Source organism: Pseudomonas putida, from assembly GCA_041071465.1.
GTDB classification, from domain to species: Bacteria; Pseudomonadota; Gammaproteobacteria; order Pseudomonadales; family Pseudomonadaceae; genus Aquipseudomonas; species Aquipseudomonas putida_P.
The window spans coordinates 979,022-1,035,485 of sequence record CP163498.1 but is presented as its reverse complement, the minus strand read 5'-3'; the positions used below and the strand labels follow the sequence as shown (position 1 = coordinate 1,035,485).

Here is a 56,464-nt window from a genome sequence, read left to right as displayed (position 1 = left end):
CTGATCCGTCATTAGGAAAATCGATGTTCGACTACAAGCTCCTGGCCGCCCTCGCGGCGGTGATCGAACAAGGTGGTTTCGAGCGTGCGGCGCAAATACTGGGCTTGTCGCAATCGGCCATCTCCCAGCGCATCAAGCTGCTCGAAGCGCGGGTTGGGCAGCCGGTGCTGGTGCGTGCCACGCCACCCAGCCCGACCGAAGTCGGCCGCCAGTTGCTCAACCACGTGCAGCAGGTGCGCCTGCTTGAACGTGACTTGCAGCGCCAGGTGCCGGCGCTGGATGAAGAGGGCATGCCGGAGCGCCTGCGCATCGCCCTCAACGCCGATAGCCTGGCCACCTGGTGGGCCGGTGCGGTGGGCAATTTCTGTGCGCAACAGAACGTGCTGACCGACCTGGTGGTAGAAGACCAGGAGGTGGGCCTGAAACGCATGCGTGCTGGCGAAGTGGCGGCCTGCCTGTGTGGCAGTGAACGCCCGGTAGCCGGCGCACGCAGCCTGCTACTGGGGGCCATGCGTTACCGGGCGTTGGCCAGCCCCGGGTTCATGGCGCGGCATTTCCCCCACGGCTTCGTCGCCAGCCGCCTGGCCCGCACCCCGGCGATCGTGTACGGCCCGGATGATTTCCTGCAGCATCGCTACCTGGCATCGCTGGGCATCGAGGACGGCTTCCTGCACCACCTGTGCCCGTCATCCGAAGGCTTCCTGCGCATGACCGAAGCCGGGTTGGGGTGGGGCCTGGTGCCAGAACTGCAGGCCCAGGAGCAGCTGGCCAACGGGCAATTGGTGGAAATCTGCCGCGATACCCCTATCGATGTGCCGCTGTACTGGCATCATTGGCGCAATGGCGGGCAATTGCTCGCGCAACTGACCGACCACCTGCGGCACACCGCACGGCATTGGCTGGTGCCCTTGTAGCCACGGCTGGCGTCAGTTGCATCTGAAATCTGGCAAGACGGAGTGTTACATGCGAATTCTGGTCACCGGCGCGAGTGGCTTCATTGGTGGGCGCTTTGCGCGCTTCGCCCTGGAGCAGGGCCTGGACGTGCGCGTCAGCGGCCGCCGTGCCGAAGGGGTGGAGCACCTGGTCAAGCGCGGCGCCCAGTTCATCCCCGGTGACCTGGGCGATGCCGAGTTGGCCCGGCGTTTGTGCCAGGGCGTCGAGGCGGTGGTGCACTGTGCAGGCGCGGTGGGCAACTGGGGGCGTTATCAGGACTTCTACCAGGGTAACGTGGTGGTTACCGAGAATGTGGTCGAGGGCTGCCTGAAAGAGCATGTACGGCGCCTGGTTCATCTGTCCTCGCCGTCGATCTATTTCAATGGCCGTTCACGCCTGGACATCCGTGAAGACCAGGTGCCGCGCCGCTTCCACGACCACTATGGGCAAACCAAACACCTGGCCGAGCAGAAAGTGTTCGGTGCCCAGGAGTTCGGCCTCGAAGTATTGGCGCTGCGCCCGCGCTTCGTCACCGGCGCCGGTGATGCCAGCATTTTCCCGCGGCTGATGCAGATGCAGCGCAAAGGCCGTGTGGCGATCATCGGCAATGGCCTGAACAAGGTCGATTTCACCAGTGTGCACAACCTCAACGAGGCGCTGCTCAGTGCGCTGTTCGCTGATGAACGGGCGCTGGGCCAGGCTTACAACATCAGCAACGGGCAGCCGCTGCCGCTGTGGGACGTGGTCAACTACGTGATGCGCCAGATGCAGTTGCCACAGGTTACCCGCTACCGTTCCTACGGCCTGGCCTACAGCTTCGCCGCGCTGAACGAGGCGGCTTGCATGCTGTGGCCAGGGCGCCCGCAACCGACCTTGTCGCGCCTGGGCATGCAGGTGATGAGCCGTGATTTCACCCTGGATATCAGCCGCGCCCGGCAGTACCTGGACTACCAGCCCAAGGTCAGCCTGTGGACGGCGCTGGATGAATTCTGTGGCTGGTGGAAGCACTTGCCGCCGGGGCATCGAAGCCGCCCGGCGGACAATGGTCATCAACGCGCCGCGCTGGCGGTTTATACTCGTGCCTCTTTGCGACTACCGCGGTTGAATGTATCCATGCGTAACCATGCTCACGATGACTACGATGACGTGCCTACCTTGCGGGCGGGCACGGTTGATGATGACGAACTGATGCCGGCGCACGTGGTGCGCAGCCGCCAGAAGGCCGCCCGTGGGGCCAGCACGGCGCCGTTGTGGGCGTTGTTGTGCGCCTCGTTTATCGCGTTGGCGGGCTTGGGCTGGTGGAGCTTTCAGCAGATCTCGCTGATGGAGCAGCAACTGGTGGCGACCCAGGAGAGCTTTGCCCGCATCAGTGAAGAAGCGGCCGGGCGCCTGCAGGCGATCAGTGGCAAGGTGGAGGCCAGCGAATCCGGTGTGACTACCAGCAGCGAGGCGCTGAAGCTGCAGTTGCGTCAGCTGCAGCAGGGCGTGGCCGGGCAGACCGGTGATCTGGGCAAGCGCCTGGAGCAGGTGCTGGCCGATACCCGTGCACAGCAGAAAGCGGTGACTGAGCTGCAAGGCCAGTTGCAGGCGCAGTTGAAGTTGGTGAATGGTGAGCTGGCGGCGCTGCGTTCGGGGCAGGTTGATGGTGGCAAGCTGGATACCCAGTTCAAGGGTTTGAACGAGCAGGTTGCCGCGCTGAAGGCTGCGCAGGTGGATGGCGGCAAGCTGGACGTGCAACTCAAGAGCCTGGGTAGCGATGTGGCTGCCTTGAAGAAACAAGGCAACCCGAGTGCTGCTATCCAGAGCCTGGAGCAGGACATGTTGGTGCTCAAGAGCCAGATCGATAATCGTCCGGCTGCTTCGTCGGCAGGCGGTGCTTCGGTGCAGGAGTTCGATGCGTTCCGGGCGCAGATGACCCGCAACCTGAATACCTTGCAGAGCCAGATCCAGAACCTGCAGCAGCAGATCAACTCCCGTCCGTAACATGGCAGGGGAGGGCCTTGCCCTCCTTTCGCGGCACAAGGCCGCAAAGCGGCCCCGGCGAAATCAGTTACAACCGCGGATAATCGATATACCCCACCGGCCCCTTGCTATAGAAAGTGTCCGGCCGGGCGTCATTCAACGGCGCATCCGCCGCCAGCCGCGCCGGCAGGTCGGGGTTGGCGATGAACGGCACGCCGAACGCCACCGCATCGGCCTTGCCACTGGCCAGGGCCGCATTGGCACTGGCTTTGTCAAACCGCTCGTTGACGATGTACGGGCCGCCGAACGCTTCTTTGATCAGTTGGCCAATGCTGTCGTCGGCTTCCCGTTCCCGCGAGCAGATGAAGGCGATGCCGCGCTTGCCCAGCTCGCGCGCCACATAAGTGAAGGTTTCGGCGCGGTCGGCGTCGCCCATGTCGTGGGCGTCGGCACGCGGCGCCAGGTGCACGCCCACGCGGTTCGCGCCCCACACTTCAATGGCCGCATCGGTCACTTCCAGCAGCAGGCGCGCGCGGTTTTCCAGTGAGCCGCCGTAACGGTCGGTGCGCTGGTTGGTGCTGCTTTGCAGGAACTGGTCGAGCAGGTAACCGTTGGCACCGTGGATCTCCACACCATCGAAGCCGGCCGCCTTGGCATTTTCCGCGCCGCTGCGGTAGGCCTCGACGATGTCAGTGATTTCTTCGGTTTCCAGCGCACGCGGGGTGGGGTAGTCACTCAGTGGGCGTACCAGGCTGACATGGCCCTTGGCCTGGATCGCGCTGGGAGCCACCGGCAGTTCGCCATTCAGGTAGCTGGGGTGGGAGATGCGGCCCACGTGCCACAGCTGCAGGAAGATACGCCCGCCTGCGCCGTGTACGGCCTTGGTCACATTGTTCCAGCCACGAACTTGTTCATCGTTCCAGATACCGGGGGTATCCGGGTAGCCGACCCCCATGGCGCTGACCGAGGTCGCCTCGCTGAGAATCAGCCCGGCACTGGCACGCTGTACGTAGTACTCGGCCATCAGCGCATTGGGCACGCGCCCTTCATCGGCGCGGCAGCGGGTGAGCGGGGCCATGATGATGCGGTTGGGCAGTTGCAGGTCGCCCAGGGTGATCGGATCGAAAAGCGTGGTCATAGCGGTTACCTGCCTTGTCAAAGTGCTTGGCGCAGTTGTTCGAGGAACGCCTGGATGGTGTCTTCGTCGCGTTTGAAGAAGTGCCATTGGCCAATCTTCTGGCTGCTGATGAGCCCGGCGCGCTGCAAGGTGGCCAGGTGGGCAGAGACGGTCGACTGCGACAGGCCGCAGCGTTGGTCGATCTGCCCGGCGCACACACCGTTTTCGGTGCTGTGGTACTGGTCGGGAAACTGGGTTGCCGGGTCTTTCAGCCAGCTGAGGATTTCTCGCCTGACCGGATGGGCCAGCGCTTTTATGATTTCGTCGAGATCGAGTGGCATGGTTGAGGCTCGTTGTAGCGGCATATCGCGATACGGCGAAATGTAAATCGCTGAATTCCGATATACAAATACGAAGGTGTTCTGAGCTGAGCACGAATCGGTATATCGCGTTATAACGATATACGCGCTGGCGGTGCTAGACTGCGTGCATGAATTACCTCGCACACTTGCACCTGGGCGGCCCGGCGCCGCAACAACTGCTTGGCAGCCTGTATGGCGACTTTGTCAAAGGCTCGCTGGAAGGGCGCTTTCCGCCTGCGCTGGAGGCGGCCATTCGGCTGCATCGGCATATCGACAGCTACACCGATCGGCACCCGTTGGTATTGGCGGCGCTGGCGCGTTTTCCGCGTGAGCGGCGGCGCTTTGCCGGCATTGTCCTGGATGTGTTCTTCGACCATTGCCTGGCGCGACATTGGCGTGATTATGCCGAGCAGCCACTGGCACAGTTCACTGGGGCGTTTTACCGGGTGCTGCTGGCAGAGCCACAACTGCCGGGGCGGCTGGCGCGGATTGCACCGTTCATGGCGGCGGATGACTGGCTGGGGGCCTATGGTGATTTCGCCACATTGGAGCAGGTGTTCAATGGCATTGCTCGGCGCCTGTCACGCCCTGAAGGGATGTCCGGGGTGATGGGCGAGCTGGAGCGGCTGTATGAGCCATTGCTGGCGGACTTCAGGGCGTTTTATCCGCAGTTGCAGGCCTTTGCGGCGGCGGGGCGGTTGTCTGACAGTTAGTTCTGTTTCGGCCTCTTCGCGGGCACGCCCGCGAAGAGGCCGGTAGCGATAGTGCGAAAAATCAGGCAGCCCGTGCCTGCCGCCGTGGCGCCAGCTCAACTTCTTCAACCCCGAACAACGCCAAATGGATCGCCTGCTGTGCCTGCAACGCCAGCACCGCACGTTCCTTGCCCACACTACCAATCGGCTGCAGCAGGTGAATGCACACCTCGGCCCGCGGTTGTGCAAACAAGCGCATCAGGTGCGATACCAGGTCGTCATCACCGATGAACGGCGCAATCGGATCGATCTGGCCATCGCGCAAATACTGGATAGCCACCGGCTGCACCGCCACACCTCGGTCGATGGCTCCGGCCAGCAGGCGGCCATGGAAGGTGCGCAAGGTGCGACCGTTGGTCGTGGTGCCTTCGGGGAAGATCAGCAGCGGTCGAGCCAGGCCCAACTGCCCGGCGATCTGTTCGCGCAGGCGCTGGCTGTCGCCACCGCCCCGACGAATGAAAAGCGTGCCGGCTTTTTCCGCCAGCCAGCCGGCCACCGGCCAGTGGCGCACTTCGGCCTTGGACAGAAACGACAGCGGCATCAGCATGCCCAGCAGAGGGATGTCGGCCCAGGACACATGGTTGCTGACCCACAGCATCGGCCGCTGCGGCAGCTCGCCGATGACTTTTACGTCGAAGGGCAGGGCAGCGACCAAGCGCTTCATGAACAGGCAGGTCCAGCGTTGACGGCGCTCGATCGGCGTCTTGAAGCCCAGTCGCTCGCTCAAGGCAATCATGCTGGCCATCAGCATGCCCAGCGCCAGTACCAGCAGCAGTCGAGTCAGGCGGGCCAACACCCGCAACTTCGGCATCAGACCGCCGCCTTGAAGTGGCGAGCGTAGCGTGGGCACAGTTCGTCGCGCTTGAGCAGGATGAACACGTCAGCCACCTGGAAGTCCTCGTCCCAGCATGGCTCGCCGCAAATCTTCGCGCCCAGGCGCATGTAGGCTTTGAGCAGCGGTGGCATTTCGGCAATGACGTTAGTGGGCAGGGCCAGCTTCGGCAGCGGGTTTTTCGGCTCGGCACGCAGGTGCTCGGTGCACAGGTAACGGTCACGCAGGCGCTGCATCACCGCATGGGCCTGCACGCCGCCGTCCTGCATGGGGATGCTGGCGCAGCCCATCAGGTAGCTGTAGCGACCCTCGTTGAGCACCTCGGCCAGTTCGCCCCAGAGCACGGCGATGGTGCCGCCGTTGCGGTAGTCGGGGGCCACGCAGGTACGGCCCAGTTCAAGGATCGGGCCTTGCAGTTGCAACAGGCCGTGCAGGCTGAATTCTTCTTCGCTGTAGAAACGGCCCAGGCTGCTGGCGGCCTGGTGGTCGAGCAGGCGGGTGGTGGCAACCAGTTCGCCGGTGCTCAGGTCGCGCACACCAATGTGGCGGCAGTGCACGTCGTAGTCGTCCATGTCCAGGCCCTGCTCGGCACCTTTGAGCTTGGCCTTGAATTCTGCGCTGAACACTTTGTAGCGCAGGGCCTGGGCTTCTTGCAGCGCCGCGGCGCCAACCAGGCGTTCGGCTTGCAGACGGCGTTCAGTGCTGTTGTCGCTAGCGTGAGCGATCCGAGTCATTGCGAGTCTCCATAAGCCAGCCATGAAGGGTTGCGGCCGGTCGGCTTTGTTGTGCAAAGTCAGCCTAGGTAGACGTGGTGTCACCCCTGTGAATCTTTGGTGATGCTTGCGTGACACCCCCTGAGCCTTCCCCGAAAGCCCCCAGCAAGGAGCTGTGCCATGGCCTGGTTGCAACGACTCAACGACCCGCTTCGCCACGCGCTGGCAGGCACCCTGGGCGAAACCTACGCCGGGCTGCTCGAGCGCCTCGGACCGGTTGCCCCGTTCGAACTCGCGGCACTGGGCGGGCGCGCGATGGCCACCCCTGGCCTGGCCTTTCTGGTGGGTTACCAGGCCGCTCTGCGGGTGCTTTGGCCCAGTGCGCCGCCCAGCCTTGGCGCCTTGTGTGCCACCGAGCGGCGCAGTGTGCGGCCAGCGGACATGCACACGCGGCTGGACGGCTTGCGGCTGACGGGCAGCAAGGACTTCGTTACCGCAGGCCTGGAGGCGGAGTGGTTGCTGGTGGCGGCGCGTAGCGAAGCGGCTGGCGCGGCGCCGCAACTGAACCTGGCGGTGGTTTATCCCGGTGAGCCGGGGGTGAAGCTGGAGCCACTGCCGACCCTGCCGCTGATGCCGGAAGTGGGCCATGGCCGATTGCTGCTGGAGCAGGCCGCGTGCGAGTTGCTGGCCGGTGACGGCTGGGATGCCTACGTGAAGCCGTTTCGCTCGCTGGAAGACTTGTATGTGCTCACGGCACTGACGGCCTGGTTGTATGGCGTGGGGCAGGAGAGCGCCTGGCCACAGGATTGCGCCTGCAACTGCTGGGGTTGCTGGCAGGGTGTGCCGAGGGCAGCCGGCAGTGTGCTGACAGCACGGGTTGCCATTTGCTGCTGGGTGGGTTGTTCGCGCAGTTTCAGGCGTTGCGAGGGGCGATCGACGCGGCCTTGGCAGCAGGGCCGGTGCATTGGGCGCAAATCTGGCAGCGTGACCAAGGGGTGATGGCGTTGGCTGCGGCGGCGCGGGAGAAACGGTTGAACAAAGCTTGGGCGGCTGCCGGATTGTCATGAATGGCTGATAGCTTTGGGTGAACTTCTGAATCCTGGGGCCGCGTTGCTGCCCCAACATAAGTGAGCCTGTATGGGGATGCTGAAAGGTCTGCTGCTGCTTTTGTGCATGGCCATGGCGCCCGCCTGGGCTGAAGAGTGGCCTGACCCGGAGTGGCAAAGCGACCCTGCCGCATTCGATTGGCAAGCCGTCGACGCCTACGCCTTCCCCGAACGCGCCCCCTCCGAGCGTAGTGGCATCCGCACCGACGCCTTGCTGATCATCCGCGACGGCCGTATCGTCCACGAGCGCTACACCGCGCCCACCACTGCCGCCACCGCGCACCTGACCTGGTCGGTGAGCAAAAGCGTACTGGCCACGCTACTGGGGGTGGCCCAGGGCGAAGGCCGCTTTCAGCTGCAAGACGCGGTCAGCCGCTTCTATCCACCCATGCGCGCGCATCCGGGCGTGCGTATGGCCGACCTGCTGCACTGGGCCAGTGGCCTTGCCTGGCAGGAAGACTACGAGTACGCCCCGCTGAAATCCTCAGTGGTGGCCATGTTGTATACCCGTGGTCGTGCGGACATGGCGGCCTACACGGCCGCGCGGGGTACGTCGGCCAGCCCTGGGCAGCGATTTCTCTATTCCAGTGGCGACAGCAACCTGCTGGCCGCCGCGCTGCGCGGCATGCTCGATGCGGGCCAGTACCCGGATTACCCCTGGCAGGCACTGTTCACTCCGCTGGGTATCGACAGTGCGGTGTGGGAGCGTGACCGGGCAGGCACTTACGTGGGCTCTTCCTATCTGTACCTCAGTACCCGCGACCTGGCGCGTATCGGCCTGCTGATGCAGCGCGACGGCCGCTGGCAGGGCCGGCAACTGCTGCCCAAGGCCTGGATAGCCTTCAACCGCACACCGTTTGCCCAAGCCGAAGTGCTGAGCGGCGAGGCCAACCCTGGTGGGCACTGGTGGCTCAACCAGCCGCTGACCGACGCCCAACGGCCTTGGCCGAGTGCCCCCGCAGCTACCTTCGCCGCCCTTGGCCACTGGGGCCAGGCGCTGTACGTGCTACCGGAGCAAAAATTGGTGATCGTGCGTTACGCCGATGACCGCGACGGCAGCTATCAGCACGACGAACTGCTGAAGCGGGTGCTGGCGGCATTGGCCGGGGCGGGAGCATGAAGCGGTTAGCGCTGCTGGTGCTGGCGGGGCTGTTGTACTGGGCTTGGCAAGAGCGCCAGGCGCTGGCGGATTTCCCCGACATTCTCTCGGCCTACTCGGCCAAGGAATATTGTTCGTGCCGCTTTGTCATGGGCTTCGATCAGGCGTATTGCCGCGGTTACGTGAAGCAATGGCTGCCGCTGACCCTGCTGGAAGAAAACAGCTGGCAGCGCCAAGTGACCGCAGAGGGTCTGGGGCGGCGCAACCAGGCCGCTTGGCAAGGCGCGCGCGAGGGCTGCCGCTTGCTGCCATGAAGGCAGGCGGGTAAGGTTGGCGGCTTGGTTTCACGAGATCTGTCATGTTCAAGCTGCCCCGTCTGTTACCCGCCTTGCTGCTGGCTTTGTGCCTGCCCGCCCATGCCAATTGGCACCTTGATGGCGAGTCTTCACGCCTGTCGTTCATTACCGGCAAGAACGGCGACACCGCCGAAGTGCATCGCTTTCTGGTGTTGCACGGTACGGTCGACCGCAAGGGTGTGGCGGGGTTGAGCATCGAGATGGACTCGGTGAGCAGCGGCATCCCGCTGCGTGACGAGCAGATGCGCGACAACCTGTTCGAGGTCGAGCGATTCGCCGAGGCCACAGTGAAGGCGCAGATCGACCTGCGGCCGATCAATGACCTGGCCGACGGTGCGCAGATCGAGTTGCGCCTGCCGCTAACGGTTACCCTGCATGGCCAGTCGCACAGCTACAACGCCCTGCTACTGGCCACCCGCCTGGATGCGCGGCGCTTCCAGGTTGTAACCCTCGAGCCGCTGCTGCTGCGTGCCGAGGATTTCGGCTTGCTGCCTGGGCTGGAAAGCCTGCGCAAGTTTGCCAAGTTGAAGTCCATCAACCCATCGGTGCCGGTGAGTGCGGTGCTGATTTTCACCGCTCGCTGACATGGCGGGGCCAGTCTTCCCCTGGCGGGATGGCAACCAGTTCGAATTGCTGATCGACGGCCCCGCGTTCTTTCCACGCATGCTCAATGCGATCGAGCACGCGGAGTTTCAGGTGGACCTGGAACTGTACCTGGTCGAGGCCGGCGCCTGTGCCGAGGCGGTGGTCGAAGCGCTGGAGCAGGCCGCCCGGCGCGGCGTGCGGGTGCGTTGCCTGTTTGACGACTACGGCTCATTGGCTTTCAACAGCGCGCTGCGCCAACGCCTGTCGGACGCCGGCGTGTACCTGCGCTGGTACAACCGCCTGCGCTGGAAGCGTGGCCTGCGCAACCTGTATCGCGACCACCGCAAACTGCTGCTGGTGGACGAGCGTTGGGCAGTGGTGGGGGGCACGGGCGTTACCGACGAATTCTGGACGCCGGGCGAAGCGACCAGCGAATGGCACGAAGTGATGGTGCAGATGCAGGGGCCAGTGGTGAACGACTGGCAGTTGCTGTTCGATCGCCAGTGGCACGCCAACAACCGCCGCACCGCCTGGCGCCCTGCCGAGGGCTTTGGCCTGCCGCGCCTGCCCAAGGTGCCCGCACAAGGGCAAGGCATGGGCCGGGTCGCTTATGCCGACGCCCGCCAGCACCAGGACATCCTGCATGCGCTGGTGAGGGCGCTGAACAGCGGCAAGCAACGGGTGTGGCTGGCCACACCGTACTTCCTGCCGACCTGGAGCGTGCGCCGCTCGTTGCGCCGGGCCGCCAGCAAGGGGCTGGACGTGCGCCTGCTGCTGACCGGCCCCCGCACCGACCATCCCTCGGTGCGCTACGCCGGGCATCGCTACTACCCACGCCTGCTGCGCGCCGGGGTGCGGATTTTCGAGTACCAGCCGTGCTTCCTGCACCTGAAAATGGCGGTGGTGGACGACTGGGTCAGCGTCGGTTCGTGCAACTTCGACCACTGGAACCTGCGCTTCAACCTTGAAGCCAACATCGAGGCGCTGGACCCATCGTTGACGGCGGCGGTGGTGGCCAGCTTCGAGCGCGATTTTGCCCAATGCGAGGAAGTCGACCTTGCCCATTGGCATGCGCGCCCTTTGTGGCGCAGGGTGAAACAACGGATCTGGGGCTGGCTCGATCGGTTGGTGGTCAACTTCCTCGACCGTCGGGACTGACAGCGGCTATCGTGCAGTGACTATTCACAGTTAACCGAAGGAGTGGGCGTGATGACGGCGAAGAAAATTCTCATGCTGGTGGGCGACTACGTTGAAGATTATGAAGCGATGGTGCCGTTTCAGGCCCTGAGCATGGTCGGCCACACAGTGCATGCGGTGTGCCCGGAAAAGCTGGCCGGGCAGACTGTGCGCACCGCGATTCATGACTTCGAGGGTGAGCAGACCTACAGCGAAAAGCCTGGGCACAACTTTGCCCTGAATTATGACTTCGTGCGGGTGCGGCCCGAAAGTTACGACGCATTGCTGATCCCGGGTGGCCGTGCGCCAGAGTACCTGCGCCTGGATGAAAAGGTGCTGGAGCTGGTGCGGGCGTTCGACCAGGCCGGCAAGCCGATTGCGGCGGTGTGCCATGGCGCTCAGCTGCTGGCGGCGGCCGGGGTGCTCGAGGGGCGTGAGTGCAGTGCGTACCCGGCATGTGCGCCGGAAGTGCGATTGGCGGGCGGTACGTTCATCGATATCGCAGTGGACCAGGCGCATGTGGACGGCAACCTGGTCACTGCCCCCGCATGGCCAGCGCATCCGGCGTGGCTGGCGGCCTTCCTCAAAGTGCTGGGTACCCGTATCGCCTGATCGGGCCCCTTCGCAGGCACGCCTGCTCCCGCAGGTTTACCACCGCCCCCGGGAGCAGGCGTGTCAGGCTTAGGCAACCTGCTCAACCCAGTCATTGAGGTTGTAGTAGTTGGTCACCCGGGCAATCTTGCCGCAGTGGATGTAGAAGAAAGCCCCCGCCGGCAGTACATAGGTCTGCCCGTTGGCAGTTGGCAGCCCTTGGTCATCGGCCAAGTATTCGCCATGCACGGTGAACTCCGCTGCCGCGCGGCTGCCATCGGCGTTTTGCATCACCACGATGTCGGCCAGACGTTCGCGGTAGCAGCGGTTCATCTTGTCCATGAACGCAGCAAACCTGGCCTTGCCCATCTGCCGCTCGCCCTGGTTGATGTCGTGGATCACGTCCTCGCTGAGCAGCGCCAGAAAGCCCGGCATGTCGCCGGCGTTGAAGGCGGCGTAGTAAGCATTTACCAGTTCGGTAGCGGTCATGGAACAATACCTGTCGTGTAGGGAAAAGGCGGGTCGTTGCCTCGGATGATAGGGTTTCCCCTCAAGCCCGGCTTAGCCGAGCGCGTCATCCACATCGACAAAACGACCGCCAAGCATGGAAATACGCCTGTTGCACGGCGCCGCTATCGCGCCTTACATCGATGACCTCGCTCGCCTGCGCCTTACCGTGTTCCGCGAGTTTCCCTACCTTTACGACGGCACCCCGGAGTATGAGGCTGACTACCTGTCCAACTACGCCCGCTCCGGGCGCAGCCTGGTAGTGCTGGCGCTGGACGACGGCAAGGTGGTCGGTGCCTCTACCGGCCTGCCGCTGGTGGATGTCGCGGCCGAATTCCAGCAGCCGTTCCTGGCCCAAGGCCGCGACCCCGCCAGTGTGTATTACTTTGGCGAATCGCTGGTGCTGCCCGAATACCGTGGCCAGGGCCTGGGGGTGCGCTTCTTCATCGAACGCGAGTCCTACGCGCACAAACTGGCCGAGTTCGATTACTGCGCGTTCTGCGCGGTGGAGCGGCCAGGCGTGCACCCGCGACGGCCAGCGGACTACAAACCCTTGCACGGCTTCTGGCGCAATCGCGGCTTTCTGCATGACCCGTCGCTACGCACCCGCTATGCCTGGCGCGACTTGGACGAACCGGAAAGCTCCGACAAGTTGATGTCGTTCTGGCTCAAGGCGCTGCCGATATGATTCGTATGGCGGCCTGCCAATACGCCATCGAACTGCATGAGACCTGGGACGCCTACGCCGATCACCTGCAACGCCTGTGTGCCGAGGCGGTAGAGGCGGGCGCTCGCTTGCTGTTGTTACCGGAGTACGCCGGGCTGGTGCTGAGTGGCCAGCTGAGTGCCGAGCAGCGAGGGGACCTGAAGGCTTCGATTGCCGGTATTCAGCCGCTGATCGAACCCTGGAAAGCACTGTGCGAGGGTCTTGCCCGGCGCTGGGGGATCTACCTGCAACCGGGTAGCGTGCCGGTGCTGGACAGCGATGGGCGCTACCGCAACCGTGCCTGGCTGTTCGGCCCCCAGGGTGTGCTGGGCTACCAGGACAAACTGATGATGACCCGGTTCGAGCGCGAACAGTGGGACATCGCTGCAGGCCAGGGGCTGCAGGTGTTCGACACCGAATTGGGTCGGCTGGGGATTCTGCTCTGTTATGACAATGAGTTCCCCATGCTGGCCCGGCGTTTGGCCGAGGCTGGTGCCGACCTGATCCTGGCGCCGAGCTGTACCGATACCGAGGCCGGTTACCACCGGGTACGCATTGGCGCCCAGGCGCGGGCGCTGGAGAACCAGATCGCCGTGTTGCAGAGCCCTACGGTTGGGTTGGCACCCTGGTCACCGGCGTTGGACGAGAATATTGGCCGGGCAGGGTTGTTCGTGCCGCCGGATCACGGGATGCCGGGGGATGGGGTGGTGGCGTTGAGTGAGGCGCTGAGCCCAGATTGCAGCCAGTGGCTGGTGTGTGAGGTGGACCTGGAGGAAGTGCGGCGGGTGAGGCGGGAAGGGCAGGTGTTTACCTGGCGGGACTGGCCGGAGCAGTTTGAAAGAGCCCTGTGATGACAGCAGTGGCCTCTTCGCGGGCAAGCCCGTTCCCACACGTACAGCGCAAGCCAGAAGGCTACGCGTTACCTGTGGGAGCGGGCGCCGCAGTTACATCTGGTTACTTCACTTCGACTGCCAGGCTTTGGGCAATCTTGCTCTGCCACAGGGCAGGGCCAGTGATGTGTACCGACTCACCGTTGCTATCGACGGCGACGGTAACCGGCATGTCCTTGACCTCGAACTCGTAGATCGCTTCCATGCCCAGCTCGGCGAAGGCCAGTACCTTCGACTTGCGGATGGCCTGGGCTACCAGGTAGGCAGCACCGCCAACGGCCATCAGGTACACGGCCTTGTTGTCCTTGATCGCCTCGATGGCGGTCGGGCCACGCTCGGACTTGCCGATCATGCCCAGCAGGCCGGTCTGCTCGAGGATCTGGCGGGTGAACTTGTCCATGCGAGTGGCGGTGGTCGGGCCGGCTGGGCCTACCACTTCGTCACCGACCGGGTCGACCGGGCCTACGTAGTAGATGAAGCGGCCTTTCAGGTCGACTGGCAGTTCTTCGCCACGGTTGAGCATTTCAACCATGCGCTTGTGCGCGGCATCGCGGCCGGTCAGCATCTTGCCGTTGAGCAGGATGGTTTCGCCCGGCTTCCAGCTGGCGACTTCTTCCGGGGTGATGTCGTCGAGGTTGACGCGACGGGCGCTCGGGCCAGCTTCCCAGACGATTTCCGGGTAGGCATCCAGCGACGGCGCTTCCAGTTCTGCCGGGCCGGAGCCATCGAGCACGAAGTGGGCGTGGCGGGTGGCGGCGCAGTTGGGGATCATGCACACCGGCAGGGAGGCGGCGTGGGTCGGGTAGTCCATGATCTTGACGTCGAGCACGGTGGTCAGGCCACCCAGGCCCTGGGCGCCGATGCCCAGCTGGTTGACCTTCTCGAACAGCTCCAGACGGATTTCTTCCAGGCGGTTTTGCGGGCCGCGGGCTTTCAGCTCATGGATGTCGATGGACTCCATCAACACTTCCTTGGCCATTACTGCGGCTTTCTCGGCGGTACCGCCGATGCCGATGCCGAGCATGCCAGGCGGGCACCAGCCAGCGCCCATGGTCGGCACGGTCTTCAGCACCCAGTCGACGATCGAGTCGGACGGGTTGAGCATGGCCATCTTCGACTTGTTCTCCGAGCCGCCGCCCTTGGCTGCGACATCGACCTCGACCTTGTCGCCGGGGACGATGGAGTAGTGGATCACTGCCGGGGTGTTGTCCTTGGTGTTCTTGCGGGCACCGGCCGGGTCGGCCAGGATCGAGGCGCGCAGGACGTTTTCAGGCAGGTTGTAGGCGCGACGCACACCTTCGTTGATCATGTCGTCGACGCTCAGGGTGGCGCCGTCCCAGCGTACGTCCATGCCCACGCGCACGAACACGGTGACGATACCGGTGTCCTGGCAGATCGGGCGGTGGCCGGTGGCGCACATGCGCGAGTTGATCAGGATCTGGGCGATGGAATCGCGTGCAGCAGGCGACTCTTCACGCAGATAGGCCTCGTGCATGGCCTGGATGAAATCGACGGGGTGGTAGTACGAGATGAATTGCAGGGCGTCGGCGACGCTCTGAATCAGGTCGTCTTGCTTGATCACGGTCATGCAGCGCGCTCCTCTTAAAGACGGGAACATTCAAAAAGACGCTCGACATTGCCGACCAGCATGTCGAAGCGCCTTGCAAGGCGCCGGCAGGTCAGGCCGACGGAAAAAGGCGCGGCAGTATAGCGCGCATCCGTGGCGGACACACCTGCGGCCGGTCTGGACCATGGTCGGCAGCGGTCAGGCATCCTTTTTGCTGGCGTGCTCTGCTTGGCTTACAGTGAGCCTGGGATAGCAGGAGAAGTACCGAACATGCCCGAAATTTGCGTGGGCGAGCACCGTTGGGCGGTGCCGACTGGCAGCAACCTGCTCGATGCCCTGAACGAGGCCGGGTTGAATGTGCCCTACAGCTGCCGCGCCGGCAGTTGCCATGCCTGCCTGGTGCACTGCCTGGCGGGGCAACCGTTGGATGCCTTGCCCGAGGCGCTGGCGCTTGACAAGCATGCCCAGGGCTGGCGCCTGGCCTGTCAGTGCCGTGTGGTCGAGGACCTGCGCCTGGTGCTGTTCGACCCTCGGCACGACGGTGTGCCGGCCAAGGTCAGTGCGCTGGACTGGTTCGGCGATGTGCTGCGTTTGCGCCTGCAGCCACAGCGTGCGTTGCGCTATCAGGCGGGTCAGCATGTGGTGCTGTGGCTGGACGAGGTTGCACGGCCTTATTCCCTGGCCAGCCTGCCAGGTGAAGATGATCAACTTGAGTTTCATATCGACTGCCAGCGCCCTGGTGCCTTTTGTGACAAGGCGCGCGGTCTACGGGTTGGCGATGAAATGCGTCTGGGTGAATTGAGAGGGGGGGCTTTGCATTACGACCCGGACTGGCAGGAGCGGCCGCTGTGGTTGTTGGCAGCGGGCACCGGGTTGGCGCCATTCTGGGGCATCTTGCGCGAGGCGCTACGCCAGGGGCATCGGGGGGAAATTCGGCTGTTGCATGTGGCACGGGATCGGGCGGGGCACTATTTGGCGGAGCCATTGCAGCAGTTGCCAGGGGTGAAAGTCGAGTTGGTGCTGGCGGAACAGATGGATGATGCGCTGGCCGGGTTGCGGCTGGCGTCACGGCAGACGGTGGCGCTGGTGTGCGGGGCGCCGGGGAGTGTGGAGCGTTTTGCCCGGCGGCTGTTCATTGCCGGGGTGCCACGGGGGCAGGTGTTTGCTGATGTGTTTGTCGAGCATGCCTGAATAGCAGGGGGCCGCAAAGCGGCCCCCTTTGTAGCAGCAGATCAACCGACCAGCGGGTCACCGACATGCAGGATCTTCATGCCGTTGGTGCCACCGATGGTGTGGTAGCTGTCACCCTTGGTCAGGATCACCCAGTCACCTTGCTGCACCAGGCCACGCTTGAGCAGCTCGTCCACGGCTGCCTGGCTCACCTTGTCGGCCGGCAGCGAAGCCGGGTCGAAGGCAATCGGGTACACGCCACGGAACATGTTGGCGCGCGCCTGGGTAGCGCGGTGCGGCGACAGGGCGAAGATCGGCACGTGCGAACGCAGGCGCGACATGATCAGCGGGGTGTAGCCGCTTTCGGTCAGGGCGATGATCGCCTTCACGCCCGGGAAGTGGTTGGCGGTGTACATGGCCGCCAGGGCGATGCTTTCGTCGCAGCGCTCGAAGGTGGTGTGCAGGCGGTGGCTGGACTTCTGGCTGGTCGGGTGCTTTTCGGCACCCAGGCAGATGCGGGCCATGGCCTGGACGGCTTCGATCGGGTAGGAACCAGCGGCGCTTTCGGCCGACAGCATCACCGCGTCGGTGTTGTCCAGCACGGCGTTGGCCACGTCGGACACTTCGGCACGGGTCGGCATCGGGTTCTGGATCATCGACTCCATCATCTGGGTCGCCACGATCACCGCCTTGTTGTTGCGGCGGGCGTGCTGGATGATCTTCTTCTGGATGGCGATCAGCTCGGCGTCGCCGATTTCCACGCCCAGGTCGCCACGGGCAACCATCACTGCGTCGGAGGCGGCGATCAGCTTGTCGAGGGTCTCGTCGTCGGCAACCGCTTCGGCGCGTTCGATCTTGGCCACCAGCCAGGCGCTGCCGCCGGACTCGTCACGCAGCTTGCGCGCGTATTCCATGTCGCTGGCGTCACGTGGGAAGGATACGGCCAGGTAGTCCAGGTCCATTTCCGCGGCCAGCTTGATGTCGGCCTTGTCTTTTTCGGTCAGGGCCGGTGCGGTCAGGCCGCCACCTTTACGGTTGATGCCTTTGTGGTCCGACAGCGGGCCACCGATGATCACCACGCAGTGCAGGGCGTCTGCAGTGGCGGTTTCGACGCGCATGACCACGCGACCATCGTCGAGCAGCAGCTCGTCACCAACGCCGCAGTCCTTGACCAGGTCGGGGTAGTCGATACCGACGATGTCCTGGTTGCCTTCGGTCAGCGGGTGGGCGGTGGAGAAGGTGAACTTGTCACCGATCTTCAATTCGATGCGCTTGTTGGCGAACTTGGCGATGCGGATCTTCGGACCCTGCAGGTCGCCCAGCAATGCAACATGGCGGCCGTTCTTGGCGGCGATGTCACGGATCAGGCGCGCGCGGGCCTTGTGCTCGTCCGGCGTGCCGTGGGAGAAGTTCAGGCGTGCCACGTCCAGGCCGGCAAGGATCAGCTGTTCGATCACTTCCGGCGAGTTGCTGGCGGGGCCAAGGGTGGCGACGATTTTGGTACGGCGGATGCTCATGCACAAACTCCTATAGTGAAGCGCAGCGAAAGGCTACTCCTGAATCTCGCTGTAGTCATTGTTCCGTTGCACTACCTGCGACCAAGGCAGGGTGGCATTTGAACGGGCAGGGTATCCTTGCAAAAGGGTGTGAAGATTTGCAGGCAAACGCCGATACACTGGCATCAAAGGAGATCCCCATGCGAGCCCTGATCGTTTTAGCCCTGGCCGTCAGCGCCGTCGGCTGCACCCGCTGGTCGATGGACCACCACCTGAACAATGCCTACCGCGCCTACGACCGGGGCGATTGTGCACGCGTCATGCTCGAGTTGTCGCAGGTTGACCGCACCAGCCGTGCACGGCCGTTCATCCACCCCGAGGTGTCGTTGCTGCGCGGCCAGTGCCTGGAGCGCCAGGCGTTGTACGTGGATGCTGCGCAGACTTACCAGTACTTGATCCAGCAGTACCCGGGCAACGAGTACGCCTATCGTGCCCAGGCGCGCCTGCAGACGCTGGAAAAACTCGGCCATGTGCGCGGCGTTGAAGCGGCCGTGGCCAGCCCGGTGACGACCGCACCTTGGCGCTAACACCAAGGTGTGGTTTATTTCACGAGATTTGCTGCGCGCGCTGCGCTAATCTGTAACTCAGCTGTTACAACAACCGCCAGTACCTTGTATTCCTGGCATCAGGTACGGAATACACTCGCGATCATGTTCAACAAGCGCCACATCGAACGTCATCAACTGCCTTGCGTCCTCAAGGTGTTCAACCGTTTTACCGGTCAGGAACTCGGTCAGCTGGGCAATGCCTCCGAAGATGGCTTGATGGTCATCAGCCAGCTACCCGTGCTGGTCGGGCCTGATTACGAGCTGCAACTGCGCATGCCACTGGCTGGCGGCGGGCACCAGTTCGTCAACCTCACCGCCAGTTGCCTGTGGTGCCGCGAGGACCAGACGCCGGGGCACTACGATTCGGGCTTCATGCTGCTGCAGTCTCCACGCGAGTACGATGATTTCGTGCGCTCGCTGCGCGAGTATTTCAGTTTCCGCCCCGCCAACGCTCGCGTCTGAACCTTGGCTTTCTAGAATCGCGCTAGAATCGGGTCGACCTCGATACAGGACGACCCCGTGAGCTCCAGCATTTTCTGGCACGACTACGAAACCACTGGCATCAACCCGCGCTGCGATCGGCCGCTGCAGGTGGCTGGTGTGCGCACTGACTTCGACCTCAACGAAATCGACGAGCCGATCAGCCTTTATTGCCGGCCCTCGGACGATATCCTGCCGCACCCGGCGGCCTGCCTGGTAACCGGCATCACCCCGCAGTTGCTGGCTGAGCAGGGCCTGTGCGAAGCCGAGTTCATGACCCAGGTGCACGCACAACTGGCGCAGCCGGGCACCTGTGGCGCGGGCTACAACACGCTGCGCTTCGACGATGAAGTGACCCGCTACAGTTTGTACCGCAATTTTTTCGACCCCTATGCCCGTGAGTGGCAGGGCGGTAACAGCCGCTGGGACCTGATCGACATCGTGCGCACCGCCTATGCCCTGCGCCCGGATGGCATCCAATGGCCGCAGCAGGACGGGCGCACCAGCCTGCGCCTGGAACTGCTGAGCAAGGCCAATGGCATTGACCACGGGCATGCCCACGAAGCGCTTTCCGACGTGCGGGCAACCATTGCCCTGGCCCGCCTGATTCGGCAGAAACAGCCCAAGTTGTATGACTGGCTGTTCCAGTTGCGCAGCAAGCATAAAGTGATGGAGCAAATTCGTTTGTTGCAGCCCCTGGTGCATATATCCGGGCGTTTTTCTGCGGCGCGTAATTACCTGGGTGTCGTATTGCCACTGGCCTGGCACCCGCGTAATCGCAATGCGCTGATTGTCTGCGACCTGCACCATGAAACCCTACCGTTACTACGGGAAAGTGCTGAAGTTCTGCGTCAGCGCTTGTACACCCGTCATGATGAATTGGCCGAAGGTGAATTACCGGTACCGCTCAAATTGGTGCAGATCAATCGCTGCCCGGTACTGGCGCCGCTGTCGGTATTGCGCCCGGCCGATCAACAACGGTTGGGTCTGGACTTGACGTTGTTACAATCGCGCGGTGAACAGTTGGCCAATCAACAGGCGCAATGGCAAGACAAGCTGGAACACATCTATGGCAAGGATGAGTTCGCCCCGAGTGAAGACCCGGAACAGCAGTTGTATGAGGGATTTATCGGTGACCGCGACCGGCGTTTATGCGAGCAAGTTCGTGCGCTGGAACCGGCGCAGTTGAGCCGTGGCCACTGGATGTTCGATGACCCGCGTTTGCCGGAGCTGTTGTTCCGTTATCGGGCTCGTAACTTCCCTGAAACCTTGACCAGCGAAGAGCGGCAACGGTGGTACGGCTTCTGCCAGCAACGCCTGAGCGACCCGCAGTGGGGCGCACCCAATACCCTGGGCGACTTTGAACAGGCGCGCCAGCAAGCCTGGCAGGGGGCCGACGAGGCGGGCCGGCGAGTGCTCGAGGCCTGGCAAGTGCATGCCCGTCAATTGCAGGCACAATTTGCAATTGGCTGATGGTAGGTAAACAAAAACGCCGGCAATGTGCCGGCGTTTTTGTTGTGTGAAGCAAACGGTGTATGCGGACTATCAGTCCAGCAGGGTTGCCCAGCTTTCAACCACATCGCCGCCCCAAGTGGCTTTCCACTCTTTCAGGGTTTTGTGGTTGCCGCCTTTGGTTTCGATCACTTCACCGTTGTGCGGGTTTTTGTATTGCTTGACCTTACGTGCACGCTTGGTGGCGGTAGTCTTGACCGCGCCACGCGGTGCTTTGCTCAGTTTCGACTCTGGGTCGAGCAGGGCAATCACGTCGCGCAGCGACTTGGAGTACTCGCCCATCAGTGTGCGCAGTTTGCCTTCGAACTCCAGTTCTTTCTTCAGCTTGTCATCCTGCGACAGGTTGGCCAGGCGGGCCTGAAGTTCCTTGATGGCTTCTTCGGTAGCGCGGTACTCGTTGATCAGGGACATGGAGTGTTCCTTAATGCGTGTTCAGAAATGTGTGGGGCAATAATAGACAGGCGATACTCGCAAGTAAACATAAGATTGGACCATTAACTGTTAATTAAGCTGTGACAACATTTCTCAACGTGAACAAAATTTTACATAAAGCCCATGTCTGCCAGACGCTGCCCGTGCATCGATTTGGGCCTGCATATGCCATCGTGGCTGCGATCAATACTGCGCTTTTGCTGGCGTGCCGCTAGAATGGGCGCCTTTGCGAAGTTCTGGAGTCTCATTCATGCGCACCTATCGTCTGGTGATCGCCTGCCCCGACCGTGTAGGCATCGTGGCGAAAGTCAGTAATTTCCTGGCCTTGTACAATGGCTGGATCAACGAAGCCAGCCACCACTCCGATGAGCAGAGCGGTTGGTTCTTCATGCGCCATGAAATCCGCGCTGAATCTCTGCCGTTCGGTATCGAAGCTTTCCGTGAGGCGTTTGCGCCAATCGCCGAAGAGTTCTCCATGGCCTGGCGCATTACCGACTCGGCGCAGAAAAAACGCGTGGTACTGATGGCCAGCCGTGAGTCTCACTGCCTGGCAGACTTGCTGCACCGCTGGCACACCGATGAGCTGGACTGCGAGATCCCTTGCGTGATCTCCAACCATAATGATTTGCGCAGCATGGTCGAGTGGCACGGTATTCCGTTCTTCCATGTGCCGGTCGATCCCAAGGACAAGGCCCCGGCCTTCGCCGAGGTGTCGCGTCTGGTGCAGGAGCACGCCGCCGACGTGGTGGTACTGGCCCGCTATATGCAAATCCTGCCGCCGCAACTGTGCCGGGACTATGCAGAGAAGGTCATCAACATCCACCACAGCTTCCTGCCTTCGTTCGTCGGCGCCAAGCCGTACCACCAGGCCGCCCTGCGTGGCGTGAAGCTGATCGGTGCGACTTGCCACTACGTCACCGAAGAGCTGGACGCCGGCCCGATCATCGAGCAGGACGTGGTGCGTGTCAGCCATGCCGACAGCATCGAGGACATGGTCCGCTTTGGCCGTGATGTGGAGAAGATGGTGCTGGCCCGTGGCCTGCGCTATCACCTGGAAGACCGCGTGCTGGTGCATGGCAACAAGACTGTCGTGTTTGACTGAAACAGCAGGTTGCCTGTGGGATTTTTGGGCCGCAAAGCGGCCCCAAAAATCTTGAAAGGATCGCTAATGGCCAAGCAGCGCAATGCCCCAACCGCTTCACCCCCACCCACCCTTGGCGAAGGGTGCCTGGCCCGTTACGACCCCGAAGCCCTGGACGAAACCGACGGCACCGACTTCCCAGGCGCCGCCGAACTCTGGCAACAGCTCAACCCGCCTGCCGCCGCCAGCGCTCCAGCAAAGGACGCGCCAGCAGGCACACGAACACAGGCCCGCCTGCCAGCAGATAAAAGTAGTAAGTAACCCCTCGCCATATCAGGATCGCCGCCGCTGCGGTCGAGCTGCCCACCAAGGGTGTCAGCAAGGTGGCCGAAGTCAGCTCGGCGGCCCCGGCCCCGCCAGGCAGCAGGCTGAACTGGCCGGCACTGAGCGACAGCATCTGCACCAGGAAGCTGGGGATCCACGCCAGCTCTACCCCCAGCCCCCGCAACACCAGGAACAGCACGCTGTAGCGCAGCCCCCAGTGGACGCAGGTGAGGGTGAACACCAGGCTCAAGGTGCGCTTGGGCAGGCGCCAGGTCTGTGCCAGGGCAGCGATGAAGTGCAGCAGTTTGCGCGCCCAGCGGCGTTTGCGCGGCGGCCCCATGCCCAGGCGCTGCAACAGCCTGCCGTTCATGCGCATTACCGTGCGTCGGTAGCGCAACAGCGCGACCACACCGGCCAGCGTTGTGCACAGCAGTAATGCACTGCCAAGCAGCATGCTTTCCTGGCTGCGGCCCAGGCTGTGGAACAGTGCGTAGCCGGCGATCGTCAGCATCGCGCAGAAGAAGAACACCAGGTCGTTCAGCTGGTCCATGGCGAATACCGCAGCGCTGCGCGCCGGGCCGATGCGATTGCGCGCCAGCAGGGCCATCAGGGTCAACGGGCCGCCACTGCCGCCGGGGGTGGTGCAGATGGCGAACTCGGTGGCCATCACCACGCCCAGGCTGCGTGCAGGGCTCAACTGCTTTGCCTGCTCGCCGAGCAACAAGCGCAGGCGCAATGCGTTGATGAGCCAGCACGACAAAATCATGCCAAGCAATAACAGCATCAGTTGTGGGTCGAACCGGCTTAGCCTTGGCAGCAGCTCGCTACCACCCAGCAGCACGGGCACCAGCGCTGCACCCAGCAATGCCAGCGCCAGCCAGGCCCAGCGGTTCATGCTGGCACCTGGCGCTCCAGCCAGGCAGATTTGGTCAGCGGCTCGCGGCCGTCCTTCAACAGGCTTTCGAGTGTTCGCAGCCAATAGTCACGGGATGAGCGGTGGCGCATGTCCACAGGGTGCAGCCCGAGGCGCAATGTGCTCGCGTCCTGCCAGCGTTGACATTGCCAGTTGCACACTGCGCGGGACAAAGTACGACGCCATGCGCTCCGGGCACTCCAGACCAGGCCTGGCGCATCGATGGCTGTGAAGTCCGGCAAACGGTAAAGGTGTTGCGGTGTGCTGGTGTACTTCAGCGGCAGGCGGCGCAAGGCTTGCCGAGTGCCCTGGCTCATGAGCCAGGCGGGTGCGACAAAGCCTGCTACGGGCCAGCCTTGGTCCTCGAACAGCGCCAGGCCATCCTGCAGCCGGGTAAGCGCGGCGTGCTCATCGAGGCTATAGAACTCACCTTCATGCGTGTAGATGCGCCGCATGAAGTAGTCGATGGGGCTGCGCGGTGCCGGCCCTTCGTCGGCATGGGCGTAACCGTGCAGCGCCAGCTCGTCGCCGTTGGCCAGGCGTTCGTCCAGCACGCGGCAGAACGAGGGTGCCTGGTGCAGCGGATTACGCCGATGGAAGTCAGGGACCACCAGCCATGTCATGGGCACGTTGCCCAGCGCATCCACGGCGTGTACGAACGGCGCATAGTCCGGCCAGGTTTCTGGGGCCACATCATGCAATACCAGCAGGAGGCTGCGTTGCCTGGAGGAGGGCTCAAGCATGGGCACGCACCTGCGGCTGATGGCCGAGCACGGCTTGGTAGTGCTGTAGCAGGCCCGCCACCACCTTATCCCATGAATAATGTTGCTCTACATGACGACGGGCCTGCATGCCGAGCTTGCGGACCCCCGCCTCGAACGCCTCGCGCACTGCCATCGCCATCGCCCGACCCTCGTTGGGCGTGCACAGGCGGCCACACTGCTCGTTGATGATTTCAGTGAACGCACCTGCGCGTACGGCCACCACGGGTGTGGCGCTGGCCATGGCTTCGAGGATGACCAGGCCGAAGGTTTCCTGGTCGCCAGCATGCACCAGCAGGTCGGCACTGGCCATCAGCCGGGCCACCTCTGCAGCGGGGCAGAAGTGGTCGATGACGCTGACGTTGTGAGGCACGCTGGCCGGCATGTTCGAGCCCACCAGCAGCAGGTGGTAGGGGTGGCCGAGTTGCTGCATGCAGTCGAGCAGCACCGGCAGGTTCTTTTCCCGCGAGCCGCGGCCGGCGTAGATCAACAGGCGGCTGGTGTCGGCTATGCCCAGTTCGGCGCGCAGGTGCGGGTCGCGCTGGGCGGGATGGAACGTGGCAAGGTCAACGCCCAGCGGCTGCACGTGTACATCGCGCACGCCCAGGCGGCGCAATTTGTCGGCCATGACCTGGCTGGGCGCCAGTACCCGGTCGAAATTGCCGTACAGCTTGCTGACATAGGCTTCGACATTGGGCGTGAACCAGTTGCCCATGCGGTTGCTCACCAGCAACGGCAAGTCGGAATGGTAGAAACCGATTACCGGCACGTCGAGTTGGCGCCGGGCCTCCAGCGCGGCCCATGCGGTGAGGTAGGGGTCGCCGACTTCTATCAGGTCGGGTTTGAGCGTGCGCAGCGTATTGCACCATGGGGCCAGGCGTACAGGAAAACGATAGCCCTTGCCAAACGGCAAGGGTGGAGCGGGAACCTGGTAGATGCCATCGGCTTGGTGGGCGCTGGCGCCGGGGATCAACAGGCTGTGGCGTACGCCGTGGATGGCGTCGAGACGGTGATGTTTGGCATCAAGATAGGTACGTACGCCACCGCTGGCCGGGGCGTAGAACATGGTGATGTCGGCGATATGCACGATCAGCATCCCTCCGGGATCGTCTTCGGGTCTGTCATCCGGCGGTGGCTTGCCGGCGATGACGCGCCTAAAGGTTGACCTGTGTGAAGGATAGTTTGTTCGATCGGGGTTGGGTGGGGCAGGCTCGTCGAGTGGTGTTGGTTGTTTCGCGGGCTCGCCCGCCCCCACAGGTAGGGCGCAACCCTTCGGGGTTGTGCTGTCCTTGTGGGGGAGGGCGGTGCGGTCTGTATTTAGATGCGGAAGCTGCCCACCAGGTGCTTCAGGCGGCCAGCCTGCTGCTCAAGGTCGGAGCACGCGCGCAGGGTCGCCTGCAGGTTTTCCACGCCTTCCTGGTTGAGCATGTTGATCTCGTTGATGTCCATGTTGATCGCCTCGACCACGGCGGTCTGTTCTTCGGTGGCAGTGGCCACCGATTGGTTCATGCCATCGATCTCGCCAATGCGCACGGTCACGCTGTCCAGCCGCTCACCGGCCTGGTTGGCGATCTGCATGCTGTCCTGGCTGTGGCGCTGGCTCTGGTCCATGGTGTCGACCGACTCGCGGGCACCGACCTGCAGCTCTTCGATCATGGTCTGCACCTGCTGCGCCGATTCCTGGGTGCGGTGCGCCAGGTTGCGCACTTCGTCGGCAACCACGGCAAAACCACGCCCGGCTTCACCCGCGCGGGCTGCTTCGATGGCGGCGTTCAGCGCCAGCAGGTTGGTCTGCTGGGAGATGCTGGTGATCACTTCGAGGATCTGGCCGATATTCACGGTCTTGCTGTTCAGCGTTTCGATGTGCTCGCTGGACGTGACGATCAGGTCGGACAGGCGGTTCATCGCAGCAATGTTGCGCTCGACCACTTGCTGGCCCTCTTCGGCCAGCAGGCGCGCGGAACTGGCGTGCTGCGAGGCTTGAGCAGCATTGCCGGCAATTTCCTGAGCGGCGGCGCCCAACTCGTTGATGGCGGCGGCGACACTGTTGGTGCGGTTGGACTGCTCGTCGGAGTTGGTCATCGATGAATTCGAAGCACTGATGACCCGCAGGGCCACTTCGTTGACCTGCTCGGTGGCCGAAGACACTTCGCGGATGCTGCTGTGAATACGCTCGACGAACCGGTTGAAGGCGTTGCCGAGGATGCCGAATTCGTCGTGGTTGTGGATGCGCAGGCGCTTGGTCAGGTCGCCTTCACCTTCGGCAATGTCTTCCATGGCGCGCGTCATGGTGTGCAGCGGCTGCATCAACACGCGAATCAGCAAACCGAGCAGGCCGATGATGATCACCACCGCCACTACCGTGGCGATCACCGCCGAGGTGCGGAAGGTGCTGAGCATCGAGAAGGCCTTGTCCTTGTCCACCGACAAACCGATGTACCAGTTGGCCGACGGCAAGCCGGTGATCGGGGTGAAGGTCAGCAGGCGGGCCTGGCCATCGCTCTGCACTTCGGTCAGCTCGCCTGTCAGTTTTGGCGTGTGCTGCGGGAACAGGTCTGACAGTGACTTCATCACCAGGTCTTTGTCCGGGTGCACCAGGATCTTGCCCTGGTCGTTGACCAGGAAGGCATAGCCCATGCCGCCGAAGTTCAGCGAGTTGATGATCTGCACCAGGCCGTCCAGGGCCAGGTCGCCACCAACCACGCCAACGCTGCTGGAGACCTTGCTGAGGATACCGATGACCATCTTGTTGGTGGTCATGTCGATGTACGGTTCGGTCAGGGTTGCGCCGCTGGCGCTCATGCCGTCCTTGTACCAGGGACGGGTACGTGGGTCATAGCCGTCGGGCATCTTCGCGTCGGGGCGCACGCTGAAACCGCCGTCGACCTTGCCCAGGTACACGGTAAGGAAGCTGGATATCAGCGCATTCTGGCCCATCAGGGTTTCGGCGTTGGTCGGGTCCTGGGCAATGTTCTGTGCCAGGTTCTCCACCAGTTTGATGCGGCCTTCGAACAGGTTGCGGATGTTGGTCGAAGTGGAGGTGCCCATTTCAGCCAGATAGTTTTCCAGGTCCTCGCGGATCGCATTACGCTGGAGGTAATCGTTGTAGAGGGTGAAAAGGCTGAAGGCAAGTATCACGATCAGTGATGCTGCCAAAAGAATCTTGTGGCTGAAACGAAGGCTTTTGTTCATGGCGTAATCGGTTCCGCTAAGGTTTTATATCAGGCGTTCGCACGAGTGGAGCGGTAGGCAGTGCAACATCCAGAAAAGTCCCTTTTCGGTTGTTCCTCTCTATTAAGGCGAATATCACCCACAGGTATCGGCCGAATTAAGCTAAAGCTTGAGCAGAGGATTAAAGAGATGTCGGAATTTTCGACCATCGTTGTAGGTGCTGGCCCGGATGGCCAGCCAGTCGGGCAAGCAATGCGCCTGGCCAACCGCCACGGTCTGGTGGCGGGCGCAACCGGTACAGGCAAGACCGTGACCCTGCAGCACCTGGCGGAAGTGTTCAGCGACGCCGGGGTGGCGGTGTTCGCTGCTGATGTCAAAGGTGACCTCTGCGGCCTGGGCGCAGCCGGTGCACCCCAGGGCAAGGTGGCCGAGCGCATCGCCGGCATGCCGTGGCTGGGGCATACGCCTCGGGCTTACCCGGTGAGCTTGTGGGACATTGCCGGGCAGTCCGGCCACCCGCTGCGCACCACCCTCAGTGAAATGGGGCCGCTGCTGCTGGGCAACTTGCTGGAGCTGACCGACAGCCAGCAGGCGGCGCTGTATGCAGCCTTCAAGGTGGCTGACCGCGAAGGCCTGCTGCTGCTGGACCTCAAGGACCTCAAGGCTCTGCTTGCGCACCTGAAAGACAACCCGCAACTGCTCGGCGAAGACAGTGCGCTGATGACCACGGCCTCCACTCAGGCCTTGCTGCGCCGGCTCGCAACCCTTGAGCAACAGGGAGCGGAGGCGCTGTTTGGTGAGCCGGCATTGCAGTTGGAGGACTTGCTGCGCCCGGACCCGGATGGCCGTGGCCACATCCACTTGCTCGATGCCAGCCGGCTGGTGCACGAAGCACCCAAAGTGTATGCGACGTTCCTGTTGTGGCTGCTGGCCGAGTTGTTCGAGCAGTTGCCCGAGCGCGGCGATGCCGACAAGCCGGTGCTGGCACTGTTCTTCGATGAGGCGCACTTGCTGTTCAACGGCACGCCCAAGGCATTGCAGGACCGTCTTGAGCAAGTGGTGCGGCTCATCCGCTCCAAGGGCGTGGGGGTGTATTTCGTCACCCAGTCGCCAGGAGACTTGCCCGACGCGGTGCTGGCCCAGCTAGGTTTGCGCATACAACATGGTCTGCGGGCGTTTACTGCCAAGGAGCAGAAGGCGCTGCGGGCTGTGGCCGATGGCTTCCGCCCCAATCCTGCGTTCGACACCCTGGCGGTGTTGACTGAGTTGGGGATTGGCGAGGCGCTGGTGGGCACGCTGGAAGAAAAGGGCACGCCGGCCATGGTGCAGCGGGTACTGGTTGCACCGCCGCAGTCACGTATAGGGCCGCTGAGTGCAGTTGAGCGCAGTGCGTTGGTTGCGGCCTCGCCGTTGGCGGGGCGCTATGATAAGCCTGTGGACCGTGAGTCGGCCTATGAGATGCTGACCCAGCGCAAGGGCGAGGCGGTGGAACCGGCGCCGCAACCGAAGGCGGATGAGGAGAGCTTTTCCGACAAGGCCGGTGAGTTCTTGCAGAGTGCGGCGGGGCAGGCGATCAAGTCGGCGGTACGCCAGGCGGCCAACCAGTTGGGGCGGCAGTTGGTACGCGGGTTGATGGGGTCGTTGCTCGGCGGCAAGAAAAAGTGATGACCTGCACCTGGCAGGCGACCTGCTCCTACTAAGTGCAGGAAAATAGCCATAGAAAAGGCGCCCTTGGGCGCCTTTTTCTATTGCGGTGTCCGTCAGCCAATGGCTTTGGACGCCAGCCAGAACAGGCCGGCCGCCAAGCCCATCGAGGCAGGCAGGGTCAGGATCCAGGCCAGCAGGATGGTCTTCACGGTGCCGCCTTGCAGGCCACTTTTGTTGGCGACCATGGTGCCGGCCACACCGGACGACAGCACATGGGTGGTCGATACCGGCAGGGCGAACACGTTGGCCATGCCGATGGCGCAGGCTGCGGTGATCTGTGCCGACATACCTTGGGCGTATGTCATGCCCTGTTTGCCGATCTTCTCGCCAACGGTCAACACCACACGCTTCCAGCCAACCATGGTGCCAAGGCCCAGGGCCAGGGCGACGGCCACGATTACCCAGAATGGGGCGTATTCGGTGGTGGCGGTGAGGTCTTTGCGCAGTTTCTCAAGGTCGGCCTTTTCACGGGCTTCCAGGCCTGGCAGTTTGCCAACCTTCTTCGCCGTGTCATCCAGGCACAGCAGGTAGCGACGCACTTCGACGCGCTTCTCGGCGTCCAGGCTGTGGTAGTCGGTCACGCCTTGCAACGAGGACTGCAGTGCGGCGATGGTCGGTTCGGTCTGCTGTGGGTTGCAGCTGAACTGCTCCGGCAGGTCGCTGGCCTTGGCCTTGCCCAGTGCCAGGAATTCGCCCAGGGTCGCGGCATTGCGCTGGTAGAACTGGCTCATGTGCAGGGTAGCGTCGCGGGTACGCTCGATCTGGTACGTGGTGCTGTTCAGGTCGAGGACGAACTTGGCCGGGACGATACCGATCAGTACCAGCATGATCAGGCCGATGCCTTTCTGGCCGTCGTTGGAGCCGTGCACGAAGCTTACACCCATGGCGGAAACCACCAGGACCAGGCGGTTCCAGAACGGCGGGTGCTTCTTGTCGTCGAGCTTGCGGCGCTGCTCGGGGGTTTTGTGCATCTTCGACAGCGGGCGCCACCATTTCAGGCCGATCAGCACCAGGGCGGCAACGGCGAAGCCGGCCATGGGCGAGACCACCAGCGACATGGCGATGTCGATCGCCTTTTGCCAGTTGACGCCGTCGCCCAGCGGGATGTCGTTGATCAGGGCGTTGGCCAAGCCGACACCGAGAATGGAGCCGATCAGCGTGTGCGAGCTGGAGGCCGGGATGCCGAAGTACCAAGTGCCCAGGTTCCAGGTGATGGCCGCAGCCAGCAGCGAGAAGACCATGGCCAGGCCGTGTCCGGTGTTCACATTGATCAGCAGCTCTACCGGCAGCAGGTGCACGATGGCATAGGCCACCCCAACACCACCGAGCAGAACGCCAAGGAAGTTGAACACGCCGGAGAAGAACACGGCGAGGTGCGGCGGCATGGCTTTGGTATAGATGACAGTAGCTACCGCGTTGGCGGTGTCATGAAAGCCATTGATGAACTCGAAGGCGAGTACGAAGGTCAAGGCGAGCAGCAGGCTCACCAACACCCAGGCATCCAGTCCGCTGAATAAATCGATCATGAAGGTTGTCTGGCGGGTCATAGGGGGGCGGGATTATGCCAGAAAACCTTGGCAATCGATGCACCTGCTGCAGACCGATGGCAATCTTCATGGCGCACGCGAGCCGTGCTTGACGGGGACTATGGGTAGGTGAAAATCGGCTAAAAAGCACAAACGCTGGCGAAAAAAGACATAAAAGCGAAGAAAAATCCGCTTCGCCATTATTCAAACGGCCGTATGAAATTTGTGTAATTCCATTTCATCATCAGCCGGACAGTAAAAATCGACCGCGCCCGGGCTGGCCGGGCGACGACGCGCGGGCGTGGCTCCGAGCCTCAGGGATTGTCGCTGCGCAGTTCCTTTTCCATGCGTTCCAGTTCCTGGCTGAAGGACTGGTCACGCACGCTGGCACGTTTGCGCCAAGGTTTGCGTTCTGGATCCGGTTGTGCGGCGTAAGTGGTGACTTCGCCACCGTAAACATCCTTGTAACGTTCAGCCTGGCGCTCGAGTTCTGCGCGCAGTTCATCTTTCGTCACATGCAGTACCTGAATGAAGAGTAATGACTGTTTTTATGCATGGTGCACATGCACATGCCTTGCTGGCCGCAACGGCTTGATACAGCGGAAGGTTCCATTACCACGGTAGCGTGGGGGCCTGCGTAATCGATTATAGCAATCGATAATTTGCCGAACATCGTTATTTACCAAACCTGACATCAGCTGATGCAAGTACTGGGATGTGTTCGGAATCAGTTTGGACCTTTCGTACAAGTTTGAAAGGCATCACCGATAAAAGTTCGCTGCATTGCCGGAGCGCGGCTGTAATGAAAAACGGCCTCGCCGGAAGGCGAGGCCGTTGCCTGGGACTTCTACGGTGGGTACCTGACCAGTCTCTCCAAAGAAGCCACAAGTGGCATGAGAAAGGTATAAGCAAAAGTGTCGGCGGTCAATTGCGATTATCGGCCGTTTGTTCGATAATCGCACGAACCGGCGTTTTTTTTGAGGTGTGCGATGAGTGACGAAACCCTGGGCAACGATTCCGGCAATCCGGAGGCAGCACGACCTGCTTCGGCTGCCATGGCGCCGCCGATCGTGGCCTCCCCGGCCAAGCGCATCCAGGCCTTTACCGGCGATCCGGACTTCATGACCTCCCTGGCGCGTGGCCTGGCCGTGATCCAGGCGTTCCAGGAGCGCAAACGCCACCTGACCATCGCCCAGATCAGCCACCGCACCGAAATCCCCCGCGCAGCGGTGCGCCGTTGCCTGCACACGTTGATCAAGCTCGGTTACGCCACCACAGACGGGCGTACCTATTCGCTGCTGCCCAAAGTGCTTACCCTGGGGCATGCGTACCTGTCGTCGACGCCGCTGGCGATTTCTGCCCAACCCTACCTGGACCGCATCAGCGATCAGTTGCATGAGGCGGCCAACATGGCCACCCTCGAAGGTGACGACATCCTTTATATAGCGCGTTCGGCCACGGTGGAGCGGCTGATTTCGGTCGACCTGTCGGTGGGCGGTCGCTTGCCGGCGTATTGCACGTCGATGGGGCGCATTCTGCTGGCGGCCATGGACGACACCAGCCTGCGTGAGTACCTGGACCGTGCCGACCTGAAGGCGCGCACCAGTCGGACGCTGAATGACCCAGAGTCATTGTTTGCCTGCATCCAGCAGGTACGCGCCCAAGGGTGGTGCGTGGTGGACCAGGAGCTGGAGCAGGGGTTGCGCTCGATTGCAGTGCCGGTTTACGACGCTTCGGGGCAAGTGTTGGCGGCATTGAACGTGAGCACCCATGTTGGCCGGGTGACGCGCAGCGAGCTGGAGCAGCGGTTCTTGCCGATTCTGCTGGCGGCCAGCCGCGACCTTTGCCATCAGTTGTTCGGGTGAGGCCGCAGGGGCCGCAAAGCGGCCCCAAAATAGAACAGGCAAAACCGTTTCTTGTGCGATAAACGCACAGTGTCGTTCAGGGTGAATTGCTTCACCTACGCCCGCTGATTAATGTTTCTCGCAGCGGTCGGCTTGCCGACCGAACAAGAAAAACATAAGAGGCACTTACCCATGAATACTGTCACCTCGCTGCTGCGGCCGCACCCGCACGCAGTACCGTTGTATCCAGGCTGACGCAGACCCTATTTCCAATCATCGCCCTCTTGCACCGGTTATTCGCGTGCAGTGGCCTTGCTGTGCCCCACATTCTGGATAACAACAATGAACCAAGCACAAACCAACGTCGGCAAAAGCCTCGACGTTCAGTCGTTCATCAATCAGCAGCCGCTGTCCCGCTATCAGTGGCGGGTCGTGCTGTTGTGCTTCCTGATCGTTTTTCTCGATGGCCTGGACACCGCCGCCATGGGTTTCATTGCCCCGGCCCTGTCGCAGGAGTGGGGGATCGATCGCGCCAGCCTCGGCCCGGTGATGAGTGCCGCATTGATCGGGATGGTGTTCGGCGCCTTGGGCTCCGGGCCGCTGGCTGACCGTTTCGGCCGCAAAGGCGTGCTGGTGGGTGCTGTGCTGGTGTTCGGTGGCTTCAGCCTGGCCTCGGCCTATGCCACCAACGTCGACCAACTGCTGGTGTTGCGCTTCCTGACAGGGCTGGGCCTGGGGGCAGGTATGCCCAATGCCACCACGTTGCTGTCCGAATACACCCCTGAACGCCTCAAGTCGTTGCTGGTGACCAGCATGTTCTGCGGTTTCAACCTGGGCATGGCGGGTGGTGGCTTCATCTCCGCCAAGCTGATCCCGGCCTACGGCTGGCACAGCCTGCTGGTGATCGGTGGCGTGTTGCCGTTGCTGCTGGCACTGGTGTTGATGCTCTGGCTGCCGGAGTCGGCGCGGTTCCTGGTAGTACGCAACCGAGGCACCGACAAGGTGCGCAAGACTTTGTCGCCGATTGCGCCGCACGTAGTGGCCGAGGCCGGCAGCTTCAGCGTGCCGGAACAAAAGGCGGTGGCTGCACGCAACGTGTTTGCGGTGATCTTCTCTGGCACCTATGGGCTGGGCACCGTGCTGCTGTGGCTGACCTATTTCATGGGCCTGGTGATCGTCTACCTGCTGACCAGTTGGCTACCCACCCTGATGCGTGACAGCGGCGCGAGCATGGAACAGGCCGCGTTCATCGGCGCGCTGTTCCAGTTCGGTGGCGTGCTCAGTGCAGTTGGCGTGGGTTGGGCCATGGACCGTTTCAACCCACACAAGGTGATCGGCATTTTCTACCTGCTGGCCGGGGTGTTCGCCTACGCCGTGGGGCAGAGCCTGGGCAACATCACCTTGCTGGCCACGCTGGTGCTGATCGCCGGCATGTGCGTGAACGGTGCACAGTCGGCGATGCCATCTTTGGCGGCACGCTTCTACCCCACCCAGGGCCGGGCCACCGGTGTATCGTGGATGCTGGGTATCGGCCGCTTTGGCGCCATTCTGGGGGCCTGGAGCGGCGCGACGCTGCTGGGCCTGGGCTGGAACTTCGAGCAAGTGCTGACCGCACTGTTGGTGCCGGCGGCGCTGGCGGCCGTGGGTGTGATCGTGAAGGGCCTGGTGAGTCACGCGGACGCGACGTGATAAGCGGTGGGCCGCTATGCGGCCCATTCGCAGCAACGGCTCGATGCTTAGGCAAGCAACAAATGGTTCGATAATCGCACATATAGTCGATTATCGAATTGAAAGCTACCTGCCAGTCTCCTTAATCTGGGGCCACCGAAGCACCCTGACCAGGAGCCTCCAAATGCCACGTGCAGACCATTACCGAACCCACCCAAGTCGAGCTGTCCACCCTGTGTGACCTCGAAGCCCGTACCGCCGCAGCCCATGGCCAAGTGGCAGGAGAAAGCCTGATGCACGACGTATTCATCTGTGACGCCATCCGCACCCCGATCGGCCGCTTCGGCGGCGCCCTGGCCAGCGTGCGGGCCGATGACCTGGCCGCCGTGCCGCTGAAGGCGCTGATCGAGCGCAACCCCGGCGTGCAGTGGGACCAGGTGGACGAGGTGTTCTTCGGCTGCGCCAACCAGGCCGGTGAAGACAACCGCAACGTGGCACGCATGGCGCTGCTGCTGGCCGGCCTGCCGGACAGCATCCCCGGCGTCACCCTGAACCGCCTGTGCGCATCGGGCATGGATGCCATCGGCACCGCCTTCCGCGCCATTGCCAGTGGCGAAATGGAGCTGGTGATTGCCGGTGGTGTCGAGTCGATGTCGCGCGCCCCGTTCGTCATGGGCAAAGCCGAAAGCGGTTATTCGCGCAACATGAAGCTGGAAGACACCACCATCGGCTGGCGCTTCATCAACCCACTGATGAAGCACCAGTACGGCGTGGATTCCATGCCGGAGACCGCCGACAACGTGGCCGACGACTATCAGGTTTCGCGTGCTGACCAGGACGCTTTCGCCCTGCGCAGCCAGCAGAAAGCTGCAGCCGCCCAAGCGGCGGGCTACTTCGCCGAAGAGATCGTGCCGGTGCGCATTGCGCACAAGAAGGGCGAAACCATCGTTGAGCGTGACGAGCACCTGCGCCCGGAAACCACGCTGGAAGCGCTGACCAAGCTCAAGCCGGTCAATGGCCCTGACAAGACGGTCACCGCTGGCAACGCCTCGGGTGTGAACGATGGTGCGGCGGCGCTGATCCTGGCGTCGGCCGCAGCGGTGCAGAAACACGGCCTGACCCCACGTGCCCGCGTGTTGGGCATGGCCAGTGGCGGCGTTGCGCCACGTGTCATGGGCATTGGCCCGGTGCCGGCGGTGCGCAAGTTGACCGAGCGCCTGGGTGTGGCGGTCAGTGATTTCGATGTGATCGAGCTTAACGAAGCGTTTGCCAGCCAAGGCCTGGCGGTGTTGCGTGAGCTGGGTGTGGCCGACGACGCGCCGCAGGTGAACCCTAACGGCGGCGCGATCGCCCTGGGTCACCCGCTGGGCATGAGCGGTGCGCGCCTGGTGCTGACTGCACTGCATCAGTTGGAGAGGAGTGGTGGGCGCAAGGGCCTGGCAACCATGTGTGTGGGTGTCGGTCAGGGCCTGGCACTGGCCATCGAGCGGGTTTGACCTGTACCGGCCTCTTCGCGGGCAGCCCGCTCCCACAGGTGGAACCACGCCTCCTACTGTGGGAGCGGGCTTGCCCGCGAAGAGGCCGGACCTGTTAGACACAAGGCCAATTGCCAGCCTGATAGCGGAACGAGTGTGTTACCAGGTATGTCTAGACTTACCTAGGACCCTCCAGGAGTAAAACCGTCATGACCTCAACCTATTACACCGGCGAAGAACGCAGCAAGCGCATCTTCGCCATTGTCGGTGCCTCATCAGGCAACCTGGTGGAATGGTTCGACTTCTACGTCTACGCCTTTTGCGCGATCTACTTCGCCCCGGCCTTCTTCCCCTCCGATGACCCTACCGTGCAGCTGTTGAACACGGCAGGCGTGTTCGCTGCAGGCTTTTTGATGCGCCCCATCGGTGGCTGGATCTTCGGCCGTCTCGCTGACCGCCACGGTCGCAAGAATTCCTTGATGATCTCGGTGCTGATGATGTGTTTCGGCTCCTTGATGATCGCTTGCCTGCCTACCTATGCCAGCATCGGCACCTGGGCCCCGGCGCTGCTGTTGCTGGCCCGCCTGATCCAGGGCCTGTCGGTGGGTGGCGAATACGGCACCACCGCCACCTACATGAGTGAAGTGGCCCTGCGCGGCCAGCGCGGTTTCTTTGCTTCGTTCCAGTACGTCACCCTGATTGGCGGCCAGTTGCTGGCGGTGCTGGTGGTGGTGATCCTGCAACAACTGCTGACTGAAGATGAACTGCGGGCCTGGGGCTGGCGCATCCCATTCGTGGTGGGCGCCATCGCCGCGCTGATCTCGCTGATGCTGCGCCGCTCGCTGCACGAGACCAGCAGCGCCGAAACCCGTAATGACAAGGATGCAGGTTCGATTGGTGGCCTGTTCCGCAACCACGCAGCGGCGTTCATCACGGTGCTGGGTTACACCGCTGGCGGCTCGTTGATCTTCTACACCTTCACCACCTACATGCAGAAGTACCTGGTCAACACTGCAGGCATGACGGCGAAAAACGCCAGCTACGTGATGACCGGTGCGCTGTTCCTGTTCATGGTGCTGCAGCCGTTCTTCGGCATGTTGTCGGACCGCATCGGTCGGCGCAACTCGATGCTGCTGTTCGGCGCTTTGGGTACCCTGTTCACCGTGCCATTGCTGATGGCGCTGAAAACCGTGACCAGCCCGTTCATGGCCTTCGTTCTGATCAGCCTGGCCTTGTGTATCGTCAGTTTCTACACCTCCATCAGCGGCCTGGTGAAGGCCGAGATGTTCCCGCCGCAAGTACGCGCGCTGGGTGTGGGCCTGGCCTATGCGGTGGCCAACGCGGCATTCGGCGGTTCGGCCGAGTACGTGGCCTTGGGCCTGAAAACCCTGGGCATGGAAAACACCTTCTACTGGTACGTGACGGCGATGATGGCGATTGCCTTCCTGTTCAGCCTGCGCCTGCCGAAGCAGGCGGCGTACCTGCACCATGATGATTAAGGACGCTGCATGAGCAACCAACTGTTCGACGCCTACTTCACCGCGCCGGCCATGCGCGAGGTTTTTTCCGACCGTGGCCGGCTGCAGGGCATGCTCGATTTCGAAGCCGCGCTGGCCCATGCCGAGGCCGCTGCCGGGCTGGTCCCGCACAGCGCTGTGGCGGCCATCGAGGCAGCGTGCCAGGCCGAGCGCTATGACGTTGGCGCGCTGGCCAATGCCATCGCCACCGCTGGTAACTCGGCGATCCCGCTGGTGAAGGCGTTGGGCAAGGTGATTGCCACGGGCGTGCCTGAAGCCGAGCGCTATGTGCACCTGGGGGCTACCAGCCAGGACGCGATGGACACCGGTCTTGTGTTGCAGTTGCGCGATGCCCTCGATTTGATCGAAGCCGACCTTGGCAAACTGGCCGACACCCTGTCGCAGCAGGCCTTGAAGCATGCCGATACGCCATTGGTGGGCCGCACCTGGCTGCAGCACGCCACCCCTGTGACCCTGGGCATGAAACTGGCCGGTGTGTTGGGCGCCTTGACCCGCCACCGTCAGCGCCTGCGGGAACTTCGTCCGCGCCTGCTGGTGCTGCAGTTCGGCGGTGCCTCGGGCAGCCTGGCGGCACTGGGCAGCAAGGCGATGCCGGTGGCTGAAGCGCTGGCCGAGCAACTCAAGCTGACCCTGCCCGAGCAACCCTGGCACACCCAGCGCGACCGCCTGGTGGAATTTGCCTCGGTACTGGGCCTGGTTGCCGGCAGCCTGGGCAAGTTCGGCCGCGATATCAGCCTGCTGATGCAAACCGAGGCGGGGGAGGTGTTCGAACCTTCCGCACCAGGCAAGGGCGGTTCTTCGACCATGCCGCACAAGCGCAACCCGGTCGGTGCCGCGGTGTTGATCGGTGCTGCCACTCGCGTGCCGGGCCTGCTGTCGACGCTGTTCGCCGCCATGCCCCAGGAGCACGAGCGCAGCCTCGGCCTGTGGCACGCCGAATGGGAAACCCTGCCGGATATCTGCTGCCTGGTCTCTGGCGCCCTGCGCCAGGCCCAGGTGATTGCCGAGGGCATGGAGGTGGATGCCGTGCGCATGCGCCACAACCTCGATCTGACCCAAGGCCTGGTGCTGGCCGAAGCGGTGAGCATCGTCCTCGCCCAACGCCTGGGCCGTGACCGTGCTCACCACCTGTTGGAACAATGCTGCCAGCGCGCGGTGGCTGAACAGCGCCACCTGCGTGCTGTGCTGGGTGACGAGCCGCAGGTCAGCGCCGAGCTGTCTGGCGAAGAACTCGATCGCCTGCTCGACCCTGCCCATTACCTGGGCCAGGCCCGCGTCTGGGTGGCGCGCGCCGTATCCGAACATCAACATTTCACTGCCTGAAGGAGACTGCTGTGGCGCATTTGCAACTGGCCGATGGCGTTTTGAACTACCACATCGATGGCCCGGACAACGCCCCGGTGCTGGTATTGTCCAACTCGCTGGGTACCGACCTGGGCATGTGGGACACCCAGATTCCGCTGTGGAGCCAGCACTTCCGTGTGCTGCGCTACGACACCCGTGGCCATGGCGCATCGCTGGTCACCGAAGGCCCTTACAGCATCGAACAGCTGGGCCTTGACGTGCTGGCCCTGCTCGATGGCCTGGACATCCAGAAAGCGCACTTTGTCGGCCTGTCGATGGGGGGGCTGATCGGCCAGTGGCTGGGCATCAACGCCGGCGAGCGCCTGCACAGCCTGATCCTGTGCAACACCGCCGCCAAGATCGCCAATGACGAGGTGTGGAACACCCGTATCGACACCGTGCTCAAAGGTGGCCAGCAGGCCATGGTCGATCTGCGCGATGGTTCCATCGCCCGTTGGTTCACCCCAGGCTTTGCCCAGGCCCAGCCAGAGCAAGCCCAGCGCATTTGCCAGATGCTGGCGCAAACCAGCCCGCAGGGCTATGCCGGTAACTGCGCAGCAGTGCGTGACGCCGATTACCGTGAGCAACTGGGCCGCATCCAGGTGCCTGCACTGATCGTTGCCGGCACCGAAGACGTGGTCACCACCCCTGAACATGGCCGCTTCATGCAGGCCGGTATCCAAGGTGCCGAGTACGTCGACTTCCCGGCAGCGCACCTGTCCAACGTCGAAATTGGCGAGGCGTTCAGCCGCCGCGTGCTCGACTTCCTGCTGGCTCACTGAGGGCAACGCCATGGATGAAAAACAGCGTTACGACGCCGGCATGCAAGTGCGCCGTGCGGTGCTTGGCGATGCCCATGTGGACCGCAGCCTGGAGAAGCTCAACGACTTCAACGGCGAATTCCAGGAAATGATCACCCGCCACGCCTGGGGTGATATCTGGACCCGCCCAGGCCTGCCGCGCCATACCCGTAGCCTGATCACCATCGCCATGCTGATCGGCATGAACCGCAACGACGAGCTGAAGCTGCACCTGCGGGCGGCGGCCAACAACGGCGTGACCCGCGACGAGATCAAGGAAGTGCTGATGCAGAGCGCGATTTACTGCGGCATTCCGGCAGCCAATGCCACCTTCCACATGGCTGAGTCGGTGTGGGACGAGCTGGGTGTAGAGTCGCGTAGCTGAGTGCTACGCGGTCGCTCCTACACAGACCGCATCACAACAGGGCCTGCGTTGTTTTCTACGGCCTGTTTCAGGGCCGGGCACAGGCCCAGCATGAACGCGGCTTCTGCCACCACGAACAGCGGCCCGATGATCAAGCCGCTGACATCGTCGACGAAGGCCGGTTTGCGGCCTTCATAGTAGTGGCCGACGAACTGGATGATCCAACCCACCACGAATGCCCCTAGCCCGGCGCTGAGCCACAGTGCAGTCGTTTGCACTGCCAGCACCTGGCCGACCCACAGACATAGCCCCAGCAATGCACCCATCACCAGGCCGAAGCGCAGGTCCAGGCGCAGGTAGAACCATACCGATGCCGCCGCTGCCAGCAGGGCAGGGGAAAGCCACATGCCGGCAAATTCCCAGCCTGGGCGTGAAAGCAGGATGGTGACCGCCAGCACGATCATAGGGATACCGATGAAGTGAGTGATGATGTTGCGTGGGTCGCGGTGGTAGCTGGCGTACTGGCTCAGGTGGTCGACGAGGGTTTTCATTGTTATGCCTCCCTGGTTTGCCTGATCGGGGTGTATTGCCTGTACCCGCGAAGAGGCCGGTACAGGCAACCGATATAGCTCAGGATAGCCTGCGGCTACCACCATCATCAGCTCAGCGAATGGCAGCAGCCCGTACAGGCGTATCCAGCCCCACCAGTGTCTCGATCATCGCCCGCGCCGCTGGCGACAGACGGTAGCCACTGCGGCTGACCACGCCACAGCGAACGCTCAACACTTCCAGCGCCGGCGGCAGGTTGCGCCAGTGCAGGCGCACCAGGCTTCCGTTGGCCAGGTCATCGGCCACGGCCTCTTCACTGGCAGTGCCGATAGCATCGCTGGCCTGCACCACGCTGCGCAGTATGGCCAGGTGCTCGGTTTGCAGGTGCGGCGTGAAGTCGCTTCGCCCACTGAGGTTGGCCAGGCGTTTGCGTACACCGGGGTCAAGCAAAGCGCTGGCCAGCGGGTAGCTGAACAGGTCGTTGGTCGACAGGCTGTCCTTGGCCAGCAACGGGTGGCCAGGGCGGCAGAAGAAAAGGCCGGGGCGGGGTGACAAGGCTTCGGTGTGGAAGTTGGGGTCGGCTTCGAACGGGCGGATATCGTCGACGAAAAACTCGATCTGTTCACGGCGCAGGGCCTGACCCAGACGTTCGGTATCGTCCACCAGCAGCGAGGTGCGGATGCCTGGGTGGCGTTCGATGAAGTGGCGCAAGGCATCGGGCACCAGGCGCACGGCCAGCGCCGGGCCACTGCCGAAGTGCAGTTCGCCGGCGTCGAGCTTGGTCATTTGCAGCACTTCGTTGCTCAACTGCGCAGCCCCCTGTACCAGGCGCCGGGCATGTTGCAGCACCACAAGGCCTTCTGGGGTGGGCGGCAGGGCTTTGCTGGCGCGGTCGACCAGTGGGCAGCCGAACGTGTGTTCCAGGCCCTGGATGGCGCGGCTGAAGGCGGGTTGGGTGATGCCCATGGCCTCGGCGGCCCGAACGAAACTGCGGTATTCGGTGAGGGCAATGAAGTAGCGCAGCTGGCGGAGGTCCATGTCACGGCTCTGGGGCGGGGATCAGGGCTCTATTCAAGCGGTTACAGCTTATATCGTCAAAGAAGCTTTAAGGATTTGTTTATTTCTTTTGGTTATTTTGTTGTATCTCCGGCCTCTTCGCGAGTTCCTCGCGAAGAGGCCAGCAGATTCAAAGCAGATTCAGCGGGTAACTCACGATCAGGCGGTTCTCATCGAACGCATTGGTGCTGAAGTCCCGGCGCATGGTGGAGTTGCGCCATTTCACCGACAGGTCCTTGAAGCTGCCCGACTGCACCACATAGGCCAGCTCGGTTTCCCGTGCCCATTCCTTGCCATCGTCCACGTTGCCAACGGTCACGTTGTCACCCTTGATGTAGCGGTTCATCAGGGTCAGGCCGGGTACGCCGACGGTGGCGAAGTTGAAGTCATGGCGAACCTGCCAGGAGCGCTCCTTGGCATTGTCGAAGCTCGAGTTGTAGCTGTCGTTGGCCAGGGTGCCGCCACTGGTGCCATTGACCCGCATCCAGGCATCGTCGCCGCTCACCTTCTGCAGCCCGACATAGAAGGTATGGCCTTGGTAGCGTGCCGAAAGCAGGGCGGAAGCGGTGCGGTTGTCCAGCTTGCCGGCACGTTCGCCGCCGTCTTCCTTGCCGATGAAGTAGCCGAGGTTGGCGCCCAGGGTCCAGTCGCCCAGCGGCTGGCTGTGCGTCAGGTTGAGGTACTGCTGGCGGTAGATGTCCTTGAGCTGGGCGTCCCACAGGCCAATCATGGTGCGCTTGTCGTTGAAGGTGTACTCACCGCCGCCGAAGTTGAATCGGTCGGAGGTGAACGCGGCTTTGCCGTTCAGCGACATGTCTTCCATGCTGGCGTCATTGCGCGGGCTGTTGCCGCGGAACTGGCCGGCGTACAGGGTCAGGCCGGCGATTTCCTTGGAGGTCAGCTGGCCACCGCGGAAGGTTTGCGGCAGCGAACGGCCATCGTCCGAGCGCAGGATCGGTAGTACCGGCATCCATTCACCGACTTTCAGTTCGGTTTCGGACAGCTTGGCTTTCAGTGCTACACCCAACCGGCCAAAGTCATCGGCAGGGCGGCCGTCGTCATGCACGGGCAGCAGGTGAGTGTTGGTGGTGCCTTTGCCACCGTCGAGCTTGACCGAATACAGGCCCAGGACGTCCACGCCGAAACCGACGGTGCCCTGGGTAAACCCGGAACGGGCGTCGAGGATAAAGCTTTGCGTCCATTCCTCGGCCTTGCCCTGCGGATGGGCCGGGTCGACGAAGTTGCGGTTGATGTAGAAGTTGCGCAGGTTGAGGGTGGCCTTGGCGTCCTCCATGAATCCACCTTCGTTGGCGGCGAACACGGGGAGGGCGCAGGACATGGCTAACAAGCCGGGCAGCAGCTGGCGTGCGGGTTGCAAAGTGCTCATCTGTCGTGGATCTCTTGTTTTTATGGGGCGAGCCGGTGCACTGCTGGATCGAGCCGGCAGGTGCGGGTCTTTAGTGATGAACTTGGGCAACGTTGCGTGGGGGATGGTGCGGGGTTGGGCGGGGGTGAGGCAATTCGCCGCAAACGGAACGGGGCGATAATCGAACGGAATGTTCCGGTTGGTTAATTCTTTCTGTACCGACGAATAAAAAGCCCACCGTGAAGGTGGGCTTGACGTTGCTGCGAACTCAATCAGCCTTTCGGTGCATCCACCGACGCCTGCTGGTTGGCCTGCCCGGTCTGCTCGTACCAGCCACCGCCGAGCGCCTTGTACAGGTTGACCTCGCTGGTCAGCTGCGAAAGACGGTCGCCGATCAGTGCCTGTTGGGCGCTGAACAGGTTGCGCTGGGCGTCGAGGAAGGTCAGGTTGCTGTCGATCCCGATGCGATAACGGCGTTCGGCCAGGCGGTAGTAATCCTGGTTCGCCTGCACCAGGTCGCGCTGGGCCTGCAGCTGCTCTTCGAAGGTCTTGCGCGCCGCCAGGCCATCGGAGACTTCCTGGAAGGCGGTCTGGATGGTTTTTTCGTACTTGGCGACGTTGATGTCCTTCTGGATCTTCGAATAATCCAGGCTGGCCTTCAGGCTGCCGGCGTTGAAGATCGGCAGGTTGATCTGCGGCTGGAACAGCCAGGTGCCCTGGCCACCTGCGAACAGGTGGCCCATGTCGGGGCTCAGGCTGCCCGCGTTGGCGGTCAGGCTGATGCTCGGGAAGAACGCTGCGCGGGCCGCGCCAATGTTGGCATTGGCGGCCTTGAGCAGGTGCTCGGCTTCCTGGATGTCCGGGCGGCGCTGGAGGATATCCGACGGCAGGCCGGCCGGCACTTCGGCCAACTGGTCGGCATTGAGCTCCAGCGGCTTGGCCAGGTCGGCTGGAATGCCGGTGCCCAGCAGCACGGTCAGGCTGTTGACGTCCTGGGCGACCAGGCGCTGATACTGCGAGTACTTGACCCGGGCGCCTTCCACGGCGGTGCGTGCCTGGCTGACGTCGAGTGCAGAAGCGACGCCGACTTCATTGCTGCGACGGGTGAGGTTGTAGCTTTCCTCGTAGGTCTTCAGCGTTTCTTCGGTCAGCTTGAACAGGGCCTGGTCGGCCTGCCAGGTGTAGTAGGCATTGGCCACGCTGGCCACCAGGGCGATTTGCGTGGAACGACGCGCCTGCTCGCTGGACAGATAGGTTTCCAAGGCTTGCTCGGTCAGGCTGCGCACGCGGCCGAACAGGTCCAGCTCGTAGGCGCTGACACCCAGGGTTGCCGAATACTGGCTGGTGATGCCAGATTCACCGGTTTGCGACATGTTCGCCGGGACGCGCTGGCGGCTGCCGCTGCCGGTGGCCGAAACCGCCGGGAACAGGTCGGCACGCTGAATGCGGTACTGCGCGCGGTAGGCGTCCAGGTTCAGCGCCGCGACGCGCAGGTCGCGGTTGTTCACCAGCGAGGTCTGGATCAGCTGTTGCAGCGCCGGATCGTGGAAGAACTGGCGCCAGCCCTGTTCGGCGGCGGCAACATCCGCCGATTGCGTTGGCGAGTACGCAGGGCCTTGCGGCCACTGCGCAGCCACCGGCGCTTCCGGGGTCTGGTAGTCAGGGATCAGCGAGCAGCCGCCAAGAATGAAAGCGGTTACCGCCAGGGACAACAAAGACTTGGTCATTGCCCAGCCTCATAACGTGGAGTTTCAGGGGTGACGTCTTTTTCCGGCTCTTTGCTGCCGAACAGCGACGACACTGCGACGAAGAACAGCGGTACCCAGAAGATAGCCAGTACGGTCGCACTGATCATGCCGCCGATCACACCCGTACCGATGGCGTGCTGGCTGCCGGCGCCGGCGCCGCTGGCGATGGTCAACGGTACCACGCCAAGGATGAACGCCAGCGAGGTCATGATGATCGGGCGCAGACGCATGCGGCACGCCTCGATCGCCGCGTCGTACAGGCTGCGGCCTTGCTCGTGCAGTTCCTTGGCGAACTCGACGATCAGAATGGCGTTTTTCGCCGCCAGGCCGATGGTGGTCAACAGGCCGACCAGGAAGTACACGTCGTTGGACAAGCCGCGCAGACTGGTGGCGATCAGTGCACCGATGATACCCAGCGGTACTACCAGTACCACGGCGATCGGGATCGACCAGCTTTCGTACAGGGCTGCCAGGCACAGGAACACGAACAGTACCGAGAGGGCGAACAGCGCCGGCATCTGCGAACCGGAGAGCTTTTCCTCGTAGGACATGCCGGTCCAGGAGAAGCCTACACCGCTTGGCAGTTCGCCAGCGATACGCTCGACCTCGGCCATGGCTTCACCGGTACTGTAGCCCGGCGCCGGCGCACCGAGGATTTCCATCGCCTCGACGCCGTTGTAACGCGACAGTTTCGGCGAGCCGTAGGTCCATTCGCCTTTGGCGAAGGAGGAGAACGGCACCATCTCGCCTTTGCCGTTGCGCACGTACCACTTCTGCAGGTCTTCAGGGCTCATTCGGGCGTTGGGTTCGCCCTGGATGTACACCTTCTTGACTCGGCCACGGTCGATGAAGTCGTTGACGTAGCTGGCACCCAGGGCAATCGACAGGGTGTTGTTGATGTCGGCAATGGTCACGCCCAGGGCGCTGGCACGCTCGTCATCGATGGTCAACTGATACTGCGGTTCATCGTTCAGGCCGTTAGGGCGCACAGCGCTGAGGATCTTGCTCTGCGCGGCCTTGGCCAGGAACTGGTTGCGCGCTTCCATCAACTTCTCGTGGCCGACACCACCGCGGTCCTGCAGGAACACGTCGAAACCGGTGGCGTTACCCAGTTCGAGTACCGCAGGTGGGGCGAAGGCGAACACCATTGCATCACGGAAGGTGAAGAAGTGCTGCTGGGCACGCTGGGCCAGGGCGAACACGCTGTTCTCCTTGGAACGTTCATCCCAGGGTTTGAGCATGATGAATGCCATGCCCGAACTCTGCCCGCGACCGGCAAAGTTGAAGCCGTTGACGGTGAACACGGACGCTACGGTGTCGGCTTCATCCTTCAACAGATACTCACGCATCTGGTCGACCACCACCTGGGTGCGCTCGGCACTGGAGCCTGCCGGGGTTTGCACCTGGGCGAACAGCACGCCCTGGTCTTCCTCGGGCAGGAACGCGGTTGGGATGCGAGCGAACAGCCAGATCATGCCGACCACGATCAGCGCATAGGCCAGCAGGAACGGCACCTTGTTGCGCAGGATAGTGCCCACGCTGCGCTCGTAGCCGTTCACGCTGCGGTCGAAGTTGCGGTTGAACCAACCGAAGAAGCCGCCTTTGGCAGTGTGGTGCTCGCCCTTCTTCAGCGGCTTGAGCATGGTGGCGCAAAGCGCCGGGGTGAAGATAAGCGCAACCAGCACCGACAGGCCCATGGCCGAGACGATGGTGATGGAGAACTGCCGGTAGATCACACCCGTGGAACCGCCGAAGAACGCCATCGGCAGCAGTACGGCCGACAGTACCAGGGCGATACCCACCAGGGCACCCTGGATCTGTTCCATCGAACGCTTGGTGGCTTCCTTGGGCGGCAAGCCTTCCTCGGACATCACCCGCTCGACGTTTTCCACCACGACGATGGCGTCGTCCACCAGCAAACCGATGGCCAGGACCATGGCGAACATGGTCAGGGTGTTGATGCTGAAGCCCGCGGCGGCAAGGATGCCGAAGGTACCCAGTAACACCACCGGTACGGTCATGGTGGTGATGATGGTGGCGCGGAAGTTCTGCAGGAACAGGTACATCACCAGGAACACCAGGACCACGGCTTCGATCAGGGTGTGGATCACGCCGCTGATCGATTCGGTGACCACCGGAGTGGTGTCATACGGGAATACCGCTTTCACCCCAGGCGGGAAGAACGGTTCCAGGCCTTTGATGGTCTCGCGCAGTGCCTTGGCGGTGTCCAGGGCGTTGGCGCCGGTAGCCAGTTTTACTGCCAGGCCGGAAGCCGGCTTGCCGTTGAACTGAGCGCTGACCGCGTAGTTTTCACCCCCCAGACCTACCTGGGCGACATCACCCAGACGCACCTGCGAACCGTCGTTGTTGACCTTGAGCAGGATCTTCTCGAACTGCTCGGCGGTTTGCAGGCGGGTCTTGCCGATGATGGTGGCGTTCAGCTGGGTGCCCGGCATGGCCGGCAGGCCGCCGAGCTGGCCGGAGGACACCTGCACGTTCTGCGCGGCCACGGCGGTCTTGACGTCGACCGGGGTCAGCTGGAATTTGTTCAGCTTGGCCGGATCGAGCCAGATACGCATGGCGTACTGTGCACCGAACACCTGGAAGTCACCCACACCCGCTGTACGCGAGATCGGGTCCTGCATGTTGGAGACGATGTAGTTGGCCAAGTCATCCTTGGTCATGCTGCCGTCTTCGGACACCAGGCCGATCACCAGCAGGAAGTTCTTCACAGCCTTGGTGACGCGGATACCTTGCTGCTGCACTTCTTGTGGCAGCAGTGGGGTGGCCAGGTTCAGCTTGTTCTGTACCTGAACCTGGGCGGTGTCGGGGTTGGTGCCCTGTTCGAAGGTGGCGGTAATGGTCATGCTGCCGTCGGAGTTACTTTCCGACGACACATAACGCAGGTTGTCGATACCGTTGAGCTGCTGCTCGATCACCTGCACCACGGTGTCCTGCACGGTTTGCGCCGAGGCGCCCGGGTAGGTCACGGCGATGGCGATGGCCGGCGGTGCGATGCTGGGGTACTGGTTGATCGGCAACTTCAGGATCGACAAGGCCCCGACCAGCATGATCACCAAGGCGATCACCCAGGCGAAGATCGGGCGATCGATAAAGAACTTCGACATGGTTTACTCCGCTTTGGCGTCTGCTTTTGCCGCGTTGGCCTGATCAGGGCTGGCCGGCTTCTGGACGTTGGTGGCTTCGCTGACCTTCACCTCGACACCTGGGCGCACGTACTGCAGCCCTTCGGTAATCAGGCGGTCACCTGGGTTGAGGCCTTCTTCGATCAGCCAGTCGCTGCCCAGGGTACGGTTGGCCTTCAACTGACGCAGTTCGACCTTGTTTTCCTGGTTGACCACCAGTGCGGTCGGCGCGCCTTTCAGGTCGCGGGTCACGCCTTGTTGCGGCGCCAGGATGGCGTTGGCGTTGACCCCGGCCTTCAGCCGCGCATGCACGAACATGCCTGGCAGCAGGGTGTGGTCAGGGTTGGGGAACAGGGCGCGCAGGGTGACCGAGCCGGTGGTTTCGTCGACCGCGACTTCGGAGAACTCCAGGCGACCTTCCTGCTTGAACAGGCTGCCGTCTTCCAGCACCAGCTGAACCGAGGCGGCGTTGTCGCCGGCCTTCTGCAACTGGCCGCTCTCCAGGTCACGGCGCAGCTTGAGCAGCTCGGCGGTGGACTGGGTAACGTCGACGTAGATCGGGTCGAGTTGCTGGATGGTGGCCATGGCGTTGGTCTGGCCGTTGCTCACCAGTGCACCTTCGGTGAACGAAGAACGACCGATACGGCCGCTGATCGGTGCCAGAACCTTGGTGTAGCGCAGGTCGATCTGGGCGCTCTTGAGCGAAGCCTCGGCCTGCAATCGTTTGGCATTGGCGTCGTCGTATTCCTGTTTGGAGACGGCTTGCTCGTCAATCAGCTGCTTGTAGCGCTCGGCCAGCGAGCGGGTAGCCTGCAGGTTGGCCTGGGCATTGGCCAGGGTGGCTTCGTACACGGCAGGGTCGATCTGGTACAGCTGCTGGCCTTCCTTGACGTCGCTGCCTTCCTTGAACAGGCGCTTGAGGATGATGCCGTTGACCTGCGGGCGCACCTCGGCAACGCGGTAGGCAGTGGTACGCCCCGGCAATTCCGAGGTCAGGGTGAAGGCTTGGGGCTGGATGGTCACGACGCCGACCTGAGGAGCCTGCGCCGCTGGCGCTGCTTCTTCTTCTTGCAGCCACTGAGCAGGGTTGCCAGGGCGACGGCGGAAACCAGAGCGGTAACGGCTGGCTTGAATTGCATGAGGATCCTCGGGTCGCAGGAGCAGGGAGACGCTCAAGAGTAATGGAAGAGACTTGATCTGGAAAAATTGCTATCCGGTGGATAAATAGCTTGCTAAGGAATATACTTACATTCATGGTTGTTTGTAAATACCGCTGGGTTGTACTTGGGTACTGCCACAGCCCTTGATTAGCTCATCCGTGAGGCCCCCTGCAGAGGTGCCACCGGAGCGTTCCCCGCACGCGCTGCGCGTTCGGGCCAGATGAGGTTGTACTGCCATGGTCCGTCGAACCAAAGAAGAAGCCCAGGAAACCCGCGCCCAGATCATCGAGGCGGCGGAAAAGGCCTTCTACAAGCGCGGGGTTGCGCGAACCACACTGGCTGACATCGCCGAACTCGCGGGTGTGACGCGCGGGGCTATCTACTGGCACTTCAACAACAAGGCCGAGTTGGTGCAGGCGTTGCTCGACAGCCTGCACGAGACCCATGACCATTTGGCGCGGGCGAGCGAAAGCGAGGACGAACTCGATCCGCTTGGCTGCATGCGCAAGCTGCTGTTGCAAGTGTTCAACGAGCTGGTGCTCGATGCCCGAACCCGGCGTATCAATGAAATCCTGCATCACAAGTGCGAGTTCACCGATGACATGTGTGAAATTCGCCAGCAGCGCCAGGGTGCGGTGCTGGATTGCCACAAGGGCATCACCCTGGCGTTGGCCAATGCCGTACGCCGGGGCCAGTTGCCTGGCGAGCTGGATGTCGAGCGCGCGGCGGTGGCCATGTTCGCCTATGTCGATGGCCTGATCGGGCGCTGGCTGCTGCTGCCTGACAGTGTCGATCTGTTGGGTGATGTCGAAAAATCGGGTCGACACCGGGCTGGATATGCTGCGCTTGAGCCCGGCGTTGCGCAAATGACACTTTGTTAAGGATTGTGAGGGAGTGTTTCCCCTTTGTGTTAAGAGGGGATTAACAGCGTGGCCGCCTTGCGGCCCCTGGGATATTAGTACCCGCGCAGTCGTCTGTCAGGCAACGCCAATGCGGCAAAAAGCCCCAGTACCGCAATCAGCGCGCTGCCCATCAGCAACTGCCGGAATGTCTCCAGCAAGCGTCCCTGTGTCACCAGGTCCACTTCACCGGCCTTCAGGCTCCCCAGCAACGGGTTACCCAGCAATTCGAAACCACCTTGGTGCAGCAGTGCCAGCAACAGGCTGGACATGCACGCCACGCCCATGGCCCCGCCCAGCGAGCGGAACAGGTTGGTGGTGCTGGTGGCCACGCCAATGTCCTTGCTGGCCACCGCGCTTTGCGTGCCCACCAGCGAGGTCGGAAACTGCAGCCCGCAAGCAATGCCGGTCAGCAGCATGAACAGTGCACTGAGCAACGTTGACTGCGGCGGCGTCAGTGCCATGGCGAAAATGGCCACTGGCATCAGCAGCGCACCGGCCAGGATCTGCGGCTTGTAGCGCCCGGTCCGGCTGGTCATGCGCCCGCCTGTGAAGGCCCCCATGGGCAACCCCATGGCCAGTGGCAGCAGGTGCAGGGCAGCGCTGTCGGCACCGGCGCCAGTGATGCCCTGGTAGCGCAAGGGCATGAGCATGGTCAGGGAAATCGACTGGAAGCTGGCGAAGAAGATCACCCCCCAGCAAAGTACCGCCACCCGGTTGCCGAACAGCCCGAGCGGCAGCAGCGGCTCTGGGCAGCGGCGTTCGTGGGCGATGAACAACGCCAGGCCGAGTAGGGCGCAGGCGAACAGCGCCAGCACGGCCGAGTCGGCCCAGGCCTGGCCCTGGCCGACCAAGGTGATCCCCAGCAGCAGGCTGCCAAGGCCGAGGATCAACAGCACGGCGCCAAGGTAGTCGACCTGGGCCTCGCGACGCTGCACCGGCATGCCGGCGAGGGCGCGGCGTATGGCCCACAAGGCGACCAGCCCCAGCGGCAGGTTGATCCAGAATACCCAGCGCCACGACAAGTACTCGGTCAGCCAGCCGCCCAGCACTGGCCCAGCGACGCTGGCCACGGCGTACATGCTGCTGAAATAGCCCTGGTAGCGGCCGCGTTCACGCGGCGGTACGAAGTCGCCGATGATCGCCTGGCTCACCGAGACCATACCGCCCGCGCCAATGCCCTGGAGTACCCGGGCCAGCACCAACTGCTGCATGTCCTGGGCCATGGCACAGGCAATCGAGGCCAGGGTGAACAAGCTGATCCCGGTGAGGATCATCCGGCGCCGGCCGTAAAGGTCGCCCAGCTTGCCGTAGATTGGTACGGCCACGGTCATTGCCACCATGTACCCGGAGATCACCCAGGCCAGCAGGCCGACGTCGTTGAACTGGGCCGAGATGGCCGGCAGCGAGACGGCGACGATGGTCTGGTCCAGTGCGCCGAGGAAGATGGCCAGCATCAGGGCGGTGAGCACGTTGCGCAGGGTGGTGGGGGGCAGGGCAGCAGTCACGGGAATACCTTGTCTTGTCTATGCAAGCCTCTTTGTGGGCAAGCCCACTCCCATAGAGGCCCACGAATTGTAACCTGAGTTAGGTAGCTTCCTATGTACTATCTGCATCCCCTATGCCGAATCGGCATTGGCGCATTCATCCAGTGCTGCATGGCCGCGTGATATCGTTGGTATGCCACAGGGGCTGAAATCCGGGGCTTGCACCAGGTTGGTGCAACATTCTGCCGCAGGTTTTTCAGGCCGCTGTCTCCCACACCTTTTATTCCTCTGCCTGCATGTCGAGCATGACCGCCCAGATGGCGACGGTTGGAACAGGTCAGGTAGACCCGATTACAGGGGTCGGTAGTTACCGTTCAAATTTCAACTTAATTGCGGAGTGATCATGCCCAAGGCTTCCCATCAAGATCTGCGTTTTGCCTTCCGCGAGCTGCTCGCTTCAGGTTCCTGTTTCCACACGGCATCGGTGTTCGACCCGATGTCGGCACGCATTGCCGCAGACCTGGGCTTCGAGGTCGGTATCCTCGGTGGTTCCGTTGCATCCTTGCAGGTGCTGGCCGCACCGGACTTCGCCCTGATCACCCTCAGCGAGTTCGTCGAGCAGGCCACCCGTATCGGTCGGGTCGCGCAACTGCCGGTGCTGGCCGACGCTGACCACGGCTATGGCAATGCGCTGAACGTGATGCGCACGGTGATCGAACTGGAGCGCGCCGGTGTGGCCGCACTGACCATCGAAGACACGCTGCTGCCAGCCCAGTTCGGGCGCAAGTCCACCGACCTGATCCCGGTCGAAGAGGGCGTTGGCAAGATCCGTGCGGCCCTGGAGGCGCGGGTCGATTCGTCGCTGTCGATCATTGCCCGTACCAACGCTGGGGTACTCAGCACCGAAGAAATCATTGTGCGTACCCAGAGCTACCAGAAGGCCGGTGCCGATGCTATCTGCATGGTGGGGGTTAAGGACTTCGAACAGCTCGAGCAGATTGCCGAGCACTTGACTGTGCCGCTGATGCTGGTCACCTATGGCAACCCGAACCTGCGCGACGACGAGCGCCTGGCGCGCTTGGGCGTGCGCATTGTGGGTCGATGGTCACGCGGCCTACTTTGCCGCGATCAAGGCCACCTACGATTGCTTGCGGCTGCAGCGTGGCCAGCAAAACAAGTCGGAAAACCTCAGTGCCACCGAACTCTCGCACACCTACACCCAGCCTGAAGATTACATCCGCTGGGCCAAGGAATACATGAGCGTCGAAGAGTGACCGGCAGGGCGCCGTCGACTCAACGGACGGCGCTCAAGGTTGCGGTGTGGGGCACGCAATGTGCCCGCTCGCAGCTGTTGGCGGCGCTAGGCTGGCTGCGCAGCAGCTCGACGCGCCAGCAGGCCGAGCCATACAGCCCTGCGACTGCGGTCAGGGCCATGACAACGGCGACTCTTCTTGATTTGATACCCATGGTGCTCACCTCCCATTACAGCGATAGGGGTGTACAGCATTAGTATAGATCCTGGTCCCACTCCGGCTCGTCCTTGAACCGCAGCACTAGAAAATCCAGCATGCTCCGCAAGGTTGCCGGCATGTGTTTGCGCGACGTGTACACCGCATTCAGGTTCAATTCACGCGGCCTCGCCTCGGGCAGCAGGCGCATCAGTTCGCCTCGGCGCAGGGCCTCGGCTGCCTGATAGGTCGGCAGCATGGCGATACCCGCGCCAGCCAGTGCTGCCTTCTGCAGGGTCATCGCCTCGTTGGCGCTGATGTTCCCCGCCACCGGCACGGCGACGTGCTGCCCGGCCACCTCGAAATGCCACAGGCTGTGGCCGAAGTAGGCGTGGGTCAGGCAGTTGTGTCGGCTCAGTTCCTCGACCCGTTGTGGCGTGCCGTGCTCGTGCAGGTAGGCCGGTGCCGCGCACACCACCGAGCGGCACACGCTCAGGCGCCGGGCGATCAGGTTGGGGTCCAGGTCGTTGCTGGTACGAATGGCCAGGTCGATGCGCTCGTCCACCAGGTTGACGGTGCGGTCGAGCATTTGCAGTTCCACCTTCACTCCAGGGTAACGCTGCACGTAGGCTGCTACGGCGTCTACCAACTGTGCTTGGCCGAATGAGGTACTGACGCTGATACGCAGTGCACCCTTTGGTGCGTCTTCCGGCTGCTGCACGGCGGCCTGCAGGTCGCCGGCCAGTTCCAGCAGTTGCCGGCAGCGGGGCAGGGTTTCCTGGCCGGCGGCCGTGAGGCTGAGCTTGCGCGTGGTGCGCTGCATCAGCCGCGCGCCAACCCAGTCCTCCAGCTCGGCCAGATAGCGCGATACTACCGGTCGCGACAATTGCAGATGATCCGCTGCCGCCGACTGGCTGCCCAGGTCGACGACGGTTACGAATACGCGCATGGCGTTCAGACGGTCCATGATTTGCCCGATTTCAGAAACAAACTATGTTCGAGCATCGCATTTTTTGTGACGGATTGGGCAACTAAGCTGTTGGGCATTGTTCAGCTGAAGGCGTTGCTCATGTCCCTGTTCTCTCCTTTGCGTGGCCTGCTGCTGGCCTGCGTTGCCCTGGCCGGCCCGGTGCTGGCTGCCGAGCCCTTGCAGTTGGAGGTCTACAACCCCGGGCACGAAGCGATATTCCCGGTCAGCTCGGTGATCGTCAGTGGTCAACATGACGCCGTGCTGGTCGATGCCCAGTTCGGCAAAGCCCAGGCCGAGCAGTTGGTGCAGCGCTTGCGAGCCGGTGGCAAGCACCTGACCAGCATCTACATCAGCCATGGCGACCCGGATTACTATTTCGGCCTGGATACCCTGACCCAGGCTTTCCCCGACGCCAAGGTGCTGGCTTCAGCCGCGACCGTTGCGCATATTCGCCAGACCATGGGCGCCAAGCTGGCGTACTGGGGGCCGCAGATGGGGGCGGACAAGCCCGCGCGGCTGGTGCTGCCGCAAGTGCTCGAAGGCAACCGCCTGATGCTGGAAGGGCAGGCCTTGGACGTGGTTGGCCTTGACGGCCCACAGCCAGACCGCAGCTTTGTCTGGATCCCGTCGATCAAGGCGGTGGTCGGTGGGGTAGTGGTGTCCGAGCATATTCATGTGTGGATGGCCGATACCCAAACAGCCAAGTCGCATGCCGATTGGCTCGCCACCCTGGCGCGGATCGAAGCGCTGGCGCCGCGCACAGTCGTCCCGGGCCATTATCTGGGGGACAGCAGCCGTTCATTGCAAGCTGTGCGTTTCACTGCGAACTACATTCGTGATTTCGATGCCGAAACCGTCAAAGCAAAAGATGCTGGCGTCTTGATCGAGGCCATGAAGCATCGTTACCCAGGCCTGGCCGATGAAAGCTCCCTGGAGCTTGGGGCCAAGGTCGCCAAGGGCGAGATGAAGTGGTAATTCCGTTCAACTGATGGAGAGTTTCCCATGAGCAAGATTGCAATCATCGGTGCCACTGGCCGCGCTGGCAGCCAGTTGCTGGAAGAGGCCCTGCGCCGTGGCCATAGTGTGCTGGCCATTGCCCGCGACCCTTCCCGTTTGCAGGGGCGTGACGGGGTGACCGTCAAAGCGCTGGATGCCAAGGATAGCGCGGCCCTGCAAGCGGCTGTCGAGGGTGTGGACGCGGTGTTGAGCGCGGCGCATTTTTCGACCATCGAGCCGCACGCGATCATCGAGCCAGTCAAGCGCGCCGGGGTCAAGCGGTTGCTGGTGGTGGGGGGGGCCGGCAGCCTGTTGTTGCCGTCGGGGCACCGGGTGATCGACAGCCCGGACTTCCCGGAAGCCTACAAGGCCGAGGCCACTGCCGGGGTGCGTTTTCTGGAGGCGTTGCAGCGCGAGCCAAACCTGGACTGGACCTTTCTCTCGCCGTCGGCGGAGTTCGTTGAAGGTGAGCGTAGCGGGCGCTACACGTTGGGTAAGGATCACCTGCTGATCGGTGCGGACGGCAAGAGCTGGATCACCTTTGCCGATTATGCGATTGCCATGCTCGACGAGCTGGAAAAGCCTGCGCATTCACGGCAGCGCTTCACAGTCGGTTACTGAGTCGCCTGCTTCGTGGGCACGCACGCTCCCACAGGTATTGCACAAATTCCAAGCCCTGTGCTGTACCTGTAGGAGCGTGCGTGCCCGTGTATGGGCCCTCACTGGCTAGCCTGGCGCTGCAGCCAATCCAGCAACTCCGTTAAACCCGGTGGCAAGCTTCTGGCCTGGCTTACCAGGTAATAACCTTTACCCGTCAGCACCTTCAGCGCAAACGGCATGCACAGCCGCCCCCCGCGCAAGTCATCGCCAATCAGCGACCAATCACCGATAGCCACGCCAGTCCCCTGCGAGGCCATGGCCATTGCCATGTCCAGCGTCTCGAAATGCTGCTTGGGCCCATGACTGGCCAGCGTCACACCTGCTGCCTGCAACCACAACCGCCAATCATGCTCATCTCGTGACGGGTGCAGCAGCATATGCCGCGCCAGGTCTTCCACCTGCTGCAAGGGCAGCGGCCCTTGAAGCAGTGACGGTGCGCATACCGGTGTCAGTTGCTCATCGAACAACTTGCGCACGTGCAGCCCGTGGTTCGGTGCATCGCCATAGACCACCGCGGCGTCAAAGCCCTCGCGGCGAAAATCCACCCCATGCTGCACGGTGGTGGTGAGTTCGACCGGTATGTCCGGGCGCAGGGCTTGCCATTCCATCAGGCGTGGCAGTAGCCAGCGCATCACGCAGGTCGGCGCCTTGAGCTGCAAGGTCGTGCTGTGCTCGCCCACCTCGCGCACGCCTTGATCGATCAGCGCGAACACCTGCTGCACCCGAGGCAGCCAGTCCTGGCCTTCACGGGTCAGGCTCAAACCGCGGGCCTCGCGCTTGAACAGCGCATAACCCAGGTGCTCTTCGAGGGCTGCGATCTGCCGGCTGACGGCGCCCTGGGTGATGTGCAACTGTTGCCCTGCACGGGTGAAATTGCAGTGCTGGGCAGTGACCAGAAAGGTGTACAGGGCAGGCAGAGGCGGGAGGCGTTTCATTGCAGTAAGCCATGATCACAGGACATGGCTAGTATGTGTTTTTTTACATTGTGGGGATAGCCGTGGCTTGGGTCCAATAAGGGCATAACCCAACAAGATTCATGGTGAACCCCAATGGCAACCTGCGGTGAAGTACTGGTCAAACTCCTTGAAGGCTATGGCGTGGACCATGTCTTCGGTATTCCCGGTGTACATACCGTGGAGCTCTACCGTGGCCTGGCGGGTTCGTCCATTCGCCACATCACCCCGCGTCACGAGCAGGGGGCCGGGTTCATGGCTGACGGCTATGCGCGCACCCGTGGCAAACCCGGGGTGTGCTTCATCATCACCGGCCCTGGCATGACCAACATCACCACGGCCATGGGCCAGGCCTATGCCGATTCGATTCCGATGCTGGTAATTTCCAGCGTGCAGACCCGCGACCACTTGGGCGGTGGCCGTGGCAAGCTGCATGAGCTGCCCAACCAGGCCGCGCTGGTAGCGGGTGTGGCTGCGTTTTCCCACACCTTGATGAGTGCCGCAGACTTGCCGCAGGTGCTGGCCCGAGCATTTGCCGTGTTCGACAGTGCCCGGCCG

At 62.7% G+C, this 56,464-nt stretch carries 49 protein-coding genes and 5 pseudogenes (1 of these 54 only partly in view); 30 read left to right on the top strand and 24 right to left on the bottom strand.

Going from position 1 to position 56,464, the window contains the following annotated elements:
* Positions 1-23: 23 nt before the first annotated feature.
* From AB5975_04795 to AB5975_04785, 3 genes and pseudogenes are all read left to right on the top strand, one after another.
* Positions 24-914 carry a LysR family transcriptional regulator ArgP gene (locus tag AB5975_04795; protein XDR21223.1) on the top strand — a complete coding sequence of 297 codons (891 nt, stop codon included), beginning with the start codon at positions 24-26 and terminating at the stop codon, positions 912-914.
* A gap of 49 nt (positions 915-963) precedes the next feature.
* Positions 964-1,953, top strand: a pseudogene (locus AB5975_04790) (NAD-dependent epimerase/dehydratase family protein).
* A 93-nt stretch (positions 1,954-2,046) separates the two neighbouring features.
* Complete coding sequence (locus AB5975_04785; GenBank protein XDR22920.1) at positions 2,047-2,916, top strand: ATPase; 870 nt, start codon at positions 2,047-2,049, stop codon at positions 2,914-2,916.
* A gap of 67 nt (positions 2,917-2,983) precedes the next feature.
* Here AB5975_04785 and AB5975_04780 read toward each other — a convergent pair whose 3' ends face one another.
* Positions 2,984-4,033 (bottom strand): alkene reductase, encoded by a 1,050-nt coding sequence (locus AB5975_04780; protein XDR21222.1) that lies wholly within the window; start codon positions 4,031-4,033, stop codon positions 2,984-2,986.
* Positions 4,034-4,050: 17 nt separating this feature from the next.
* A complete protein-coding gene (locus AB5975_04775) occupies positions 4,051-4,353 on the bottom strand; it encodes an ArsR/SmtB family transcription factor (protein ID XDR21221.1) in 303 nt (100 codons plus the stop codon).
* A 149-nt stretch (positions 4,354-4,502) separates the two neighbouring features.
* On the opposite strand from AB5975_04775, the gene AB5975_04770 reads away from it, so the two are divergent.
* A complete protein-coding gene (locus tag AB5975_04770) occupies positions 4,503-5,087 on the top strand; it encodes an ACP phosphodiesterase (protein ID XDR21220.1) in 585 nt (194 codons plus the stop codon).
* A 61-nt stretch (positions 5,088-5,148) separates the two neighbouring features.
* Here the strand turns inward: AB5975_04770 and AB5975_04765 are convergent, their stop codons facing one another.
* Together AB5975_04765 and olsB are read right to left on the bottom strand one after the other, a co-directional pair.
* On the bottom strand, positions 5,149-5,937 hold the full coding sequence (locus AB5975_04765; protein ID XDR21219.1) for a lysophospholipid acyltransferase family protein: 789 nt from the start codon (positions 5,935-5,937) through the stop codon (positions 5,149-5,151).
* Complete coding sequence (gene olsB, locus AB5975_04760; protein ID XDR21218.1) at positions 5,937-6,692, bottom strand: L-ornithine N(alpha)-acyltransferase; 756 nt, start codon at positions 6,690-6,692, stop codon at positions 5,937-5,939. Before olsB ends, AB5975_04765 begins: the two co-directional genes overlap by 1 nt.
* A gap of 159 nt (positions 6,693-6,851) precedes the next feature.
* Between olsB and AB5975_04755 the strand changes: the two are divergent.
* From AB5975_04755 to AB5975_04730, 6 genes and pseudogenes are all read left to right on the top strand, one after another.
* Positions 6,852-7,738: pseudogene (locus AB5975_04755) on the top strand (acyl-CoA dehydrogenase).
* Between the two features lie 76 nt (positions 7,739-7,814).
* Positions 7,815-8,897, top strand: coding sequence for a serine hydrolase domain-containing protein (locus AB5975_04750; GenBank protein ID XDR22919.1), 1,083 nt, complete (start codon positions 7,815-7,817; stop codon positions 8,895-8,897).
* Positions 8,894-9,190 carry an amidase gene (locus AB5975_04745; GenBank protein XDR21217.1) on the top strand — a complete coding sequence of 99 codons (297 nt, stop codon included), beginning with the start codon at positions 8,894-8,896 and terminating at the stop codon, positions 9,188-9,190. The genes AB5975_04750 and AB5975_04745 overlap by 4 nt, the downstream gene beginning before the upstream one ends.
* Before the next feature lie 44 nt (positions 9,191-9,234).
* On the top strand, positions 9,235-9,816 hold the full coding sequence (locus AB5975_04740; GenBank protein ID XDR21216.1) for a YceI family protein: 582 nt from the start codon (positions 9,235-9,237) through the stop codon (positions 9,814-9,816).
* 1 nt (position 9,817) lies between these two features.
* The gene (locus AB5975_04735; protein XDR21215.1) at positions 9,818-10,975 is read left to right on the top strand and encodes a phosphatidylserine/phosphatidylglycerophosphate/cardiolipin synthase family protein; all 1,158 of its coding nucleotides are present in this window, start codon (positions 9,818-9,820) and stop codon (positions 10,973-10,975) included.
* Positions 10,976-11,023: 48 nt separating this feature from the next.
* Positions 11,024-11,605, top strand: coding sequence for a DJ-1/PfpI family protein (locus tag AB5975_04730; protein XDR21214.1), 582 nt, complete (start codon positions 11,024-11,026; stop codon positions 11,603-11,605).
* Positions 11,606-11,674: 69 nt separating this feature from the next.
* Here the strand turns inward: AB5975_04730 and AB5975_04725 are convergent, their stop codons facing one another.
* Complete coding sequence (locus tag AB5975_04725) at positions 11,675-12,073, bottom strand: nuclear transport factor 2 family protein (GenBank protein ID XDR21213.1); 399 nt, start codon at positions 12,071-12,073, stop codon at positions 11,675-11,677.
* 115 nt (positions 12,074-12,188) lie between these two features.
* On the opposite strand from AB5975_04725, the gene AB5975_04720 reads away from it, so the two are divergent.
* On the top strand, positions 12,189-12,779 hold the full coding sequence (locus AB5975_04720) for a GNAT family N-acetyltransferase (protein ID XDR21212.1): 591 nt from the start codon (positions 12,189-12,191) through the stop codon (positions 12,777-12,779).
* A complete protein-coding gene (locus tag AB5975_04715) occupies positions 12,776-13,648 on the top strand; it encodes a carbon-nitrogen hydrolase family protein (GenBank protein ID XDR21211.1) in 873 nt (290 codons plus the stop codon). The genes AB5975_04720 and AB5975_04715 overlap by 4 nt, the downstream gene beginning before the upstream one ends.
* A 103-nt stretch (positions 13,649-13,751) precedes the next feature.
* Here AB5975_04715 and AB5975_04710 read toward each other — a convergent pair whose 3' ends face one another.
* Positions 13,752-15,275 (bottom strand): fumarate hydratase, encoded by a 1,524-nt coding sequence (locus AB5975_04710; protein XDR21210.1) that lies wholly within the window; start codon positions 15,273-15,275, stop codon positions 13,752-13,754.
* A gap of 249 nt (positions 15,276-15,524) precedes the next feature.
* On the opposite strand from AB5975_04710, the gene AB5975_04705 reads away from it, so the two are divergent.
* Positions 15,525-16,445 carry an iron-sulfur-binding ferredoxin reductase gene (locus AB5975_04705; protein XDR21209.1) on the top strand — a complete coding sequence of 307 codons (921 nt, stop codon included), beginning with the start codon at positions 15,525-15,527 and terminating at the stop codon, positions 16,443-16,445.
* A 41-nt stretch (positions 16,446-16,486) separates the two neighbouring features.
* Here AB5975_04705 and pyk read toward each other — a convergent pair whose 3' ends face one another.
* A complete protein-coding gene (gene pyk, locus AB5975_04700) occupies positions 16,487-17,941 on the bottom strand; it encodes a pyruvate kinase (protein ID XDR21208.1) in 1,455 nt (484 codons plus the stop codon).
* 179 nt (positions 17,942-18,120) lie between these two features.
* Here pyk and AB5975_04695 point away from each other — a divergent pair, with 179 nt between their 5' ends.
* The 3 genes from AB5975_04695 to sbcB all read left to right on the top strand — a co-directional run bounded on the left by AB5975_04695 (position 18,121) and on the right by sbcB (position 20,481).
* The gene (locus AB5975_04695; GenBank protein XDR21207.1) at positions 18,121-18,507 is read left to right on the top strand and encodes a tol-pal system YbgF family protein; all 387 of its coding nucleotides are present in this window, start codon (positions 18,121-18,123) and stop codon (positions 18,505-18,507) included.
* 123 nt (positions 18,508-18,630) lie between these two features.
* On the top strand, positions 18,631-18,990 hold the full coding sequence (locus AB5975_04690; GenBank protein ID XDR21206.1) for a PilZ domain-containing protein: 360 nt from the start codon (positions 18,631-18,633) through the stop codon (positions 18,988-18,990).
* 57 nt (positions 18,991-19,047) lie between these two features.
* Complete coding sequence (gene sbcB, locus AB5975_04685; protein XDR21205.1) at positions 19,048-20,481, top strand: exodeoxyribonuclease I; 1,434 nt, start codon at positions 19,048-19,050, stop codon at positions 20,479-20,481.
* A 72-nt stretch (positions 20,482-20,553) separates the two neighbouring features.
* Here sbcB and mvaT read toward each other — a convergent pair whose 3' ends face one another.
* On the bottom strand, positions 20,554-20,931 hold the full coding sequence (gene mvaT / locus AB5975_04680; GenBank protein ID XDR21204.1) for a histone-like nucleoid-structuring protein MvaT: 378 nt from the start codon (positions 20,929-20,931) through the stop codon (positions 20,554-20,556).
* A gap of 271 nt (positions 20,932-21,202) precedes the next feature.
* Between mvaT and purU the strand changes: the two genes are divergently transcribed.
* Positions 21,203-22,054, top strand: coding sequence for a formyltetrahydrofolate deformylase (gene purU / locus AB5975_04675; GenBank protein XDR21203.1), 852 nt, complete (start codon positions 21,203-21,205; stop codon positions 22,052-22,054).
* 205 nt (positions 22,055-22,259) lie between these two features.
* Here purU and AB5975_04670 read toward each other — a convergent pair whose 3' ends face one another.
* From AB5975_04670 to AB5975_04655, 4 genes are all read right to left on the bottom strand, one after another.
* Entirely contained in the window at positions 22,260-23,252 is a 993-nt protein-coding gene (locus tag AB5975_04670; GenBank protein XDR21202.1) for a lysylphosphatidylglycerol synthase transmembrane domain-containing protein, read from the bottom strand.
* Positions 23,249-24,013, bottom strand: a complete 765-nt coding sequence (locus AB5975_04665) for a DUF2334 domain-containing protein (protein ID XDR21201.1) — start codon at positions 24,011-24,013, stop codon at positions 23,249-23,251. The genes AB5975_04670 and AB5975_04665 overlap by 4 nt, the downstream gene beginning before the upstream one ends.
* The gene (locus AB5975_04660; GenBank protein XDR21200.1) at positions 24,006-25,127 is read right to left on the bottom strand and encodes a glycosyltransferase family 4 protein; all 1,122 of its coding nucleotides are present in this window, start codon (positions 25,125-25,127) and stop codon (positions 24,006-24,008) included. Before AB5975_04660 ends, AB5975_04665 begins: the two co-directional genes overlap by 8 nt.
* A gap of 221 nt (positions 25,128-25,348) precedes the next feature.
* Positions 25,349-27,223 carry a methyl-accepting chemotaxis protein gene (locus AB5975_04655; GenBank protein ID XDR21199.1) on the bottom strand — a complete coding sequence of 625 codons (1,875 nt, stop codon included), beginning with the start codon at positions 27,221-27,223 and terminating at the stop codon, positions 25,349-25,351.
* A gap of 168 nt (positions 27,224-27,391) precedes the next feature.
* On the opposite strand from AB5975_04655, the gene AB5975_04650 reads away from it, so the two are divergent.
* Positions 27,392-28,867, top strand: coding sequence for a DUF853 domain-containing protein (locus tag AB5975_04650; GenBank protein ID XDR21198.1), 1,476 nt, complete (start codon positions 27,392-27,394; stop codon positions 28,865-28,867).
* A gap of 95 nt (positions 28,868-28,962) precedes the next feature.
* Here the strand turns inward: AB5975_04650 and AB5975_04645 are convergent, their stop codons facing one another.
* Both AB5975_04645 and AB5975_04640 read right to left on the bottom strand, forming a co-directional pair.
* Positions 28,963-30,435, bottom strand: coding sequence for an inorganic phosphate transporter (locus AB5975_04645; GenBank protein ID XDR21197.1), 1,473 nt, complete (start codon positions 30,433-30,435; stop codon positions 28,963-28,965).
* Between the two features lie 314 nt (positions 30,436-30,749).
* Positions 30,750-30,950 carry a hypothetical protein gene (locus tag AB5975_04640; GenBank protein ID XDR21196.1) on the bottom strand — a complete coding sequence of 67 codons (201 nt, stop codon included), beginning with the start codon at positions 30,948-30,950 and terminating at the stop codon, positions 30,750-30,752.
* A gap of 474 nt (positions 30,951-31,424) precedes the next feature.
* Here AB5975_04640 and pcaR point away from each other — a divergent pair, with 474 nt between their 5' ends.
* From pcaR to pcaC, 7 genes are all read left to right on the top strand, one after another.
* The gene (pcaR, locus tag AB5975_04635; protein XDR21195.1) at positions 31,425-32,300 is read left to right on the top strand and encodes a pca regulon transcriptional regulator PcaR; all 876 of its coding nucleotides are present in this window, start codon (positions 31,425-31,427) and stop codon (positions 32,298-32,300) included.
* Between the two features lie 321 nt (positions 32,301-32,621).
* A complete protein-coding gene (locus tag AB5975_04630; protein XDR21194.1) occupies positions 32,622-33,968 on the top strand; it encodes an MFS transporter in 1,347 nt (448 codons plus the stop codon).
* Positions 33,969-34,237: 269 nt separating this feature from the next.
* Entirely contained in the window at positions 34,238-35,443 is a 1,206-nt protein-coding gene (gene pcaF, locus AB5975_04625; GenBank protein ID XDR22918.1) for a 3-oxoadipyl-CoA thiolase, read from the top strand.
* A 188-nt stretch (positions 35,444-35,631) separates the two neighbouring features.
* Positions 35,632-36,921: an MFS family transporter gene (locus AB5975_04620; protein XDR21193.1), complete on the top strand. Its 1,290-nt coding sequence runs from the start codon at positions 35,632-35,634 to the stop codon at positions 36,919-36,921.
* Positions 36,922-36,930: 9 nt separating this feature from the next.
* The gene (locus AB5975_04615; protein ID XDR21192.1) at positions 36,931-38,283 is read left to right on the top strand and encodes a 3-carboxy-cis,cis-muconate cycloisomerase; all 1,353 of its coding nucleotides are present in this window, start codon (positions 36,931-36,933) and stop codon (positions 38,281-38,283) included.
* An 11-nt stretch (positions 38,284-38,294) separates the two neighbouring features.
* Positions 38,295-39,086, top strand: coding sequence for a 3-oxoadipate enol-lactonase (gene pcaD, locus AB5975_04610; GenBank protein XDR21191.1), 792 nt, complete (start codon positions 38,295-38,297; stop codon positions 39,084-39,086).
* Between the two features lie 10 nt (positions 39,087-39,096).
* Entirely contained in the window at positions 39,097-39,489 is a 393-nt protein-coding gene (gene pcaC / locus AB5975_04605) for a 4-carboxymuconolactone decarboxylase (protein ID XDR21190.1), read from the top strand.
* 17 nt (positions 39,490-39,506) lie between these two features.
* Here the strand turns inward: pcaC and AB5975_04600 are convergent, their stop codons facing one another.
* From AB5975_04600 to ttgA, 6 genes and pseudogenes are all read right to left on the bottom strand, one after another.
* Positions 39,507-40,019: a DUF962 domain-containing protein gene (locus AB5975_04600; GenBank protein ID XDR21189.1), complete on the bottom strand. Its 513-nt coding sequence runs from the start codon at positions 40,017-40,019 to the stop codon at positions 39,507-39,509.
* Positions 40,020-40,131: 112 nt separating this feature from the next.
* A complete protein-coding gene (locus AB5975_04595) occupies positions 40,132-41,055 on the bottom strand; it encodes a LysR family transcriptional regulator (GenBank protein ID XDR21188.1) in 924 nt (307 codons plus the stop codon).
* Between the two features lie 148 nt (positions 41,056-41,203).
* Entirely contained in the window at positions 41,204-42,460 is a 1,257-nt protein-coding gene (locus AB5975_04590) for an OprD family porin (protein XDR21187.1), read from the bottom strand.
* A 251-nt stretch (positions 42,461-42,711) separates the two neighbouring features.
* Entirely contained in the window at positions 42,712-44,166 is a 1,455-nt protein-coding gene (locus AB5975_04585; protein ID XDR21186.1) for an AdeC/AdeK/OprM family multidrug efflux complex outer membrane factor, read from the bottom strand.
* Entirely contained in the window at positions 44,163-47,315 is a 3,153-nt protein-coding gene (gene ttgB, locus AB5975_04580) for a multidrug efflux RND transporter permease subunit TtgB (protein XDR21185.1), read from the bottom strand. Before ttgB ends, AB5975_04585 begins: the two co-directional genes overlap by 4 nt.
* 3 nt (positions 47,316-47,318) lie before the next feature.
* A pseudogene (gene ttgA / locus AB5975_04575) lies at positions 47,319-48,472 on the bottom strand (toluene efflux RND transporter periplasmic adaptor subunit TtgA).
* A 257-nt stretch (positions 48,473-48,729) separates the two neighbouring features.
* On the opposite strand from ttgA, the pseudogene ttgR reads away from it, so the two are divergent.
* Positions 48,730-49,363: pseudogene (ttgR, locus tag AB5975_04570) on the top strand (efflux transport transcriptional regulator TtgR).
* A gap of 85 nt (positions 49,364-49,448) precedes the next feature.
* Here the strand turns inward: ttgR and AB5975_04565 are convergent.
* On the bottom strand, positions 49,449-50,900 hold the full coding sequence (locus AB5975_04565; GenBank protein ID XDR21184.1) for an MDR family MFS transporter: 1,452 nt from the start codon (positions 50,898-50,900) through the stop codon (positions 49,449-49,451).
* A gap of 382 nt (positions 50,901-51,282) precedes the next feature.
* On the opposite strand from AB5975_04565, the pseudogene AB5975_04560 reads away from it, so the two are divergent.
* Positions 51,283-52,153 (top strand): annotated as a pseudogene (locus tag AB5975_04560) (oxaloacetate decarboxylase).
* Positions 52,154-52,172: 19 nt separating this feature from the next.
* Here the strand turns inward: AB5975_04560 and AB5975_04555 are convergent.
* On the bottom strand, positions 52,173-52,346 hold the full coding sequence (locus tag AB5975_04555; GenBank protein XDR21183.1) for a hypothetical protein: 174 nt from the start codon (positions 52,344-52,346) through the stop codon (positions 52,173-52,175).
* 39 nt (positions 52,347-52,385) lie between these two features.
* Positions 52,386-53,294, bottom strand: coding sequence for a LysR family transcriptional regulator (locus AB5975_04550; protein ID XDR21182.1), 909 nt, complete (start codon positions 53,292-53,294; stop codon positions 52,386-52,388).
* 102 nt (positions 53,295-53,396) lie between these two features.
* On the opposite strand from AB5975_04550, the gene AB5975_04545 reads away from it, so the two are divergent.
* Positions 53,397-54,272, top strand: a complete 876-nt coding sequence (locus AB5975_04545) for an MBL fold metallo-hydrolase (GenBank protein XDR21181.1) — start codon at positions 53,397-53,399, stop codon at positions 54,270-54,272.
* A 27-nt stretch (positions 54,273-54,299) separates the two neighbouring features.
* Positions 54,300-54,914, top strand: a complete 615-nt coding sequence (locus AB5975_04540; GenBank protein XDR21180.1) for an NAD(P)-dependent oxidoreductase — start codon at positions 54,300-54,302, stop codon at positions 54,912-54,914.
* A 98-nt stretch (positions 54,915-55,012) separates the two neighbouring features.
* On the opposite strand, the gene AB5975_04535 is transcribed toward AB5975_04540, so the two are convergent.
* The gene (locus tag AB5975_04535; protein ID XDR21179.1) at positions 55,013-55,888 is read right to left on the bottom strand and encodes a LysR substrate-binding domain-containing protein; all 876 of its coding nucleotides are present in this window, start codon (positions 55,886-55,888) and stop codon (positions 55,013-55,015) included.
* A gap of 114 nt (positions 55,889-56,002) precedes the next feature.
* On the opposite strand from AB5975_04535, the gene AB5975_04530 reads away from it, so the two are divergent.
* Positions 56,003-56,464 carry the 5' portion of a 5-guanidino-2-oxopentanoate decarboxylase gene (locus AB5975_04530; GenBank protein XDR21178.1) on the top strand. 1,176 nt of this gene lie beyond the right edge of the window, so the window shows 462 of its 1,638 coding nt (coding positions 1-462); its start codon is at positions 56,003-56,005; the stop codon falls past the right edge of the window.

Excerpts from the sequence above, each read along its gene's own strand:
- AB5975_04735 (XDR21215.1), top strand. The coding sequence starts at position 9,818 with ATGGCGGGGCCAGTCTTCCCCTGGCGGGATGGCAACCAGTTCGAATTG.
- AB5975_04770 (XDR21220.1), top strand. The coding sequence starts at position 4,503 with ATGAATTACCTCGCACACTTGCACCTGGGCGGCCCGGCGCCGCAACAA.
- AB5975_04710 (XDR21210.1), bottom strand. The coding sequence starts at position 15,275 with ATGACCGTGATCAAGCAAGACGACCTGATTCAGAGCGTCGCCGACGCC.
- AB5975_04590 (XDR21187.1), bottom strand. The coding sequence starts at position 42,460 with ATGAGCACTTTGCAACCCGCACGCCAGCTGCTGCCCGGCTTGTTAGCC.
- AB5975_04585 (XDR21186.1), bottom strand. The coding sequence starts at position 44,166 with ATGACCAAGTCTTTGTTGTCCCTGGCGGTAACCGCTTTCATTCTTGGC.
- AB5975_04615 (XDR21192.1), top strand. The coding sequence starts at position 36,931 with ATGAGCAACCAACTGTTCGACGCCTACTTCACCGCGCCGGCCATGCGC.
- AB5975_04695 (XDR21207.1), top strand. The coding sequence starts at position 18,121 with ATGCGAGCCCTGATCGTTTTAGCCCTGGCCGTCAGCGCCGTCGGCTGC.
- AB5975_04535 (XDR21179.1), bottom strand. The coding sequence starts at position 55,888 with ATGAAACGCCTCCCGCCTCTGCCTGCCCTGTACACCTTTCTGGTCACT.
- purU (XDR21203.1), top strand. The coding sequence starts at position 21,203 with ATGCGCACCTATCGTCTGGTGATCGCCTGCCCCGACCGTGTAGGCATC.
- AB5975_04620 (XDR21193.1), top strand. The coding sequence starts at position 35,632 with ATGACCTCAACCTATTACACCGGCGAAGAACGCAGCAAGCGCATCTTC.
- pcaR (XDR21195.1), top strand. The coding sequence starts at position 31,425 with ATGAGTGACGAAACCCTGGGCAACGATTCCGGCAATCCGGAGGCAGCA.
- AB5975_04785 (XDR22920.1), top strand. The coding sequence starts at position 2,047 with ATGCGTAACCATGCTCACGATGACTACGATGACGTGCCTACCTTGCGG.
- AB5975_04540 (XDR21180.1), top strand. The coding sequence starts at position 54,300 with ATGAGCAAGATTGCAATCATCGGTGCCACTGGCCGCGCTGGCAGCCAG.
- olsB (XDR21218.1), bottom strand. The coding sequence starts at position 6,692 with ATGACTCGGATCGCTCACGCTAGCGACAACAGCACTGAACGCCGTCTG.
- AB5975_04545 (XDR21181.1), top strand. The coding sequence starts at position 53,397 with ATGTCCCTGTTCTCTCCTTTGCGTGGCCTGCTGCTGGCCTGCGTTGCC.
- AB5975_04670 (XDR21202.1), bottom strand. The coding sequence starts at position 23,252 with ATGAACCGCTGGGCCTGGCTGGCGCTGGCATTGCTGGGTGCAGCGCTG.
- AB5975_04740 (XDR21216.1), top strand. The coding sequence starts at position 9,235 with ATGTTCAAGCTGCCCCGTCTGTTACCCGCCTTGCTGCTGGCTTTGTGC.
- AB5975_04645 (XDR21197.1), bottom strand. The coding sequence starts at position 30,435 with ATGATCGATTTATTCAGCGGACTGGATGCCTGGGTGTTGGTGAGCCTG.
- AB5975_04595 (XDR21188.1), bottom strand. The coding sequence starts at position 41,055 with ATGGACCTCCGCCAGCTGCGCTACTTCATTGCCCTCACCGAATACCGC.
- AB5975_04600 (XDR21189.1), bottom strand. The coding sequence starts at position 40,019 with ATGAAAACCCTCGTCGACCACCTGAGCCAGTACGCCAGCTACCACCGC.
- AB5975_04775 (XDR21221.1), bottom strand. The coding sequence starts at position 4,353 with ATGCCACTCGATCTCGACGAAATCATAAAAGCGCTGGCCCATCCGGTC.
- AB5975_04780 (XDR21222.1), bottom strand. The coding sequence starts at position 4,033 with ATGACCACGCTTTTCGATCCGATCACCCTGGGCGACCTGCAACTGCCC.
- mvaT (XDR21204.1), bottom strand. The coding sequence starts at position 20,931 with ATGTCCCTGATCAACGAGTACCGCGCTACCGAAGAAGCCATCAAGGAA.
- AB5975_04750 (XDR22919.1), top strand. The coding sequence starts at position 7,815 with ATGCTGAAAGGTCTGCTGCTGCTTTTGTGCATGGCCATGGCGCCCGCC.
- AB5975_04725 (XDR21213.1), bottom strand. The coding sequence starts at position 12,073 with ATGACCGCTACCGAACTGGTAAATGCTTACTACGCCGCCTTCAACGCC.
- AB5975_04665 (XDR21201.1), bottom strand. The coding sequence starts at position 24,013 with ATGCTTGAGCCCTCCTCCAGGCAACGCAGCCTCCTGCTGGTATTGCAT.
- AB5975_04795 (XDR21223.1), top strand. The coding sequence starts at position 24 with ATGTTCGACTACAAGCTCCTGGCCGCCCTCGCGGCGGTGATCGAACAA.
- AB5975_04690 (XDR21206.1), top strand. The coding sequence starts at position 18,631 with ATGTTCAACAAGCGCCACATCGAACGTCATCAACTGCCTTGCGTCCTC.
- AB5975_04660 (XDR21200.1), bottom strand. The coding sequence starts at position 25,127 with ATGCTGATCGTGCATATCGCCGACATCACCATGTTCTACGCCCCGGCC.
- AB5975_04630 (XDR21194.1), top strand. The coding sequence starts at position 32,622 with ATGAACCAAGCACAAACCAACGTCGGCAAAAGCCTCGACGTTCAGTCG.
- AB5975_04705 (XDR21209.1), top strand. The coding sequence starts at position 15,525 with ATGCCCGAAATTTGCGTGGGCGAGCACCGTTGGGCGGTGCCGACTGGC.
- AB5975_04745 (XDR21217.1), top strand. The coding sequence starts at position 8,894 with ATGAAGCGGTTAGCGCTGCTGGTGCTGGCGGGGCTGTTGTACTGGGCT.
- AB5975_04720 (XDR21212.1), top strand. The coding sequence starts at position 12,189 with ATGGAAATACGCCTGTTGCACGGCGCCGCTATCGCGCCTTACATCGAT.
- pyk (XDR21208.1), bottom strand. The coding sequence starts at position 17,941 with ATGAGCATCCGCCGTACCAAAATCGTCGCCACCCTTGGCCCCGCCAGC.
- ttgB (XDR21185.1), bottom strand. The coding sequence starts at position 47,315 with ATGTCGAAGTTCTTTATCGATCGCCCGATCTTCGCCTGGGTGATCGCC.
- AB5975_04555 (XDR21183.1), bottom strand. The coding sequence starts at position 52,346 with ATGGGTATCAAATCAAGAAGAGTCGCCGTTGTCATGGCCCTGACCGCA.
- AB5975_04550 (XDR21182.1), bottom strand. The coding sequence starts at position 53,294 with ATGGACCGTCTGAACGCCATGCGCGTATTCGTAACCGTCGTCGACCTG.
- AB5975_04765 (XDR21219.1), bottom strand. The coding sequence starts at position 5,937 with ATGCCGAAGTTGCGGGTGTTGGCCCGCCTGACTCGACTGCTGCTGGTA.
- AB5975_04650 (XDR21198.1), top strand. The coding sequence starts at position 27,392 with ATGTCGGAATTTTCGACCATCGTTGTAGGTGCTGGCCCGGATGGCCAG.
- AB5975_04715 (XDR21211.1), top strand. The coding sequence starts at position 12,776 with ATGATTCGTATGGCGGCCTGCCAATACGCCATCGAACTGCATGAGACC.
- pcaC (XDR21190.1), top strand. The coding sequence starts at position 39,097 with ATGGATGAAAAACAGCGTTACGACGCCGGCATGCAAGTGCGCCGTGCG.
- AB5975_04655 (XDR21199.1), bottom strand. The coding sequence starts at position 27,223 with ATGAACAAAAGCCTTCGTTTCAGCCACAAGATTCTTTTGGCAGCATCA.